This window comes from Methylobacterium sp. HJ2 (assembly GCF_056431005.1).
Genome location: NZ_JBWJYM010000006.1, coordinates 277,731 through 332,782 on the forward strand (window position 1 = coordinate 277,731; position 55,052 = coordinate 332,782).

A 55,052-nucleotide genomic window follows, 5' to 3' on the forward strand; every position below is an offset into this window, starting at 1 on the left:
TGCTCGCCGATCTGGGGCTTGCCGGCGGCTTCCTGATCTACGCGCTCGCGGGGCCCGGCGCCTGGAGCTGGCAGGGCTGGCGCGCGGGGGCGCCGGCCGCCAAAGGCGAGGGAAGGGGGACGGGCAAGGCGGCGCCGCGCAAGCCCGCCAACGCCAACGGCCCGAAGCGGGCCCGCCCCGCGCGCGCGGCAGCCTAGCCAAGCCCTGGCCAAGACCTAGTGAAAGCCTAGCAGCGGCCTGGGTGCCGCCCGGGCCGGACCGGCATCCGCGCGGGACGGGCGGCTAGTTCCGCCCCGGTGCCCCGGCGGGCGCGGCCTCGACCACCCGGCGGCCCGAGACCTCGGCGCCGGCATCCGGGCTGAGCCGGCGGAAGGCCAGCACCGAGGCGCCGGAGATCAGCGCGACCGCCAGGAAGGCCGGCCCGAAATCCTGGGCCGCGATGGCGGTCCGGCCGTGCCAGGCCGCGGCGCCTTCGAGGGCGAGGGCGCCGAGCGTCACCCCGAGGCTCAGCGAGATCTGCTGGGCGACGCTCGCGAGGCTCGTGCCCGCGCTCATCTCGCGCGCCTCGAGATCGGCATACGCGATGGCGTTGATGCAGGTGAACTGGATCGAGCGCAGGCAGCCGCCGAGGAACAGCAGGCCGATGATGAGCCAGTGCGGCGTCTGCGCGGTGTAGAGCCCGTTCACCGCGAGGAAGGCCGCGGCCAGCACGGAATTGGCCACCATCACGGGCCGGAAGCCGAAGGTGCGCAGGATGCGGGGGCCCACCGTCTTCACGAACATCGCCCCCGCCGCCGCCGCGAAGGTGATCAGCCCCGAATGCAGCGCGTCCAGGCCGAACCCGACCTGCAGCATCAGCGGCAGCAGGAACGGGATCGCTCCGGTGCCGATGCGGAACAGGCTGCCGCCCGTCACCGCGGCCCGGAAGGTCGGGTAGCGCATCAGGTCCAGGCGCAGGATCGGGTGCGCCACGCTGCGCGCGTGGCGGAAATAGAGGGCGAGCAACAGGGCGCCGCCGCCGAGACAGGCCCAGGTGATCCAGACCGGCAGGAGATGGCGCCCGGTCGAGGCGAGCCCGAGCATCAGGGCCGCGAGCCCCGGCCCGAGCAGCAGGAACCCGAACAGGTCGAGCGGCGGGCGCTCGGCCTCGCGTAGGTTCTCGAAGTAGAGGGTCGCCAGCGCGATGCCCGCGCAGCCGATCGGCAGATTGATGAAGAAGATCCAGCGCCAGTCGAGCCAGGTGGTGATGAAGCCGCCCAGCGGCGGTCCCAGGATCGGCCCGATCAGCGCGGGGATGGTCAGATAGGCGAGCGCCGTGACGAGCTCGGATTTCGGCACGCTGCGCAGGATGACGAGCCGGCCCACCGGCACCATCATGGCACCGCCGAGGCCCTGCAGGAAGCGGGCGGCGGTGAAGCTCGCGAGACCGTTCGCCGCCGCGCAGGCGAGAGAGCCCAGCATGAACACCCCGAGCGCCGCCCGGAACACGGTGCGCGCGCCGTAGCGGTCGGCCATCCAGCCGCTGACGGGGATGAAGATCGCGAGGCTGACGAGGTAGGCCGTGAGCGCGAGCTTCAGGGCGATCGGATCCTCGCCGAGGCTCGCCGCGATGGTCGGCAGGGCGGTGGCGATCACCGTCGAGTCCGTGTTCTCCATGAACAGGGCGGTGGCGACGACGAGGGGGACGATCCGGGCGGGGCGCATCGGGCTCAACGGGCGACGGGACGGGGCTCGGTCGCATCCGCACCGCCCGCGCGCAAGATGCAGTCCGGTCCGGGGCTGCGGCAGACCGACCCGTGGCGCATCGGCCACGGATTGTTTCCGATCGTGACGATCGGCGCGCGCGGACCTTCCGGGGGGCCCGCGACGGGCCTAAGCTCGGCCACAGATCCAGCGGCGTCCCGCGCTTTTCAGGAAGCGGGCGGGACCCGAGGCCGCCGCCCAGGCAAGGCCGCCCCTCAGGAAAGTGTCCGGATGATCCCGAGGCCCGAGAAGCCCCGATCGCTGCCGCGCCTCGCCGCGGCCTCCGCCCTGATGCTGTCGGTCGCCGCCTGCGGCACCGTCCTCCTCAACGACATGGGTTCGCTCACGCGCTACGACCGGCTGCGGCCCAGCACCGAGGCCTCGACCACGGCGCGGCTCTACGCCGATGAGGCGGCGCTCGCCCGCACCCGCACCGTGCGCATCATCCCGACGCGCTTCCCGGCCAACGTCGCCGGGGCGGCCCCGCTCAACGACGTCGAGCGGCGCATCATCGCCAACAACGCCGACCGGGCACTCTGCTACGAGCTGTCCCTGCGCTACGACGTGGTCTCGACCCGCGCCGCCGACCTGACGGTGCGCGCCCAGGTGACCCGCGTCGAGGCGACGAACCTCGTGGGCGCCGGCTCGACCATCGGGCTCTCGGGGGCTGTCTCCGTCGCCTCGCAGCTCGGCGTGGGCTTCGCCGAGGGGATCGGGCGCGTGCCGATCCCCCGCGTGCCGATCGGCCTCGGCAGCCTGACGGTGGAGGCCGAGGCCCTCGACAGCCGCCGCGAGCAGCGCGCCGCGATGGTGTGGGGCGGGGCGGCGAACTCCTTCACCAGCCAGCCGCGCTTCTCGCCGGCGAGCGACGCCTACGACCTCGCGGGCGATTTCGGCCAGGATTTCGGCTTCCTGCTCGCCACCGGCCAGGATCCGTTCCGGGCGCCCCTGACGCTGCCGACCTGGGACCGCGTCCGCGTGACCACGCTGGGCGAGGCGCCCCTCGATCCCGATTGCGAGGCCTTCGGCCGCCCGCCCGGCGTCGACGGCATCGTCGGCGACTATATCGGCCTGCCGCCGGACTGGACCGACAAGGGGCCGGGCGTCCCGATGCGCTGAGACGACGCGGCGCCGATGCCGGCCCAGCGCCGGCACGGCGCGTCTGGCGGATGCCCGCCGCCCCGCTCCCGCGAGGGAGCGTCGACGCTGGGCCGGGCTCGTCGGCGACGGGCGCGCGGGCCCCGCATCCGGCTGCCGGCAGGCGCCATGCGGCCGACGCAAGGCGCCCCGGCGCGCTTTCCTGTTGCGCCGCCGCGGGATCGCCCTGGCGGGGCGGCGTTCCGCGTGGTAACGGCCCGTGCCAACCCGTTCATGCTCGGGGCGCCCGTTCGGGGGCCCGGCACCCTGCAGGGAAGTTGGCACATGGCCCCCATCAGCGCCGCCTCGATCATCGAGGGCCTGACCTTCGACGACGTTCTGCTCCGTCCCGCGGCCTCCTCCGTGATGCCCGCCGAGGTCAACCTTGCCACCCGGCTGACGCGCTCGATCCACCTGCACCTGCCGATCCTGGCCTCCGCCATGGACACCGTGACCGAGGCGCCGATGGCCATCGCCATGGCCCAGAACGGCGGCATGGGCGTGATCCACCGCAACCTCGAGCCGCCGGAGCAGGCCGAGCAGGTCCGCCTCGTGAAGAAGTACGAGTCGGGCATGGTGCTCAACCCCATCACCATCCATCCCGACGAGACGCTCGCCGACGCCTTCGAGGTGATGAAGAAGAACCGCATCTCCGGCATACCGGTGGTGGAGCGCGGCCCGAACGGCTCGCGCGGCAAGCTCGTCGGCATCCTGACGAACCGCGACGTGCGCTTCGCCACCAATCCGGGCCAGCCGGTCTCCGAGCTGATGACCCGCGACCGCCTGATCACCGTGCGGGAGGGCGTGACGCAGGACGAGGCCAAGCGCCTGCTGCACCAGTTCCGGATCGAGAAGCTTCTGGTCGTGGACGACCACTACCGCTGCATCGGCCTGATCACCGTCAAGGACATCGAGAAGCAGGTCACCTACCCGAACGCCGTCAAGGACGAGCAGGGGCGCCTTCGCGTGGCGGCTGCGACGACGACCGGCGACAGCGGCTTCGAGCGGGCCGAGCGCCTGATCGACGCGGGCTGCGACGTGATCGTGGTCGACACCGCCCACGGCCACTCGATCAAGGTGCTCGATTCGGTGCGCCGGGTGAAGCAGCTCTCGAACGCCGTGCAGGTGGTGGCCGGCAACGTCGCCACCCGCGAGGGCGCCCAGGCGCTGATCGATGCGGGCGCCGACGCCATCAAGGTCGGCATCGGCCCGGGCTCGATCTGCACCACCCGCATCGTGGCGGGCGTCGGCGTGCCCCAGCTCACCGCCCTGATGGAGGCGGTGGAAGCGGCCTACGACGCCGACGTGCCGGTGATCGCCGACGGCGGCATCAAGTACTCGGGCGATCTCGCCAAGGCGATCGCGGCCGGCGCCTCGGTCGCCATGCTGGGCTCGCTCCTCGCCGGCACCGACGAGGCCCCGGGCGAGGTGTTCCTCTACCAGGGCCGCTCCTACAAGAGCTACCGCGGCATGGGCTCGGTCGGCGCGATGGCCCGGGGCTCCGCCGACCGCTACTTCCAGGCCGAGGTCAGCGACACCCACAAGCTGGTCCCCGAGGGCATCGAGGGGCAGGTGCCCTACAAGGGCCCGGTGGCGGCCGTGCTGCACCAGCTCGCGGGCGGCCTGCGCGCGGCGATGGGCTATGTCGGCGCGGCCACGATCCCGGACTTCCAGGAGCGGGCGCAGTTCATCCGCATCACCAACGCGGGCCTGCGTGAGAGCCACGTCCACGACGTCACCATCACCCGCGAGAGCCCGAACTATCCGTCGCGGACGTGAGGCCTGCCCGAACCGGGCAGATTCGCCTTGATGAAAGCATAGAGTTCCTCCCTATCTATGGGAGCGGCCGGAACTCAGGGGCCATGACGATGCCGAACTGGTTGCCGCTCGCACGGATCCGTGCCGTCCATGAGCTGCCGCGGGAGGAGGGCGGCGCCTCCTCGGTCGGGCGGCACCGCCAGGAGGACGGGATCCGGGACAGGAACGCCTTGCCGGCACGGGAGGCGATCGCTCTGTCCCGGACCATCAGGGCCAAGGCGATCTCGCGGATCGTGCCCGACAGCACGCCCCTGATCAGAGCCGATCGCGACGGTCGATGATCGTGATCGACGCCTGCGTCGCCACGAAGTGGTTTCTACCGGAACCCTTCAGCGACGCGGCTGAGGCGATTCTCGCTGATGACGATGTTCGAACCGCTCCCGAACACATCCTCGTCGAGGTCGGCAATACGCTCCTGAAGGCTTTTCGAGCGGGCGCGATCACCCTAGCACACGCACAGGAATCGCTTTCAGCCCTGCAGATCCTCGTTCAGACACGCGCCGTCCACGAGATCGCGGCAGCTGCGCTGGACATCGCAGCCCGGATCGGCTGCACCCACTACGATGCGCTCTATCTCGCGGCCGCCGAACGATGGGGCGCCACGCTCGTGACGGCCGATGCGCGTTTGGTCAGACAGCTTCAGGCGCATTCTTGGAGCGGTGCGGTTCGGCTGATCGGTCCCTCGCACTGATCGGCGATGCGCGGGGGAAGGGTCCGGGACGGGGTCCTTCCTGTTTCATTTCGCGGAGGATGGCGCATGCGCATTCTGATGGTCGGGGCCGGGGCGACCGGCGGCTATTTCGGGGCCCGGCTCGCCGAGGCCGGGCGCGAGGTCACCTTCCTGGTCCGCCCGGCCCGGGCGGAGAGGCTGGCAGCCGACGGTCTGGTGGTGCACAGCCCGCTCGGCAACCTCACCCTCGCCGCGCCGCGGACGGTGACCGCCGCTGAGCTGCGGGCCGGCGCGGACGCCTACGACCTCGTCGTCCTGTCCTGCAAGGCCTACGACCTCGAGGCGGCGGTGGCCGACGTGGCCCCGGCGGTCACCGAGGGCACGGTGGTCCTGCCGGTGCTGAACGGCATGGCCCATCTCGACCGGCTCGACGCGGCCTTCGGACCGGCCCGGGTGCTCGGCGGGTCCTGCGCCATCGTGGCGACGGTGGGGGCCCAGGGCGAGATCCGCCACATGAGCGAGCTCTGCAGCCTCACCTACGGCGAGCGCGACGGCGGCCGCTCCGACCGGATCCAGGCCATCGACGCGCTGATGCAGGGCGCCCGCTTCCAGGCCCGGCTCAGCGAGCGGATCGTGCTGGAGATGTGGGAGAAGTGGGTGTTCCTGGCGACCCTCGCGGGCGCCACCACCCTGATGCGGGCCGCGATCGGCGACATCCTGGCGGCGCCGGGCGGACAGGCGCTGATCACGGGGCTCCACGCGGAATGCCTCGCGATCGCGGCGGCGAGCGGCCACGCCCCGCGCGAGAAGGTGGCGGCCCAGGCGCGCGCGACGTTGACGGCCGAGGGCTCGCCGATGACCGCCTCGATGCTGCGCGACATCCTGGGCGACGGGCGGATCGAGGCCGACCACGTCGTCGGCGACCTGATCGCCCGCGGGCGGGCGCGGGCGCCCGGTTCCGCGCGCCCGCTCCTGGAGATCGTCTATACAGGCCTCAAGGCCTACGAGGCGCGGCGCGCCCGGGAGGCTCAGTAGCGGCCGGGCGGCGGGGGCGGCGGGCTGCCGTACTCGAGCTGCGTCTTCGCGTCGGGTCGCGGGCGCGGCGGCGGCGTCAGGTCGGGCGCGGCGGGCGCCGTCGAGCAGGCGGCCAGGGCCAGCGCGGCGAGGCCCGCGAGCACGAGACGGGGGAGGGGAAGCATGCGGATCTCCGGCCTTCGGATGTCGGGATCGTGCCGAGAGGCCCGATGACGGGCGTTCTGGGCCCCGATCGGGCCGGAAGCTCGGCCGTATCGTGGCCCCGCGGCGGGCGAAGCGTGGCCGTTTGACGGCATCGTAAACAGAGTCTTTAGGAGATCACCCTGACCCCCACCGCCCGCTGCTCCGCCGCCATCGAGGTCCTGGCCGATATCGCGGCCCGGCGCCGACCGGCCGCCGACGCCCTCAAGGATTGGGGGCTCGCCCACCGCTTCGCCGGGTCCGGCGACCGCGGCGCGATCGCGAGCCTCGTCTACGACGCCCTGCGCCGACGCGCCTCCGCCGCCTGGATCATGGCCGACGACAGCCCGCGCGCCGTGCTGATCGGCTCGCTGCGCCTGCAGCAGGGGCTCGCCGCCCCCTCGGTGGCCGCGCTGTTCTCGGGCGAGCGCTTCGGGCCGGAGCCGCTGAGCGCCGACGAGCGCACCCGGCTGGAGACGGCCAATCTCGCCGACGCGCCGCCGGCCGTCGCCGGGGACGTGCCGGACTGGGTGCTCCCCGAGCTGGGAGGCCTGCTCGGCGCGGATCTCATCCCCGAGCTGAAGGCCCTGGCCCGCCGGGCGCCCCTCGACATCCGGATCAACGCGCTGAAGCGCGGTCGCGACGAGGCGCTGGCCGGTCTCGCCCATCTCGGGGCCGAGCCGACGCCGCACGCGCCGCAGGGGCTGCGCATCCCGATCGGCGCCGACGGGCGCGGGCCGGCCCTCCATGTGGAGCCGGAATTCCTCGACGGCTGGTACGAGATCCAGGACGAGGGCTCGCAGCTCGCCGCCCTGCTGGCCGGGGCGCGGGCCGGGGAGACCGTGGTCGATCTCTGCGCGGGCGGCGGCGGCAAGACGCTGGCGCTCGCCGCGCAGACCCGCAACGGCGCCCGGCTGATCGCCACCGACGACGATCCCCGCCGCCTCGCGCCGATCCACGAGCGCCTGCGCCGCTCCGGCGCGGCGGCCGAGGTGCGCACGCCGCGCACCGGCCGCGCGCGGGCGGACGTGCTGGCCGATCTCGACGGCACGGTCGACCGCGTCCTCGTCGACGCGCCCTGCACCGGGACGGGCACGTGGCGGCGCAATCCGGACGCGAAATGGCGGCTGCGCCCCGGCAGCCTCGCCACCCGGCTGACCGAGCAGGCCGCCGTCCTCGACAGGGCCGCCCGCCTCGCGCGCCCAGGGGGCCGGATCGTCTACGTGACCTGCTCGCTGCTGCCGCAGGAGAACGACGGGGCGCTGGACGGCTTCCTCGCACGAACCGGAGGATTTGCGGTGGCGCCCGCGGAGCGGGTCATCGCCGAGGCCCTGCCGACGCTCGCCGACGCGGTCCGGCTCACCCGCCACGGCCTGCAGATGAGCCCGGCCCTGACGGGCACGGACGGGTTCTACGTGGCCGTGCTCGAACGGCGGGCGTGAGCGCGCCTCACTCCCACTCGATCGTGCCGGGGGGCTTCGAGGTGATGTCGTAGGTCACCCGGTTGATGCCCTTGACCTCGTTGATGATGCGCGTCGCCACGCGGCCCAGGAAGGCCATGTCGAACGGGTAGAAATCGGCCGTCATGCCGTCGACCGAGGTGACGGCGCGCAGGGCGCAGACATGGTCGTAGGTGCGCCCATCGCCCATCACGCCGACGGTCTTGACCGGAAGGATCACCGCGAAGGCCTGCCAGATCGTGTCGTAGAGGCCGGCCTTGCGGATCTCGTCGAGATAGATCGCGTCGGCCTTGCGGAGCGCATCGAGCTTCTCGGCCGTGATGGTGCCGGGACAGCGGATCGCGAGGCCGGGCCCGGGGAAGGGATGGCGCCCGACGAAGGCCTCGGGCAGGCCGAGCTCGCGCCCGAGCACCCGGACCTCGTCCTTGAACAGCTCGCGCAGCGGCTCGACGAGCTTCATGTTCATGCGCTCGGGCAGACCGCCGACGTTGTGGTGGCTCTTGATCGTCACCGAGGGCCCCCCGGTGAACGAGACGCTCTCGATCACGTCCGGGTAGAGAGTTCCCTGCGCGAGGAAGGCGGCACCGCCGATCTTGTTCGATTCGGCCTCGAACACCTCGATGAACAGGCGCCCGATGGTCTTGCGCTTGACCTCCGGGTCGCTCACGCCCTCCAGCGCGCCGATGAAGGTCTCCTGCGCCTCCACGTGGACGAGCGGGATGTTGTAGTGGTCGCGAAACAGCCGCACCACCTCCTCGGCCTCGCCCAGGCGCAGCAGCCCGTGATCGACGAAGACGCAGGTGAGCTGCTCGCCGATCGCCTCGTGGATCAGCACCGCCGCCACCGCCGAATCGACGCCGCCCGACAGGCCGCAGATCACCCGCTCCCGGCCGACCTGCGCGCGGATCCGCGCGATCGCCTCCTCGCGATAGGCCCCCATGGTCCAGTCGCCGGAGCAGCCCGCGATGTCGCGCACGAAGTTGCGGATCAGGAGCGCGCCGTGGGGCGTGTGCGCCACCTCCGGGTGGAACTGCACTGCGTAGTAGCCGCGCGCCTCGTCCGCCACGGCGGCGAAGGGTGCGTTCCGCGACATCGCCACGGTGGTGAACCCGTCGGGCAGCTTGGTGACCCGGTCGCCGTGGCTCATCCAGACGGGGTAGTGCTCGCCGACGTGCCAGACGCCCTTGAACAGCGGGCAATCGGACAGGATCTCGATCTCGGCCCGGCCGAACTCGGCATGGTGGCCGCCCTCGACCTCGCCGCCGAGCTGCGCCGCCATGGTCTGCTGGCCGTAGCAGATGCCGAAGACCGGCACGCCGGAGTCGAAGACCACCTGGGGAGTCCGGGGCGAGGCCTCGGTGGTCACCGATTCCGGGCCGCCCGAGAGGATCACGCCCTTGGGACGGGTTTCGGCGAAGGCCTCGGCGGCCTTGGTGAAGGGCACGATCTCGCAGTAGACGCCCTCCTCGCGCACGCGCCGCGCGATGAGCTGCGTCACCTGAGAGCCGAAATCGACGATCAGGATCTTGTCGTGGTCGGTCTTCATGCTCTGGGAGTTAGACGAGGGCAGGGCAGGGCGCAACGCGTTTGGGCGCAGGGCAAGCGCGCGCCGCGCGTGGGCGCGAGGCAGGACGCGAGACAGGGCGCGCTCAGGCCCCGCGAGCGGGCGCGCCGGGGCTTGCGTTAAGCGGACGTTCACGAAATCCGGGTCAAAGCCCCCGCCCCACCCACGAACCGGAGCTTCCACCCGTGAAAGCCACTCTCGTCGGACTGGCCGCCCTCGCGCTCGCCGGCCTCGCCGCCCCGGCATCGGCGCTCCCTCTGTCCGCAGGATTCCTCGCGGCTCCCGCCACGGGGATCGTCCAGGCGCGGGTCGTCCGCCGGACCGTGATTCGCGGACCGCGCTGCCGCACGGTCATCACCAAGCGGCGCGGACCGCTCGGCCGCGTCGTCGTCGTGCGCCGGCGCCAGTGCCTCTGAGGGATCCGGGACCACGCGGATCCCGGGGGCGGCCTTTTCGGGCCGCCCCGCCTCGCCCGAGCGGCTCCGCTTTCTCCGCCGGGCCCCCGCGGTTTGCAGCGCACAAATCGGGCCCCTGTGTTCTTGACTTCGCCGCCGCGCCTCCATAGCGATCCAGTCGAAGAATTGGAGTTCATTCATGACTGGCAAACGTGCTCTGATCACCGGCGTGACTGGGCAGGACGGCGCGTATCTCTCGCAGCTGCTCCTGGCGAAGGGCTACGAGGTGTTCGGCATCGTGCGCCGGTCGAGCCATGCGGGGGTGTTCGACCACCGCCTGAAGTGGCTTGGCATCGCCGACCAGGTGACGCTGCTGGACGGCAACCTGCTCGACCTGTCGAGCCTGGGCCGGATCGTGCAGGAGACCCAGCCCGACGAGGTCTACAACCTGGCCGCCCAGTCCTTCGTGACGGCTTCCTGGCAGCAGCCGGTGCTGACCGGTCACATCACCGGCCTGGGCGCGGTCAACCTGCTCGAGGCGGTGCGGATGCTGCGCCCGCAGGCGCGGTACTACCAGGCCTCCTCCTCGGAGATGTTCGGCCTGATCCAGCACGCGGTGCAGAGCGAGACGACGCCGTTCTATCCGCGCTCGCCCTACGGCGTGGCCAAGCTCTACGCGCACTGGATGACGATCAACTACCGCGAGAGCTTCGGCCTGCACGCCTCGAACGGGATCCTGTTCAACCACGAGAGCCCGCTGCGGGGCGTGGAGTTCGTCACCCGCAAGGTCACGGACGGCGTGGCGCGGATCAAGCTCGGCTTGGCGCGCGAGCTGCGCCTGGGCAACATCGACGCCAAGCGCGACTGGGGCCATGCGCGCGACTACGTCGAGGCGATGTGGCTGATGCTGCAGCAGGAGGCGCCGGACGACTACGTGGTGGCCACGGGCCGCACCACGACGGTGCGGGCGATGTGCGAGATCGCCTTCTCGCATGTCGGCCTGTCGATCGACGAGCATCTGGTCATCGACGAGAAGCTGTTCCGCCCGGCCGAGGTGGACGTGCTGCTGGGCAACCCGGCCAAGGCCGAGGCCGCCCTGGGCTGGAAGGCCGAGACCTCCCTCGAGGCCATGATCCAGGAAATGGTCGACGCCGATCTCGCACGACTGCGTATCAAGACCTGAATCGAGCGTAGGCATGAGCGATTCGAGGACCGGACGGCGCGTGCTGGTGACGGGCGCCGCCGGCTTCGTCGGCCGCTACGCGCTCGCCGCGATCGCGGCAACGCAGGGAGCGGACGATCAGCTTCTCGGGATCGGGCGCGGCCTGCTGCCGGATCCGCCGGCCGGCACGCGCTTCGAGGCCCTCGATCTCGACGACCGGCCGGCCCTGCGAAGCTGCCTCGCGACGTTCCGGCCGACCCACATCCTGCACCTCGCGGCGATGGCCTCGGTCGGCCAGGCGGCGACGGCGACGGCGGAGACGTGGCGCTCGAACGTCGGCAGCCTGATCAACCTCGCCGAGACCACGGGCGAGCACGCACCGGAGGCGACCTTCCTGTTCGCCAGTTCCGGCGAGGTCTACGGACGCGCCTTCCTGACCGGGCAGCCGCTGGGGGAGAGCGCCGAACCGGAGCCCGCCGGCACCTACGCCCGCACCAAATGGGTGGGCGAGATGCTGCTGCGCGACGTGCTCGCGCGCACCGGCGTGCGGCTCCTGATCCTGAGGCCGTTCAACCATACCGGGCCGGGCCAGGACGAACGCTTCGTGGTGCCCTCCTTCGCGGCCCAGATCGCCCGAATCGAGGCCGGCCTCGGGCCGCCCCGGATCGAGGTCGGCAACCTCTCGGCGGAGCGGGAATTCCTCGACGTGCGCGACGTCGCCCGCGCCTACGCGGCTGTGATCGATCGGGCCGACACGCTCGAATCCGGGACGGTGCTGAACGTGGCATCGGGCGAGCCGCGCACCATCGCCAGCATCCTGGACGACCTGCTCGCCCTGGCACGCGCCCCGTACGAGGTGGTCGTCGCGCCGGAGCGCCTGCGTCCGTCCGAAATTCCGGTCGCCACGGGCGACGGAAGCCGCCTGCGGGCCGTGACCGGCTGGGCACCGCGGATCCCCTGGCCCGAGACCGTCGCCAGCGTCCTGGACGACGCCCGCCGACGCGCCGCGCGGCCCTGACGGCAAGAGACCCGCATGATCCCGGGGCGCCTGCGCACCGTTGGCGACGACGTCCTGGTCTGCCGATTCGCGTGCGACTCGTCGTTCCCGGTACCGCTCGGGATCGCCGGCCGCGCCGGCTGGAGGCTGGCCGCCTGGACTTTCGCACGCCCGTCTGGGCCGGACGCGGCCCTGTCCTGCCTGCTCTTGATCGCCCGGGACACAGCTGGGGCAGCCGACGCCCTGACGGACAACCGGGGCGGTCCGGACCCGCGCAGCGCGGGAGGCCCTCAGGCCGGCGCAGGCGGGAGCCGGGACGACGGTCTCGTGCTCGACACCCATTTCGGGGCGCTTCCGATCGCGTTCGAGGCCGACGGTCTCGCACTCACGGGGCCGGAGCAGGCCGCCCTGGCAAGGACCGCCCTCGCGGCGCCGATTCCTGATGGCGCGGCGGATCGCGTGCTGAGCGCCGTCGCCGAGGCCCTCGACGGGCTGATCGCGGAGGCGGCCGACCAGGCTCTCGCGCTCGCGTGCGAGGGGGAGACTCTGGTGATCGACGGCACCTTCGTGCCCGAATGGATCGTCCTGCGCAGGCCCGGCGGCTATCGACGGATCGGCGTGGCGGAGGCGACCCTGCGCTTCGCCGGACGTCCGAGCGTCGCCGTCAGACCGGACCGGACCTGGCCGGCGAATCTGCTCGCGGAGCCCGTGATCCTCGTCGGCAGCGACACCCACCGGATCGGTCGGTCGCTCGGTGGACGGGCCGCGTGACCGGGACGCGCCCGGTCGTCCTGGTCATCGCGCCGATGCCGGCGCTTCCGGCCAATGCGGGCAATCGCCGCCGCCTCCTGGCGGTGTGTGCGATGCTGACGCGCGGCGGCTTCTCGATCGATCTCGCCTATTTCGGCCACGAGGATCAGGTCTACCGGCGCTTCGGCCAGCATCCGCCGAGCGACGATGCCAGTATAATCGATGCAGTCGGCCGATTTTTTCGCGTCGAACCCAGACATCCGATCCGCCTTGTGAGTCGAGGTTCGGGATTCGGGATCGACGATTGGTGCCCGGACGAGGTCGGGGATTTCGTGGCGTGGTACTTCGATCGGTACCCCGGCACCCGGACGATGGTGGTGAATTACGTCTTCCTCTCGCGCTGCCTCGAGCGGGCGCCCCCGGGCGTGACGACGCTGATCGACACGCATGACCGCTTCGCCGACCGGCAGCTGATGTACCGGCCCTTCGGGCTGGAGCCGAGCTTCTTCTACACCGATGCGGCCGGCGAGGCGGCCGGGCTCGAGCGGGCCGATCTCGTCCTGGCGATCCAGGCCAACGAGGCCGATTATTTCCGAACCGTGACGACGCGCCCCGTCCTCGAATTGCCGCCCCGCATGCCGCGGCGGCGCCCGGCCCGCGCCGTGGCCCGGATCGCGCGGATCGGCTTCGTCGGCCATGGCAACGACGCGAACCGGGTCTCGATCGCCGCCTTCGCCGAGGCCTGGACCCGCGACTGGCGGCCCGGCCTGCCCGAGCTTCTCGTCGCGGGCGAGGTCTGCGGCGCGCTCGGCCTCGGCGAGCGGCCCGGCCTCGCCCTGCTCGGGCCGGTGCCCAGCCTCGACGGGTTCTACGACGGGATCGATGCGGTGGTGGCCCCGATGCTGATGGGCACGGGCCTTAAGATGAAGGTCGCCGAAGCCCTGTCCTACGGGTTGCCGGTGATCGGTACCGCCATCGCCTTCGACGGCTTCGACCCGGTCATCCCCGAGCATCGCCTGGACGGCGTCGAGGCGGTGCGCGACCGGGTCCTCGCGCTTCACGCGGACGCGGAGGGTCTCGCCGCCCTGTGCGCGGCCTGCGCCGACCTCGCCGCGCGCTTCGAGGCCCGCTGCGCCGAGTCCGAGGCCTGCCTGCTGGAGCGGCTCGGCGCCCCGGGCCCGGACGCGACCCCGGCACCGGCGCGACCGGACCCGCCGGCCGAGACCGTGACGGCCCGGCTCGGCCCGGTCGTCGTCACCTGCGAGACCGGGCTGCGCGCCCTGCCGACGCAGGATCCCGAGCTCGGCACCCTCGTCGCGACGGAGCGCGTCACGGACGGGGGCGCGGGACGGGCCTACGCGCCGGCCCGGCGGCGCTGGTTCGCGCGGCCGGCGCGCGAGGGAGACGGCGACGCCGCCGCCGAGCGCCTGCGCGAGACCTTGCGCGGTGCGGCGCTGGCGCTCGCGCCGGAATGGCTGCGCGACCGGGCGCTCGCCCCCGCGTCGCGCGCGGCGGTCGCCGGCCTCCTTGCCGAGGCCGAGCCGGATTGGTGGAGCGCGGGCGTCCCGCTCGGCCGCACGGCGGGACGGATCGACCTCGTCGCCCATCTGCCGAGCGCGCTTCTCGGCGAACGCCGGCGCGCCGCCGCCTTCCTGTGCGGCGCGGACGGGCGAACGGTCGTGGAGGTGACCCTGACCGGGACCGCGCCGCTGCAACGCCCCCTCGACGGGCCGAGCGGAGCCGATTACGGCCTCGCCCTGGTGCCCGCCCATCTGAGCCTCGAGACCGCGGACGGGGCGGGCGCGATCGCGCCGCACCGGATCCTGATCATGACGGGCTTCCTCTTCGGCCGCCTCGACATCGCGGTCGCCGGGAGGGACCGCGCATGACCCGGGAGGCCATCCAGGCCATGGTGCCCAGCCAAGAGGGGTCCCGGGAGGCGGCGTCCGGCGACGAGCCCTGGCGCCTGCGCATCCTCTACATCGACGACCGGGTGCCGCACGTCGATCTCGGCAGCGGCCTGCCGCGCGCGAACGCCATCCTGAACGCGCTGGCCGGTCTCGGCTATCGCGTCACCTTCTACCCCGTCTATCCGACCCCGGATGCCGGCGCGCCGCATCGCGACCTCGACCCGGCCATCACGATCCTGGAGGCGGGCGAGGCGGAGGGCTTCCGCCGCCTCGCGGCGGAGTCCCGGGGCGCCTTCGACCTGCTCTGGGTCAGCCGCGCCCACAACATCGACATGGTCTGCCGCGCGCTCGCGGATCTCGGCACCACCGCGCGGGCCTTCGTGCGCGGGCGGGTGATCTTCGATTCGGAGGCCCTGTTCAGCCTGCGCGACTTCATCGCCGAGACCCTGGAGACCGGCCACGGAACCGGCACCGCCCTCATCGCGCGGATGCGTCACGAGGCCCGCCATCTCGCGCAGGCCGACGGCGTGATCACGGTCTCGGAGGCGGAGGCGCGTCTGCTCGGCGCCTGCGGCATCCGCAACGTGGCGGTGCTCGGCCACGCCCAGGCGCCGGGGAGGGCCGAGCCGCCGGGCTTTGCCGGGCGTGCGGGCTTCCTGTTCATCGGCGCCCTCACCCAGGAGGGACAGCCCAACGTCGATTCCCTCGACTGGCTGCTCGCCGCGGTCTGGCCGCGGGTGCGGGCGGCGCTGCCCGAGGCGCAGTTGACCATCGTCGGCGCGGTGCGGCCGGAGATCCGGGCGCGGCTCGAGCGGCCGGGGGTCGCGGTGCTCGGGCGCGTCGCCGATCCGGGCGAGCACTTCGCGCGGGCCCGGCTCTCCGTGGCGCCGACGCGCTTCGCGGCCGGCATTCCGATCAAGGTCTACGATTCGGTGATGCGCGGGCTGCCGGTGGTGGTGACGCCGCTGCTCGCCGCGCAGGTGGGCTGGCCCGCCGGGACGGGCTACCTCGCGGCCGACTGGACGGACCCGGCCGGCTTCGCGGCGGCCCTGTGCCGCCTGCACGAGGATGCGGCGCTGTGGGAGCGGCTGCGACGGGCCGGGTGGGCGCAGGTCGCGGCGGAATGCGAGCCGGGCCGCTACGTCGCGCGCCTGCGCGACCTCTGCGAGGCGCCCGCCCTCGCATGAGCGCGCTCCGCCCGCCCCCCGGCGCCGTCCGGGCCGTCACCGCGCTCTGCCGCCGCCTCGTGCTCGGGCGGGTGCCGAAGCTGTTCGACGCCGCCTATTACCTGCGCGAGAACCGCGACGTCGCCCGCTCCGGCGTGGACCCGTTCCTCCATTACGTGCTGCGCGGGGCCGGGCAGGGCCGCGACCCGGCGGCCGATTTCGACACCCGCTTCTACCGGGCCCAGAGCGGGGCGACCCGGCTCGACCCCGTCCGCCACTATCTGCGCCACGGCGCGCGGGCCGGGCTCGACCCGAACCCGGATTTCAACACCCTGTGGTACGCGAGCCATTACGCGGATATCGGCAGCACGGGCCCGAACCCGCTGCTGCACCACCGCACCGACGGCCGGCGCGAGGGGCGGGAGGTGCGCCCGTCGGCCTTCGGGTCGCCGGAGCCGCACATGCTGCGCGGCGTGCCGGCCCACCACATCCTCAGCCTGCCGGACGGCTCCGCCGCCTTCGCCCTCACGCTCCTGCGCGACCTGCAGCTCACGGCCTGCCCGGACCCGGCCCGGCGGATCTGCGTGTTCCTGCACCTGACCGATGCCGAGATGGCGGGGCTCGACGCGGCCTTCGTCCTGTTCGGCAACGGCGTGCTGCCGCGCCTGACCGTGGCGATCGATCCGCGGGCGGAGCCGCATCCCCAGCGCCCGACGCTGCTGGCGACCTTCGAGCATGCCTGGTGCGGGGAGGCCGGCGGCACCCTGTCCGTGCGCTACGCCGAGGCGCGGCTCTGGGACCTGCGCCCGCACGAGCCGACGATCGCCGCGATATTTCCGACGGGCGCGATCGCCCTGGCGCGCAAGGCCGGTCCGGGGTGACGGAGCCGGCCCGATCAGGTCAGCCGACGGGGCTGACCATTGGGCCGGCTCTGCGGCGGATCAGTTGAAGAGCGAGCCGACGCCGCCCTGGACGCGGCCGAGGCCCTGGCGGGCGACCGGGTTGTTCGGGTCGATGCCCGCGGCGCGCTGGTAGTTCTCAGCCGCCTCCTTGCGCCGGTTCGACTTCTCGTAGGCGAGGCCGCGATAGGCCCAGGAGGTGGCGTCCTTGTTGTTGACGTTGAGGGCCGCGTTGTAGTCCTCGATCGCCTTGTCGAACTGGTTCGTGGCGATGAGGCTCTGACCGCGGGCGGCGTAGGGCGCCGAGACGAAGGGGTTCCGGTCGATCGCCGCATCGAAATCGGCGATGGCCTGAGCGTCGTGGCCCTGCTTCTGTTTGACGAGACCGCGGGCGTGGTAGGCCTCGGCCGATTCCGGCATCAGGCGGATCGCCACGTTGAGGTCGGAGAGCGCCCGGTCGAGGTCGCCCTGCGCGCGCAGCACGTTGGCGCGGCCGATATAGGCCGGGCCGTAATTCGGGTCCGCCGCGATGGCGCGGTTGAAATCCTGCAGCGCCGCGTCGTTGCGGCCGGTCTGGCGGTAGGCCAGCGCCCGGTTGTTGTAGGCCGAGCCCGAGTTCGGATCGATCGTCACCGCCTTGGTGAAGTCGGCGATGGCCTCGCCGAACTGGCCGGCTCGGGCATAGGCCGCGCCGCGGGTGTTGTAGGCCGCCGCGTCGTTCGGGTTGCGCTGGACCACCTCGGAGAGCGAGGCGATGTTGACGGTGGTGGCGCCGGTGGTGTCCGTCTCCAGAACCGCGAATTGTCGCGGCCCGGCGGCGCTGCCCACCGTCTCGCAGCCGGCCAGCGCAACGGTCGCCAGCAGGGCCGACCCGATCAGCACCGTCCGCGGCACCCGCACGCTCATAGACCTCATCGTCCGCTCCCCTCGTGCGCCGCTCGCCGCGCCCGATCCCTCGACGTCCCCGCCGCGCCGTCCCGGCGGGCATCGCCCCGGCCGGGCGCCGTGACCCGGATCCGCGTGGCGGAGGCGGGACATTCGCGCGGCGCGGTGAACGCGCGCTTAAGGCCGGGCGACAGATCTCTCGAAACGTCAGGATGTGGCGAAGGTATGGCCCGCGCCCCGGCCCGCCGACATTCGGCCCGCCGGCACGCGCGCGGACGGTCGGGTGTGCCCCGAGGGACCCAGTTTGGGCGCCTCCGATCCCACAGGACCGGAACGCAAGGGGTCCCGTGGAATCACCGGCCCGCCCCGCAGGGCCGCTCGCACGACGCGGGGGCGACGGCGCGGCCGACCGGGGCCTCGGGCCGGCGACCCGGCGGATCGCACCGAAGCCCGCGACGGGTCCGGGCGTGACCATGTTTCCGGGCGGAACCGGTTCGAAACCGGGATCGCGACCGTCCGGCGGGGGCGAGGCCCGGCGCTACCGCGGGCTCAGGCGGGTGACGTGCCCCATCTTGCGGCCGGGCCGGGCCTCGCCCTTGCCGTAGAGATGGAGATGGGCGCCGGGCTGCCTCAGGATCGCCGCCCACTCCTCCGATTCCGCGCCGATCAGGTTGCGCATCTCCACGGCGAGGCCGCCGACGCGGGCCGGATCGCCGAGCGGCCAGCCGCAGACGGCGCGGACGTGCTGGGCGAATTGCGAGGTTGTGGCGCCCTCGATGGTCCAGTGCCCGGAATTGTGCACGCGGGGCGCGATCTCGTTGACGATCAGGTGCTCGCCGGCCTCGTCCCGCACCAGGAACATCTCGACGGCGAGCACGCCCACGTAGTCGAGCGCCTCGGCGATCCGCCGGGCCATCGCCACGGCGCGCTCCCCCGTCTCGGGTGCGAGGCCGGGCGCGGGCACCCGGGTGAGGGCGAGGATGTGGTCGCGGTGCTCGTTCTCGCAGAGGTCGAAGGCCGCGAAGCCGCCGTCGCCCGAGCGCGCGGCCACCACCGAGACCTCGCGCTCGAAGGGCACGAACCCCTCCAGGATCAGCGGCGCCCCGCCGAACTCGGCGAAGATGGCGTTGCGGTCGCCCTCGGCGGCGGTGCGGATGATGCGCTGGCCCTTGCCGTCGTAGCCGAAGCGCCGGGTCTTCAGCACGGCGGGCAGGCCGATCGCCTCCAGCGCCCGGGCGAGATCGTCGGGCGTGTCGACCTGCCGGAACGGCGCCGTCGGGATGCCGAGCCCGTTGATGAAGGTCTTCTCGGCCAGGCGGTCCTGCGTGGTCGAGAGCGCGTCGGCGCTGGGATGGAGCGGCGCGTGCCGGGCGAGGAGGTCGGCCGTCTCGCGCGGGATGTTCTCGAACTCGTAGGTGACGGCCGCGACGCTGTCGGCGAAGGCGGCCAGCGCCTCCGCGTCGTCGTAGGCCGCGCAGGTGGCGACGCTCGCCACGTCGAAGGCCGGGCTGTCGGCGTCGGGGGCGTAGACGTGGACCTTGAGGCCGTAATTCGCCGCCGCCAGGGCGATCATGCGCCCGAGCTGGCCGCCGCCGACGATGCCGAGCGTGTCGCCGGGCGCGAGACGGGTCTGTGTCACGGAACCTCGGTCTCCGGCCGCTCGGCCACGGCGGCGCTCTGGTTGGCGCGCCACGCCTCGAGGCGGGCGGCGAGGGCGGGATCGGCGAGCGCCAGCACGGCCGCGGCCAGGAGCGCGGCGTTGACCGCGCCCGCCCGGCCGATGGCGAGCGTGCCGACCGGAATGCCGGCGGGCATCTGCACGATCGAGAGCAGGCTGTCCTGGCCCGAGAGCGCCTTCGACTCCACAGGCACGCCGAAGACCGGCAGGCTCGTCATGGCGGCGGCCATGCCGGGCAGGTGGGCGGCCCCGCCCGCGCCCGCGATCACCACCTGGAAGCCCGCCGCCTTGGCGCCCTTGGCGAAGGCCACGAGCCGGTCGGGGGTGCGGTGGGCGGAGACGATGCGGTCGTCATGGGCGATGCCGAGGGCGTCGAGGGTCTCGGCGGCGTGCCGCATCGTCGCCCAGTCGGACTGGGACCCCATGATGATGGCGACCGGCGCAGCCGAGGTGCTCAAGGGCAGGTCTCGCGGGTTGCGCGCGGGCGGCGCCGCGCACGGAAGCCGGAGCCCTGGATGGCGGCCTCCGGCGAAACCCTGGCGTTACAGCCGCGCGCGGTGGCCCGCAAGGCGGCCGGCGCCCCGATCCCCATGCCGATCCCCTGCCGATCCCGATCCGGATCCTCAGGCGATGATGTCGGGGGTGATCTGGTCCTCGACGTAGGCGATGCGGTCGCGCAGCGTGAGCTTGCGCTTCTTCAGGCGCTGGATCTGGAGCTGGTCCCCGGCCACGTTGCGCTCGAGGGCGTCGATGGCGCTGTCGAGGTCGCGGTGCTCCTCCTTCAGGCGGCCGAGCTCCGCCACGAGATCCGTCTGCCCGTCCTCCGTATCGACCGTCATTGTTGCCTGCTGAACCCGCCGTAACGCCGCGCCGGAGCATGCGACAGGCATGCCGGCACGGCAACCGAGCTTGGAAACCGATCCGCCACCATCCCGGCCAAATCTCCGTAGTTTGCCTTCGACAGCCGGCTTCACATGTGGCAGGTTCGGGGCGTCAGAACGATGACAGGAGATTCGCCTCATGTCGCTGCAGACGCATCTGAGCCAACTCACCCGGAAGCACGAAGCCCTCGAGCGTGAGATTCACGAAGCGATCCACAGGCCCTCGGAAAACGATCTGCACATCGCCGAATTGAAGCGACGGAAGCTCCATCTCAAGGACGAGATCAACCGCCTGCAGGCCTCGGCCGACACGGTCCATTGAGGCGTCCGGGCCGGACCGGCCCGACCGGTTGATTCGCCCTCCTCCCCAGACCGACAGAGCCGCCGCTCCGGAACGCCCGGAGCGGCGGTTTTGCGTCCGGCACCTTGCCGTCCCGCCCTCCGCCTCTGCTAAGATCGCGCGCCGCCGAGCAAGAGCGGACCCGAGGACGCGCCGCCCATGACCTCCGCCAGCCTGCCCGGACGCTACGCGTCGGTTCACGCGGCCGCCGTCCGCGATCCCGAGGGCTTCTGGCTGGAGGCCGCCCGCGCCATCGACTGGACGCACCCGCCCGAGCGCGCCTTCGACGCGGAGTCCGGCCCCTACGGCCGCTGGTTCCCGGGCGCGACGCTCAACGCCTGCCACAACGCCGTCGACCGCCACGCGGACGGGGCGCGGCGCGACCAGGCCGCGATCCGCTACGAGTCGCCCGTCACGGGCACGAAGCGCACGATCACCTACGGCGCGTTGCGCGACCGGGTGGCCGCGCTCGCCGCCGTGCTCGCCGATCTCGGGGTGGGGAAGGGCGACCGCGTGGTGCTCTACATGCCGATGGTGCCCGAGGCGCTGTTCGGCATGCTGGCCTGCGCCCGGCTCGGCGCCGTGCACTCGGTGGTGTTCGGGGGCTTCGCGGCCAACGAGCTGGCCGTGCGCCTCGACGACGCGCGGCCCAAGGTGGTGCTCGCCGCCTCCTGCGGCATCGAGCCGAACCGGGTGGTGGCCTATAAGCCGCTCCTCGACGCGGCGATCGCCGCCGCCGCGCACAAGCCCGAGGCCTGCCTGATCCTGCAGCGCCCCCAATGCGCGGCGACGCTGGTCGCGGGCCGCGACCGCGACTGGGCCGAGGCCGTCGCGGCGGCCGAAGCCGCGGGGCGGCGCGCCGCGTGCGTGAGCGTGGCGGCGACCGACCCGCTCTACATCCTCTACACCTCGGGCACGACGGGAAAGCCCAAGGGCGTGGTGCGCGATACCGGCGGCTACCTCGTGGCGCTCGCGTGGTCGATGCCCAACCTCTACGGCGTCCAGCCGGGCGAGACCTATTTCTGCGCCTCCGACATCGGCTGGGTGGTGGGCCATTCCTACATCGTCTACGCCCCGCTGCTGCACGGCTGCACCACCGTGCTCTACGAGGGCAAGCCCGTCGGCACGCCCGATGCCGGCGCCCTCTGGCGCGTGGTGGCCGAGACCGGGGCGGTCTGCCTGTTCACGGCCCCGACCGCGCTGCGGGCGATCAAGAAGGAGGATCCGAAGGGCGCGCTCGTCGCCGGCCACGACCTCACGGGCTTCCGCAGCCTGTTCCTGGCGGGCGAGCGGGCCGACCCCGATTCGGTGGCCTGGGCCGAACGGGTGCTCGACCGGCCGGTGATCGACCATTGGTGGCAGACCGAGACCGGCTGGCCGATCGCCGGCAACCCGATCGGGCTCGGGCTGCTGCCGGTCAAGCACGGCAGCACCGGCCTGCCGATGCCGGGCTACGACGTGCAGGTCCTCGACGAAGGCGGCAAGCCGGTCGAACCCGGCACGATGGGCACCATCGCGATCCGCCTGCCGCTCCCGCCCGGTTGCCTGCCGACCCTGTGGGGCTCCGACGCGCGCATGCGCGCGAGCTACCTCGCGACGTTTCCCGGCTACTACGACACCTCGGATGCCGGCGTGATCGACGCGGACGGCTACATCACCGTGCTCGGGCGGACCGACGACATCATCAACGTCGCCGGCCACCGGCTCTCGACCGGGGGCATGGAGGCGGTGCTCGCCGGCCATCCGGACGTCGCCGAATGCGCCGTGATCGGCATCCGCGACGCGCTCAAGGGCGAGGTGCCCTGCGGCTTCGTGGTGCTGAAGGCGCAGGTTGCGCGCGACCCCGCCGAGATCGAGCGGGAGCTCGTCGCCAAGGTGCGCGACGAGATCGGCCCGGTGGCGGCCTTCAAGCTGGCGCTGACCGTGCCGCGCCTGCCCAAGACCCGGTCGGGCAAGATCCTGCGCGCCACGATGAAGCGCATCGCCGACCACGAGCCCTGGACCATGCCGGCCACGATCGACGATGCGGCCGTCCTCGACGAGATCGGCGCCAGCCTGGAGCAGCGCGGAATCGGGGGCCCATGACAGCGCAACGCCGCCATGCCGGGCCGGACTGGCATACCGGGCCGCGCCGCGACAGATAGGGGGCGACCGACCCGGGAGCCCCGCGCATGACCGTACGCCTGTTCGAACCGCTGACCCTCGACGGGCTGACGCTCGAGAATCGCATCCTGATCGCGCCGATGTGCCAGTACTCGGCGCGCGACGGGCAGGCGACCGACTGGCACATGATGCATCTGGGCCATCTCGCCATGTCGGGCGCGGGCCTGCTGACGCTGGAGGCGACCGCGATCTCGCCGGAGGCGCGCATCACCGCCTGGGACCTCGGCCTCTACGACGACGGCTGCGAGCGGGCGCTCGGCCGCGTCCTCGACGCGGTGCGGGGCTACGCGCCGATCCCCGTCTGCATCCAGATCGCGCATGCGGGCCGCAAGGCCTCGAGCGCGGCGCCCTGGTCCGGCGGCCAGCAGATCCCGCCGGAGCATCCCTATGGCTGGCGCACCGAGGCGCCCTCGGCGCTCGCGCACGGCGACGGCGAGGTGGCGCCGCACGCCCTCGACGCCGCCGACCTGAAGCGGGTGCGCGAGCAGTTCGTGGCGACCGCGAAACGCGCCGTCCGCCTCGGCATCGAGGCGGTCGAGCTGCACGGGGCGCACGGCTACCTGCTGCATCAATTCCTCTCGCCGCTCGCCAACAAGCGGACGGACGCCTACGGCGGCAGCCTCGAGAACCGCATGCGCTTCCCCCTCGAGATCTACGACGCGGTGCGCGCGGTGGTCCCGGCGGGCAGCCCGGTCTGGCTGCGCGTCTCGGCCACCGACTGGGTGGAGGACGGCTGGGACCTCGACGAGACCGTCGCCCTCGCCCAGGCCCTGAAGCGGGCGGGCTCCCCGGCGATCCACGTCTCGACCGGCGGCGTCTCGCCCAAGCAGGCGATCAAGCTCGGCCCCGGCTACCAAGTGCCCTTCGCCGAGCGGATCAAGGCGGAGACGGGGCTGACCACCATCGCGGTCGGGCTGATCACGGAAGCCGCACAGGCCGAAGCGATTCTGCAGGAGGGCCGCGCCGACGCGATCTCGCTGGCGCGGGCCATGCTGTACGACCCGCGCTGGCCCTGGCACGCCGCGGCCGAGCTCGGTGCCCAGGTGCGCGCGCCGAAGCAGTACTGGCGCTCGCAGCCGCGGGAATACAAGGACCTGTTCCGCGATACGGCCTTCGGGCAGCGCTGAGCGGCGAACGCTCCGCCGGACGCGGGGGAGGTCGATCCCTCCGGCGTCGCTCTCAAGCGCCGCCGCCCCTCTCCGGCCCGGACTACGGAGCCGACGCCTACCGCGCCACCGCCCCGATTAGCGGCCCGAGCGGGCGGCTGAGGTCGCTGCGGTTGAGGTTCGGCGCGTAGAGGCTCGAGACGCTGCCGTCGAGGAAGAGCGCGTTGCGGCAGCCGAGGTCGTCGCGGAACAGCCGGGCGAAGGCCCCGAAGGTGACGGGGCGCTCCGAGATCGCGAACACCGCCGTGTGCCCGTCGTCGCGCACGCCGACGCCGTTGCGGATCTTCTGCGACGGGCCGTCGGCGGAGATCTTCGGGTGGATCTGCCCGTCGATCACCAGCATCGGCCCCGACTGGGTGGCGTAGTCCGGCTTCAGCCGCGCGCGGAGATAGCGGGCGGTGTCGAGGACGCCAGCCCGGTCGCCCTTCACCCAGAACACGCCGTTGGGCTTGAGGTGGAAGTTGCCCGGGCCGTTGGCGGTCGAGACGCCCTTCATCTCGTGCCCGTCCTCGACGTAGAGGCCCACCGGCGCCTGCCCCTTGTCGTACATGCCGGCATTCATGGCGAAGCTGAGCTTGCCCCCCTGCTTCTCCGCGAGGGTGCCGAGCGAGGCGTAGGGCAGGCCGTCCGCGCCGAGCCAGAACACCCGCACCCGCTGCCGCCGCAGGTCGGCGGTGCAGACCGTGAAGGTCTCGCCCTGGGCCTGAACCGGGGCGCAGGGCGTGCCCGCGGGCGCCGACGGGGCGGCCCGGAGCGGGGCGACCAGGATCGCGGACAGGCAGGCCGAGGCGAGGCAGAGCGGGGCAAGGCGCACCCGGACGCGGCGTAACATCATCGTGATACCCTGAGGTTGCGCGACGGCGAGCGGGCCCGCGCAGGAGCGGTTCTCCCGCGAAAGCACGGCTTTTTTCAAGCCGCGGCCCGTCCCGGCGGGGCGAAGGGCCCGGCGGCGGCCCGATCTGTCGCAGGGCGGGGCTGAACCGCAACGGGCGGACCGGCGTTTCAGGCTCACTGGGGCATTCTGCACGATTTCGGAGATTCTGATGAAACGGATTGTTCTTGCATCCGCCCTATCGCTCGGCGCGCTGGCGATGATCCCGGCCAGCGCCGACGCGCGCGGCTTCGGCGGCGGCGGCTTCCACGGCGGCGGGTTCGGTGGCGGCGGCTTCCGCGGCGGCTTCGGCGGCGGCGGTTTCCGGGGCGGCTTCGGCGGCTACCGGGGCGTCGGCTTCGGCGGCTATCGCGGCGGTTTCGGCGGCTATCGCGGCGGCTACGGCTACCGGCGCGGCTACGGCTACGGCCTCGGCGGCCTGGGTCTCGGCGTCGGCCTCGGCCTCGCCGCGGGCGGCCTCTACGGCGGCTACGGCGGCTACGGCTATCCGGGCTATGGCTACGGCTACGCCCCGGTCGGCTACGGCGCCTACGATTACGGCTACGGCGGCGGCTGCTACACCGTTCCGCGCGTGCGCTGGACGCCCTACGGCTATCGCCGCGTGCTGGTCCAGCGCTGCTACTGAGCCGAGCGCGGATCCGATCGGATCGACGGAGGGGACGCCGCGAGGCGGCCCCTTTTTCATGTCGGGCTCAGCGCGCCCGCTGCATCTCGTCGCGCCGCATCGGCATGGCGTCGACGGTGTGAAACAGGTGCTGCGGCGGGATCGGCTCGGCCTCGCTGAGCTTGGCCCCGCCATCCTTGCCGACGAGGACCGCGCGGAAATCGCCTGCCGCCAGCCCGAGCCGCCGGCGCAGGGATGCCGCCTCTGCGCCCGGGCCCACCGCCTCCAGCACCACGAGATCGCGCTCCCGCAGACCCTGGCGGACGGCGGCCAGGGCCTCGCGCTGGGCCCGCAGGCGCGGGTCGGCCGCATCCGGGGCCGCGAGCACCAGGACGCGCGACGTCCAGCGATAGGAGGCGAGCGGATCGCCCGCCGCCGCGCCGTCCGGCCCGCCCGCCACCGCCAGGACGAATCCGAGGCCCAATCCGGCCGTGATGGTGCGCATGATCCCCTCCCGCGCGTCGATCCTCGCGGACGGGAACGCGCGAGACCGCCGCCGGATCGCCGCCCGCACGGCTTCCCCCGGCGCGCGCCTGTTCCAGATTGCTCGGACCGACCGGCCCGAGAGAGGATCCCGCCCATGGCCCCCATGAACCGCCGCATCGTGCTGGCCTCGCGCCCGCACGGGGAGCCGAGCCCGGCGCATTTCCGCCTGGAAGAGGCGCGCCCGCCGGTCCCGAAGGCGGGCGAGGTCCTGCTGCGCACCCGCTGGCTCTCCCTCGACCCCTACATGCGCGGGCGCATGAGCGCGGCCAAATCCTACGCCGCGCCGGTGGCGATCGGCGAACCGATGACCGGCGGCACGGTGAGCGAGGTGGTGCAGTCGAACAACCCGGACTTCGCCGAGGGCGAGCTGGTCTCGGCCTTCGGCGGCTGGCAGGACTACGCCGTCTCGGACGGCAAGGGCCTGCAGCGGATCCCGCCGGGCGTGCCGCCCACGGCCGCGCTCGGCATCCTCGGCATGCCGGGCATGACCGCCTATACGGGCCTGCTCAACATCGGCCGGCCGAAGGCGGGCGAGACCGTGGTGGTCGCCGCCGCCGCGGGGCCGGTGGGGTCCCTCGTCGGGCAGATCGCGCGGCTGAAGGGCGCTCGCGCCGTCGGGATCGCGGGCGGGCCGGAGAAGTGCCGCTACCTCACCGAGGAGCTCGGCTTCGACGCGGGCATCGACCATCGCGGCGACGACTTTCCGGCCGCGCTGGCCGCCGCCTGCCCGGACGGCATCGACGTGTATTTCGAGAATGTCGGCGGCGCGGTGTTCGAGGCGGTGCTGCCGCTCCTCAACGACTTCGCCCGGGTGCCGGTCTGCGGCCTCGTGGCCGGCTACAACGCCGCCGAACTGCCCCCGGGGCCCGACCGGTCGCCTATTCTGATGCGCGCGATCCTGACCAAGCGCCTGCAGCTGCAGGGCTTCATCGTCTGGGACTTCGCCGCGCAGACCGAGGCCTTCCTGCACGAGGTCGGCACCTGGCTGCAGGACGGCCAGGTCAAGCATCGCGAGGACATCGTGGAGGGCCTGGAGAACGCCCCCGAGGCCTTCATCGGCCTCCTGAAGGGGCGCAACTTCGGCAAGCTCATCGTCCACGTGGCCTGAGGGGGCGGGACCGGGGCCACGCCCCGGCCGTCCTGTCGCGACCGGCGAGCTGCCGGGATCGCGCACTTGCCGCGACAGACGAACAAAGGTAGAACACGCGCGCGAGCCCGTCCCATGTGTTTACCGGGAACAAGCGGCCTCGGCGCATTGCCGCCGACCGCCCTCCCGGCGCATGACGATCGGGCCCGGGCTCGTAGCGAACGCCCAGTGAGATCGAACGGTGAGGAGAGAGCGATGGCGGGCAGCGTGAACAAGGTGATCCTGGTGGGCAATCTCGGGCGCGATCCCGAGACGCGCCGGCTCGGATCCGGCGACCCCGTGGTCAACCTGCGGCTGGCGACGTCCGAGTCCTGGAAGGACAAGGCGTCGGGCGAGCGCAAGGAGAAGACCGAGTGGCACTCGGTCGTGATCTACAACGAGAATCTCGCCCGCGTGGCCGAGCAGTACCTGCGCAAGGGCTCGAAGGTCTACATCGAGGGACAGCTCCAGACCCGGAAGTGGACCGACAATTCCGGCGTCGAGAAGTACACCACCGAGGTGGTGCTGCAGCGCTTCCGCGGCGAGATGACGATCCTCGACGGTCGCGGCGGCGGCGGCGACTTCGCCCAGGACGACGAGGGCGGCGGCCAGAGCGGCAGTCAGAGCGGCGGTCAGGTCAGCCGCGGCGGCGATTACGGCGGCGGCCGCTCCCAGGGCGGCGAGCGCCGCCCGGCCCCGGCCGCGGGCGGCGGCGGGCGCGGCAACTTCGACCTCGACGACGACATCCCGTTCTAGCATCGGGACGCGGTCGACCGGAGCCTCGGCCCCGGTCGGCCGTATCGGGACGCCCCGCATTGACGGCGGCATCGCCCGCCGATACCCCGGCGGCTGTACCGGGCGGTACAGCCGCCGGGAGTTCCGCGCGCGATCGGGGCGCGACCCGTCATCGACAGAGCCATGCCCAGAGCCGTCACCGAGCGGTCCGACACGATCCCGCTCCTGGCGGAGATCTTCCGGGAGCACGGCTTCGCGGGCGCCAGCCTGTCCCTGATCGGCCGGAAGACCGGCCTGGGGAAGGGCAGCCTCTACCACTTCTTCCCCGGCGGGAAGGCTGAAATGGCCGAGAGCGTCCTCGACGAGATCGACGCGTGGTTCGAGACCCGGATGTTCCGGCCGCTCCGGCAGGATCCCGATCCGCGGGCGGCGATCCGCACGATGCTCCGCACGACGGACGATTATTTCCGCTCCGGGCGGCGCCTCTGCCTCGTGGGCGTGCTGGCGCTCGGCGACGCCCGGGACCGGTTCGCCGACCGGATCGACGCCTATTTCGTCGCCTGGCGCGGCGCCCTCGCCGACGCCCTGCACCGGGCGGGCCTCACGGAGGCCGAGGCCCGCGACCTCTCGGAGGAGGCCGTCACCGCGATCCAGGGCGCGCTCGTGACGGCGCGGGCGATCCGGGATCCCGGCCTGTTCACCCGGACGCTGGAGCGCCTGGAACGGCGTCTGTGCGGGGATGCCGGGGCGTGACCGGCCGCGAGAGCGAGGGAGCGAGTGAGGGTCTGCGCCTCGAGGGGCTGCGGAGCGCCCTGGCCGGGCCGTTCGATCTCGCCGTGCCGCGCGGGCGGATCGTGGCGGTGTCGGGGCCGTCGGGGTCGGGCAAGAGCCTGTTCCTGCGCATGATCGCCGATCTCGATCTCCACACCGGCGCCGTCACGCTGCACGGCCGCGCGCGCGCCGACAGCCCGGCCCCGGACTGGCGGCGGCGCGCGCCCTACGTCGCGGCCGAATCCGGCTGGTGGCACGAGGCGGTGGCCGAGCATTTCGCGCCCGCGCACCGCCCCCGGGCAGAGGCGCTGGCGGCCCGGCTCGGCCTCGGCGCCCAGCCCTTCGGGGGCCAGGTAGCGACGCTCTCGACCGGCGAGCGCCAGCGGCTCGCCCTGGTCCGGGCCCTGGTCCTCGACCCGCCCCTGCTGCTCCTCGACGAGCCGACCGGCCCCCTCGATCCGGCCTCGGCGGAGGCGGTCGAGGCCGTGCTGCGCGAGCGCGCGGCAGCGGGGACCATCGTCGTCCTGGCCACGCACGATCCGGGGCAGGGCGCGCGCCTCGGCGCCCGGGCCCTCCGCATGGCCGAGCGGCGCCTCGAGCCGGGCCGATGAGCCCCATCGCCCTGGGGCCCTCTGACCTCGCGGTCGCCGCCGCCCTCGTCGTCCTCGATGCGGGCCTGTCGCTCGCCCTCGGCCTGAAAATCCACCGCCAGATCGCGATCGCGTCCGCCCGCATGGTCGTGCAGCTCGTCGCGGTCGGCTACCTGCTGCGCTTCGTCTTCGCCCTCGCCAGCCCCGCGGCGACCCTGGCGCTCCTCCTCGTCATGGCGCTGATCGCCGCCCGCGAGGTGGCGGCGCGGCCCGAAGCGCGCTTCCGGGGCTCCGGCACCCTGACAGTCAGCCTCGTCAGCGTGCTCTTGGCGACGGCGACCACGGCGGGCCTCGCCCTCGCGACGGCGATCCGGCCGGAGCCCTGGTACGATCCCCGCTACGCCGTGCCGCTGACCGGCATCGTGCTGGGCTCCGTCCTGAACGCCGCCAGCCTGACGCTCGACGGGCTCCTCGGCAGCGTCCGACGCGAGCGCGCCGCGATCGAGGCCCAGCTCGCCCTCGGCGTGCCGTTCCGCGCGGCGACGGCGGCCCTGTTCCGCACGGCGGTGCGCCGGGGCCTCCTGCCGATCGTCAACCAGATGTCGGCGGCCGGCATCATCACGCTGCCGGGGATCATGACCGGCCAGATCCTGGCCGGCATGGATCCGGTCGCGGCCGTCAGCTACCAGATCCTGCTGATGTTCCTGCTCGCGGGCGCGAGCGGCCTCGCCGCCCTCTGCATCGCCGCCCTGACCCTGCGCCGGCTCACCGACGACCGGCAGCGCCTGCGCCTCGACCGCCTCGTCTGATCCCCGCCGGCGGTCGCCCGCCGCCGGGCCCGGAGCCGTTCCGGGTCGCGTCCGACGGGCACCGGACCTCTGCCCTGACGGGCTCCCGTCGCAGAACCGGCATCCAGACCGGAAGGCGGTCTAGAAGTCGACCGCGAGGCCCTTCACCTCCCAGTCCTCGTAGCGCACGGGCTCCAGGCCGCCGCGGCCGAGATGCTCGGGGCGGGCGGCGATCTCGGCCGCGCGGGCATCGACCGCGGCGCGGCGGGCGGCGGCCTCCGCCAGGGCGCGCTCGGCCTCCGGGGTGAGGCGGCGCGGAGGCGCCTCGGCCGCCCGCGGCGTTTCGTCCTGTCTCGCGTTGGACTGTGGCGCGACTTGCTGCGGCACGTCTTGCATCTGGCTCGCTCGGGTGGAAGGGCAGGGTGCCGGCACGGGCCGGCCCGGAGCCGGCCAGGGTGGGATCGCCGGCAGGATCATTGGAAAGTGGCATCGAGGAGCACACCGCGCAACGGACGCCCCGCACCGGCGACGAGGGGCGAAGCGGCGCAGGAGCCGGATCCGGCCCAGGACGCCGCCGGGCTGCCCGCGCGGGCAGCCGCGATGCGGGCCGTGGCCGAGCTTCTCGGCCAGAACCGGGCGCTCGCCCTCGAGGATGCGCTGGCCCAGGCGGGTCGGGGGCTCGATCCGGCCGAGGCGGCGCTCGCGCGCGCCATCGCCACCGCCACCTTCCGGCGCTTCGGCCTGATCCGGACGGCCTTGCGCGCGCGCCTCGCCCACGGTCTGCCGGAGGACCAGCCCATGCTGCTGGCGCTCCTCGCCACCGGCGCCGCGCAGATCCTCGACCTCGCGGTACCCGACCACGCCGCCGTCGATCTCGCGGTCCGGCTCGCCAAGGGCGAGCGGCGCACGCAGCATCTCGGCGGCCTCGTCAACGCGGTGCTGCGCCGGGTCGCCCGCGAGCGCGCCGAGATCCTGGGCGCGAGCGCCGCCGCGGCCGACCCTCTGGCCGACGGCACGCCCGATTGGCTGGCGGCGCGCTGGCGCGACCATTACGGCGCGGCGACCGCCCGCCAGATCGGCCGCGCCCATCTCTCCGGCGCCACCGTCGACCTCACGGTCCGGGCCGATCCGGAGATCTGGGCCGAGCGCCTGGGCGCCACCCTGCTGCCGACCGGCTCCCTGCGATTGCCCGCGGAATCCGGGCCGATCGCCGCCCTGCCGGGCTTCGCCGAGGGGGCGTGGTGGGTGCAGGACGCCGCCGCGGCGATCCCCGGCCGCCTTCTCGCCGCCCAGCCCGGCGAGCGCGTCGTCGACCTCTGCGCGGCGCCCGGCGGGAAGACCGCCCAGCTCGCCGCCGCGGGCGCCGCGGTGACGGCCCTCGACCGCTCGGCCCCGCGCCTGGAGCGGCTGCGGCGGAACCTCGACCGCCTCGGGCTCGCCGCCGAGATCGTGGTCGGCGACGCGCTCGCCCTCGACCGGCCGGGCGGCTTCGACGCGGTCCTGCTCGACGCGCCCTGCTCGGCCACGGGCACGATCCGGCGCCATCCCGACGTCGCCTGGACCAAGACCGAGGCCGACGTCGCGCGGCTCTCCGGCCTGCAGGCCCGCCTGCTCGACCACGCCGCCGGCCTCGTCGCGCCGGGCGGGCGCCTCGTCTACTGCACCTGCTCGCTGGAGCCCGAGGAGGGCGAGGCCCGCATCGCGGATTTCCTGAGCCGGACCCGTGCCTTCGAACGGGATCCCGTCAGGCCGGACGAGGTCGGGGCCTTGAGCGCCCTGATCGATCGGAACGGGGACCTGCGCACGCTGCCCTGCCATCTCGGCGGCGGCGCGGACGACCGCGGCGGCCTCGACGGCTTCTTCGCGAGCCGGCTGCGCCGCGTGGGCTGAGGCTGCCGTTCCATCGCGACGAAAACCGGTCTAAACGGCCGCTCCCGCGCCGCGCGCGGCGCGCCCCCGACCACCGCTTACCTGCCGCGTACGCAGGAGTGAGCCCGGAGACCTGGCCATGCCCATCCTGACATTCCCCGACGGCAACACCCGCGCCTTCGACAGCCCGGTGACCGGCCGCGCCGTGGTGGAGGGCATCGCCAAGTCGCTGGCCAAGCGCACCGTGGCGATGGCGCTCGACGGCACCGTCACGGATCTGGACGATCCGATCGCGCACGACGTGCGCATCGAGTTCCTGGACCGCACCGATCCCCGCGCCCTGGAGCTGATCCGGCACGATTGCGCCCACGTGCTCGCCGAGGCGGTGCAGGAGCTCTGGCCGGACACCCAGGTGACGATCGGCCCGGTGATCGAGAACGGCTTCTACTACGACTTCGCCCGGTCCGAGCCCTTCACCCCGGAGGACTTCCCGACGATCGAGGCGAAGATGCGCGAGATCATCGCGCGCGACGCCCCCTTCACCAAGGAGGTCTGGAAGCGCGAGGACGTGCGCACGCTCTTCGCCGAGAAGGGCGAGGGCTACAAGGTCGAGCTGGTCGACGCGATCCCGCCGGGCGAGGACCTGAAGATCTACCGCCAGGGCACGTGGTTCGACCTCTGCCGCGGGCCGCACATGACCTCGACGGGCAAGGTCGGCACCGCCTTCAAGCTGATGAAGGTCGCGGGCGCCTATTGGCGCGGCGATTCGAACAACCCGATGCTGACCCGCATCTACGGCACCGCCTGGGCCTCGAAGGAGGATCTCGACGCCTACCTGCACCGGCTGGAGGAGGCCGAGCGCCGCGACCACCGCAGGCTCGGCCGCGAGATGGACCTGTTCCACTTCCAGGAGGAGGGGCCCGGCGTGGTGTTCTGGCACGCCAAGGGCTGGACGATCTTCCAGGAACTCATCGCCTACATGCGCCGCCGCCTGAAGGGCGACTACGCCGAGGTGAACGCGCCGCAGATCCTCGACAAGGCCCTGTGGGAGACCTCCGGGCACTGGGGCTGGTATCGCGAGAACATGTTCGCGGCCCAGAGCGCGGGCGAGGAGGCAGAGGACAAGCGCTGGTTCGCCCTCAAGCCGATGAACTGCCCGGGGCACGTGCAGATCTTCAAGCACGGCCTGAAGTCGTACCGCGATCTGCCTCTGCGCATGGCGGAATTCGGGGTGGTGCACCGCTACGAGCCGTCCGGCGCCATGCACGGGCTGATGCGGGTGCGCGGCTTCACCCAGGACGACGCGCACATCTTCTGCACCGAGGACCAGCTCGCCGACGAGTGCCTGACGATCAACGACCTGATCCTCTCGACCTACGCGGATTTCGGCTTCGACCAGATCGTGGTGAAGCTCTCGACCCGGCCCGAGAAGCGGGTCGGCTCGGACGCCCTGTGGGACCACGCGGAAGAGGTGATGACCCGCGTGCTGGCGCAGATCGAGGCGCAGTCGGGCGGGCGCATCCGCACCGAGGTGAACCCGGGCGAGGGCGCCTTCTACGGACCCAAATTCGAGTACGTGCTGCGCGACGCCATCGGCCGCGACTGGCAATGCGGCACCACGCAGGTCGACTTCAACCTGCCCGAGCGGTTCGGCGCCTTCTACGTCGATGCCGACAGCCAGAAGAAGCCGCCCGTGATGGTCCACCGCGCCATCTGCGGCTCGATGGAGCGCTTCACCGGCATCCTGATCGAACATTTCGCCGGGCATTTCCCGCTCTGGCTCGCGCCGGTCCAGGTGGTGGTGGCCACGATCACCGGGGATGCCGACGCCTATGCCCGCACGGTGGTGCGGATGCTGGAGCGGGCGGGGCTGCGGGTCGAGGCGGACCTACGCAACGAGAAGATCAACTACAAGGTCCGCGAGCACTCGCTCGCCAAGGTCCCGGTGCTGCTGGCGCTCGGGCGGCGCGAGGCGGAGGAGGGCACCGTCTCGATCCGCCGCCTCGGCAGCCAGAAGACCACCACCCTGCCGCTCGCCGAGGCGGTGGCGGCCTTCGTCGCGGAGGCGACCTCCCCGGACCTGCGCCGCGCCGAGGCGGTGGCCGAGACGCGCCCGACCGAGGACGCGACGCTGGACGGGCAGCACGTGGTCGAGCCGGCGCCCTGACGGCCCGGGGGCGGGGCGCCGACGGCCTCGTACCGGATCCGGCCGATCCCTTCGGGAAGGCGGATCCGGGCTTCGCTCGAGCGCCGCGCGGGCTGCGTGACACGGCCGCCGCTATTATCAAGCGGAGGCCGCGTCACCCCGCCATCGCCCGCCCCAGCGCTGCGAAGACCCGCGGGTCGGCGCATTGGGCCACGTTGAAGCGGAGGTAGCCCGCCGCCCCCTGCCCGACGCTGAAGACGTTGCCGGGAGCGAGCACCACGCGCTCGGCAAGCGCCCGGCGCGAGATCTCGCCCGCGTCGAGGCCGTCCGGCAGGCAGGCCCACAGGAACATGCCGGCGGGCGGCACGAACGGCACCGCCAGCCCCGCCGCGCGCAGACGCCGGAGCACCCGCCCGCGGGCCTCGGCGAGGCGCAGGCGCAGCGCGTCGAGATGGTGGCGGTAGCTGCCGTCGGTGAGGACGCGCTGCACCACGCCGGCCGCGAGGTGCGAGTCGCCGAGGCTCACCGCGACCTTCAGGTCGACGAAGCGCTCGACCCAGGCGCCCCGCAACGCCACGTAGCCGACGCGGCAGGCCGAGGAGAGCGTCTTCGAGAAGCCCCCGATCTGGATCACCCGCTCCAGCCCGTCGAAGCCGGCGAGCCGGGGACCGGGCTCCCCCTCGAAATCGGCGTAGATGTCGTCCTCCACGATCAGGGTGTCGTGTGCCTCGGCGAGCCGCAGCACCCGGTGCGCCACCGCCGGGGGCAGCGACCCGCCGGTCGGGTTATGGAGGCAGGCGTTGGTCAGGTAGAAGCGTGGCCGGTGGCTGCGGAAGGCCGTCTCCAGCGCGGCGAGATCCGGTCCCTGCGGCCCGAAGGGTACGCCCTCGACCCGGACCCGGTGCGCCCGCAGCAGGGCGCGGAAGTTGAAGTAGCAGGGATCGTCCACCAACACCGTGTCGCCCGGCTCGATCAGGAAGCGGCAGACGAGGTCGAGGGCCTGCGTCGCCGATTCCGTCAGCACGATCTGGTCGGGATGGGCCGGCACCCCGCGCTCGACGAGGCGCCGCGCGAGGTTCTCGCGCAACGGGGTCAGCCCCTGGGGGCTGTCGTAGGCGGTGAGGCCCGGACCGGCCGCGCGGGCGAGGTGGCGCAGCGCGCGGGCGAGCGCCGCCTCGGGCATCCAGTCCGGCGGCAGCCAGCCGCAGCCGGGCTTGAGCACGTCCGGGTAGGTCTCGAGCGCCTGCCGGCTGATCCAGAGCGGATCGACGGCCCGGTCGAGGCGGGGACCCGCGGAGGCGAGGCAGAACGGCTCCGGCCGGCCCGCCACGTAGAAGCCCGAGCCCGGCCGCGAGACGATTGCCCCCTCCGCGGCCAGCCGGTCGTAGGCCTCGACCACGGTGGATTTCGACACGCCCATGCTGGCCGCGAAGGCGCGCACCGAGGGCAGCCGCGCACCGGGCGCGAGCAGCCGCCCGCCGATCCGCCCCTCGATTGCCGCCATCACCGACCCGACCCGGGTGAGGCCGGGCTCCGCCGCGCCGTCCGCCATGATTCCTCCAACCGTACTGCCGATCGTCCCGGACAGTTCGGGCGAATTGTACCGGCTCCGTCCCTGGCCCGAAAGCCCCGGCCCGCCCATCAAGCCGGCCGTGACGGAATCGATGGAGAGACGCGATGGGTGGATCGACGGAGGGGCTTCGGCCGCGCGGAGGGCGGGCGGCGCGGGTCGGGCGGCAGATCGCCGACGCGCTGATCCTGGCGGCGGGCGGGATCGGGCTCGCGCTGCCGCTGATCCTGCCGTTCGGCTGATGCCGGACCGGACGAGGAGGGACCGTCCATGAGCGGAGTTCTTGCCCTCACGGCCCCGGGGCGGCCGGCCCCCGCGGGGGCGGTGCGCGACGGGCTGATCGGCGTGACGATCTTCAGCGGCTCGCTCGCGGCGACCCGCCTCGCGCTGACGGGGTTCGACCCCGTCTTCCTGACGCTGGCCCGGGCCGCGCTGGCGGGGCTTGCGGCGATGCTCGCGCTCCTCGTGCTGCGCCAGCGGCTGCCGCGGGTCGCCGACCTGATCCCGCTCGCCGTGGTGGCGGCGGGCGTGGTGATCGGCTTCCCGCTCCTCACGGCCCTGGCGCTGCGCCATGTGGGGGCCGGGCATGCCAGCGTGTTCGTCGGGCTGCTGCCGCTGTCGACCGCCCTGTTCGGGGCGCTGCGGGCGGGCGAGCGGCCGTCCCGGCCGTTCTGGGTCCTGTCGGGGCTCGGCGCCGCGGTCACGGTCGCCTTCGCCGCGCGCGGCGGCGGTCCGGTCTCGCTCCTCGGCGACGGTCTGATGCTCGCCGCGATGCTGGTCTGCGGCCTCGGCTACGCGGAGGGCGGGCGCTTGGCGCGCCGTCTCGGCGGCTGGCAGGTGATCGCCTGGGCGACGCTGCTGAGCCTGCCCCTGACCCTGCCGCTGGCGCTCCTGCTGCGGCCGGCCGATCCCGGCGGAGCGCCGCTGCCGGCGCTGGCGGGCCTCGCCTACGTGTCGCTCTTCAGCATGCTGATCGGGTTCGTGTTCTGGTACCGGGCGCTGGCCCGCGGCGGTATCGCGGCGATCGGGCAGTTGCAGCTGCTCCAGCCCTTCCTCGGGCTGGCCATCGCGGCGCTGCTGCTCGGCGAGACCATCGACCCGACGATGCCGGTGGCCGCGGGCGCCGTCGCGGCCTGCGTGGCGGGGGCGCGCCGGTTCGCCTGAGCGGGGCGCGGTCCCGCCGGGCTCTCGGGCGCCGGTCGTCAGGCGCCTTTGGCCACCACCTCGATGTCGCGGTCCATCCCGCTCTCCACCTTGAACTCCCGGGTGTAGACCTGCCCGTCGTGGCGGGCGATCAGCACGTAGTCGCCCTCGGCGAGCGTCACCTGCGGGAAGGCGCCGATCGCTTCCCGGATGGTGTCGCCGCCCGGCGTCAGCACGCTGAAGGCGGTGCCCGCGAACGCCTCGGCGCCGGGGGCGGCCACGAGCTTGAGGGTGACGGTGGCGGCGCGGTGGTTGAGCGTCGCGTCGGTGATCTTGCCGTTCTCGACCTTGAGATCGGCGCGCTGGATCGCGTTCGATTCCCCGTAGGTCGAGACCACGTGGTAGGTGCCCTCGGGCAGGCGCAGCAGCTCGCCCGCCTTCACGCCGCTGCGCACCAGCCGTCCCTCCGAGTTGGTGCCGACCGGCACGAAGACCGAGAAGGCGAGCTGCGCGGGCGGAATCCGGGTGTCGCCCACCGCGCCCGAGAGCCGCAAGGCCCCGGCGCTGACCCGCAGGGTGTCGGCAAGCGGCTGGCCCGCGAGGGTGACGCGCTTCGTCGCGCTGGCGAAGCCGTAGGTGACGGTGGCGACATAGGCGCCCGGCGGCAGACGGAAGCTCGGCTCGGCCTCGCCCGAGCGGGCGACGATGTTCGGGCGGCTGCCGTCGCCGCGATCGTCGTAGATGCGCCAGGCGAGGCCCGCGCGGAGCGGCTCGCCGATGCCGGCGAGCACGGCGCTGAGGGAGAGCGTGGTCTCGGCCTCCGCGGGGCTCGGCGGAAAGGCGGGCGCGGTGATCGACGGGGAGGGGACGCCGCCGCCGAGGCGGTTCGGGAAGGTGTCGGCCGGCTGCGCGAGCGCGACGGCGGGCACGAGGGCCGGACAGAGCGCCGCCAGCAGCATCGCCGACAGACCTGGCCCGAACCGACCGCGCATCCCTACCTCCCGAGACCGTCCCGCGTCACCCGGGCCCTCCTGTGACCCCGGACCGTGGCGCCCGCAAGGCGGATGCCCGGCCCACCCTTTTCAGGGAGCCTGCCGCGTGCCAAGTCCGGGCCCTGTTCCGACGTGCCCGGTGCCCCGTGATGAACGCCACCCTCGACCTGCTCAGCCGCCGCCGCTCCGTCCCGCCCGCGCAGCTCGCCGAGCCCGGGCCGACGACCGCCGAGCTCGACACCATCCTGACGCTCGCCGCCCGGGTGCCCGACCACGGCAAGCTCGCGCCCTGGCGCTTCATCGTGATCGCGGGCGCGGCGCGCGCGCGGGTCGGCGAGACCATCGCGGCGGCCTACGCGGCCGACAACCCGGAGGCGGACGCCAAGCGCCTCGACCTCGAGCGCAACCGCCTCGCCCACGCGCCCGTGGTGGTGGCGGTGGTCTCCAGCGCCGGCCCGCACGTCAAGATCCCCGAATGGGAGCAGGTGCTCTCCGCGGGCGCGGCCACGATGAACCTCGTGGTGGCGGCGAACGCGGCGGGCTTCGCGACGTCATGGCTCACCGAATGGTTCGGCTACGACCGCCGGGTGCTCGACGCGCTGGGGCTCGCCCCGAGCGAGCGCCTCGCCGGCTTCGTCCATATCGGGCAGCCGCGGGACATCCCGGGCGACCGGCCGCGCCCGGCGCTCGCCGAGATCGTCACGCGGCTCTGAGGGGAACAGGCGATGGATTACGACACCGAGACCCGGACGCTGCCGCACAACCCGCTGAAGGCGATCGTCGCGCCCCGGCCGATCGGCTGGATCAGCACGATGAGCCGGGACGGGGGCCTCAACCTCGCGCCCTACTCGTTCTTCAACGCGGTGGCCGACGACATGGTGGCCTTCTCCTCCACGGGGCGGAAGGACGCCATGACCTTCGCGGAGGAGGGCGGCGACTTCGTCTGCAACCTCGCGAGCTGGGACCTGCGCGAGGCGATGAACGCCTCCTCGGCGCCGCTCCCGCGCGGGGAGAGCGAGTTCGCCTTCGCGGGCCTCGCCACGGCGCCCTCCCGCAAGGTGCGCCCCCCTCGCGTCGCCGACGCGGCCGCGGCGATCGAGTGCCGCTGGCTGCAGACCGTGCCGCTGGTGCCGCTCGCCGGCGGAGAGGCGCAGAACTTCCTGGTGATCGGGCAGGTGGTCTCGATCTACATCGACGAGCGCTACGTGAAGGACGGGCTCGTCGACACCGCGGCGATGCGGCCGATCCAGCGCGGCGGCTATTTCGACTACTTCGCGGTCGCGGCCGAGAACCGCTTCACCATGCAGCGGCCGAAGGGCGCCGGCGACTACACGTCTCGCTGAGAGGCCCGTCGGAACATCGCGGCGAACCCGTCGCGGTGCGCCCGCGCGGGATCGGCCCCGGCGCTCTCGATCGCCGGCACGCCGGCCGCGGCGGCGGCGAGCCGGATCAGGGCCCGCGCCTGCGCGAGCGGCGCCGCCCAGGGCTCCTGCGCCGGCACGCCGAGGTCGCGGGCGAGATCCTCCGCGTCCCAGCCGAGGCCCTCGAGCCGCGGGCTCGCCCCCGCCAGCTCCTGCGCCCGCAGGATCCCGCGCGCGGTGCCGGCCACCGCGAGGATGCGCAGGGCGCCGTCGGCGAGCCCCGTCTCGGCCTCGTGCACCGCGAGCCGATTGCCGAGCCGCGCGACCGCGGCACCGCCCTCGGCGCGCGCGAGCACGACCCCAGCGGGCCGGAGGGCGAGGAGCGCCGGAAGATCGGACAGGCCCGGCTCCGGCCGGACGTAGAGGCGGGGCACGCGGGCGCGCAGGGCCGCGAGCCGGTCCGCCGCCGGCGCGCGCCCCCCGACGATCAGCGCGTCGGGCCGGACGCCGCGGAGCGCGTTCTCCGCGCGCGTGTCGTCGGGGGCGAGGATCAGAAGGCTGCGCATCGGCTCCGCGGCTCGGGGGCGCGGCGTGACCGAGACCCCGGGAACTTCAAGCTTTCTTTACCATAACGGGACCAGATTCGCGGACGGGGAACGCGGCGTCCGCGCTCCCCGGCGCCGGCGGGATCGCCCCGAGCCGGCGCGACCCACGCGGCCTCCCCGGATGTTCCTGTTCACCACGCCCTCCAGCCCCCGCGAGACCGGCGCGCAACCCGGCGCGAGCGCCAGGACGGCCGGGCCGGGCGTCGTGGAGGCGATCCGCGACGGGGCGCAGGCGAGCGGCGTCGGCTTCGACTACCTGCTCGCCACGGCCCAGCGGGAATCCGCCCTCGACCCCTCGGCCAAGGCCGGCACGTCGAGCGCCACCGGCCTGTTCCAGTTCATCGAGCAGACCTGGCTCGGCGTGATGAAGAATGCCGGGCCGAAGCTCGGCCTCGCCCCCTACGCCGACGCCATCACGGCGCGGCCGGACGGCACGTACGCGGTGGACGACCCGGCGGCCCGCCAGACTATCCTCGACCTGCGCCGCGATCCCCGCATCTCGGCGACGCTCGCGGGCGCGCTCACCCAGAAGAACGGCGAGGCCCTGGCCGGCGTCCTCGGGCGCGAGCCGGGCGCCGGCGACCTCTACGCCGCCCATGTCCTCGGGGCGCGGGGCGCGGCGAGCCTGATCGCCTCCGTGCGCGCCAATCCCGACCGGGCGGCGGCTCTCGACCTGCCGGAGGCGGCCGCCGCCAACCGCGCCCTGTTCTACGACCGGAGCGGGCGCCCGCGCACGGTGGCCGAGCTCTATGCCGGCCTGTCGGCGGCGGCGCAGGGCAACGCTCAGGGAAGCACCCAGGGGAATGCCCCCGGAGCCGGCCTGCGCGGCACCACCTCCGTGCTCAACCCCGAGGGCGACCTGCCCCAGGCCACCACCGCCTACGCCGCCTCGGCCTACGCGGCGGGGGCCGACCTGCGCAGCCTGTTCCAGACCGACCGGCGGCCCGGCCCGGTGGCGCAGGGGCTGCCGAAGCTGTGGCAGGGGCGCCCCGACGCCGCCACGGCGAGCGCCACCGCACCCGTGCGGACGGCGCAGAGCTGGTTCCCGCGCTCCGAGGCCGGCGCCGATGCCGAGCCGACGCCCCAGGCCGCGGCGGAGCCGGAGCCCGCTGCGGCGCGGACCACCGGCGCCCTCGCGGCCGATCCGGTGCCCTCCGGCAGCGTCATCCTGAACCCGCCCCTGCCGCCGCGGCGCCCGGCCGCGCTCGCGGCGCGGGCCACGCAGCCCCACGCGAACGCCTTCTTCGCCACCCGGAGCGGTCCATGATCATCCGCCAGTTCCTGGCCTCGACCCAGCACGCCTCGGCCGGGCAGCGGGCCGAATCCGCCTCGGCGCTGGCGCGGGCCTACCTCTACGGCAACCTCGCGCCCGAGGCCGCCTGGGAGGCCAAGACCGCCCTGCTCGCCCTCCTGGACGATCCGGCGCCGATCGTGCGCCGGGCCCTGGCCGAGGCCTGCGCCGCCTCGGCCCGGGCGCCGCGCCCCCTCGTGGTGGCGCTCGCCTGCGACCAGACCGAGATCGCCTGCGTGGTGCTCGCCCGCTCGCCCGTGTTCAGCGACGCCGACCTCGTGGACGCCGCCGCCGTCGGCTGCGAGGCGGTGCGCGCCACGATCGCCGGGCGCCACCACCTCTCCCACCCGGTCGCGGGCGCACTGGCCGAGATCGGCACCGCGGAGACCCTGACGGTGCTCGCGCGCAACCCCACCGCCCGGATCACCACGGGCCGGATGCTGCGGATGGTGGAGCGCCACGGCTCGGACGCGTCGCTGCGCGAGGCCCTGCTGGAGCGGGCGGAGCTGCCGATCGAGGTGCGCCACGCGGTGGGCGCGCGCCTCGCGCAGGACCTCTCGCGCTACGTCACCCAGGCCGGCTGGCTCAGCCCGGAGCGCAGCGCCCGGATGAGCCGGGAGGCGGGCGAGCGCGCCGTGCTCGAACTCTGCGCCGGGGCCGGCGCCGCGGCCCATGCCCGCGTGGTCCGCCACCTGCGCCAGACCGGTCAGCTCAATGCCGGGCTGATCCTGCGGGCGATCCTGTCCGGGCAGATGACCTTCGCGGAGACCGCCTTCGCCGACCTCTCGGGCCTCGACCACGCCCGGGTGACGCACCTGATGCGCGAGCCCCGCGGCATCGCCGAGCTGCACCGGCGGGCCGGGCTCGCGGAGGCGCTCCTGCCCGCGATCACCGCCGCGCTCGGCGCGTGGCGCGAGGCGCAGAGCGGGACGAGCACGCTCCGGGGCGCCGGCCTGTCGCGCCGGATGATCGAGCGCGCGCTCACCGCCTGCGAGGACATGCCGTTTTCCGAGATGCAGGCCGTGACGGCGCTGCTCGTGCGCTACGAGGCCGAGGCCGCCCGCGACGAGGCCCGCGAGGTCTCCCGCGCCATCGCCGAGGAGGCGCTCGCGCGCGAGGCGGCGCGGCGCGCCAGCCGCGACGAGCACGCGGCGTGGCGCCAGGCCGAGGCCGAGGCGCGCGGCGAGATCCGCAGCGGAATGGTGACCCGTCTGGGCGCGCCGCTCGCGGAGCCCGAATTCCTGGACGCGGCGCCGGAGGCGGAGATCCGGCCCGGCCTCCGCGGCGACCGGCCTGCCGACCGTCCTGTTGACCGGTTCGACGCCGTGCTCGACGCCCTGCCCGACGCGATCCTGGCGAGCTTTCGCGAGGAGCAGGAGCGGCTGCGACAAGAAGCGCAGCACGCGCACCGGGATGAGGTGCGGCGCGCGGCCGAGGACCAGGGGGGCGATCCGGCCGCGATCGCGGCGGAGCGCCCCGACGCAGTCCCCGAGCCCGCGATGGAATCGGCCGCCGCCCGGGCCGGCGCCGCGGCGCTGGCGGCCTTCGCCGAGCTGGAGGTGGCCCGGCTCGCCGCCTGAGCCGGCCGACGATGATCACACATCCCGGATGAAGCCCGCGCCTGTCCCTCCTCCCTCTGCGGGGGAGGGTGCCGAGCGCGGCGAGGCGGGAGAGGGGAGCGACGGTGCAGGACGGCGCTCCGCATCGACGCTGCGTCCTTGCCGGAAGCCGGGCTCCCCTCTCCCCCCTGCTGCGCAGGGTACCCCCCCCCCGCAGAGGGGGGGAGGGAAGAGCCCGTGCCTTGGCAGGGCAGACTTGGCAGGGCAGCCTTGGCAGGGCACGCCTGGGCGGAATCGCACGACGTGCGAATCCGCTTTGAGGGCCGCGCCCCGGGGGCCGAACCTTGTCGGGGCGGGCCCGATGCTGCAAAGCGGGCGCGCGAAACCCGAGCCAGCCCATGCACGACATCCGCGCGATCCGCGAGACCCCGGACGCCTTCGACCGCGACCTCCAACGGCGCGGCCTGTCGCCGCTCGCCGCCGAGCTGATCGCCCTCGACGATTCCCGCAAGGCCGCGGTCTCGGCCGCCCAGGCCAACCAGGAGCGGCGCAACGCGCTCGCGCGGGAGATCGGCGGCGCCAAGAAGGCGCGGGACGAGGCTCGCGCCGCCGCGCTGATGGCTGAGGTCGCCCGCCTGAAGGACGAGGCGCCGGGCCTCGAGGCCGCCGTGACGGAGGCGGCCCGTGTGCTCGACGAGCGCCTCGCGGCGATCCCGAATCAACCGAAGGCCGACGTGCCGGAGGGCGCCGACGAGCACGGCAACGTCGAGTACCGCCGCTTCGACGCGGCGCGCCCGCGGCTCGCGGAGGGGCGCCAGCATTTCGAGATCGGCGAGGCCACGGGCCTGATGGATTTCGAGGCGGCGGCCAAGCTCTCCGGCTCGCGCTTCGTGGTGCTGAAGGGCCAGCTCGCGCGCCTCGAGCGGGCGCTCGGCCAGTTCATGCTCGACCTGCACACGACCGAGCACGGCTACACCGAGGTGGCGCCGCCGATCCTGGTGCGGGATCACGCCATGTTCGGCACGGCGCAGCTGCCGAAGTTCATGGACGACCAGTTCCTGTCCACGAACGTCCAGACCCGTCACGAGATGTTGCACGCGGCTCTCGACCACGTGACGGACCGCGACCAGGCGCTGCTCAAGGACGGCAGCCTGAGCCTCCGATCCGTGGTCGATCATGCGATCGACGCCGCCCCGACCCAGGAGGATTTCTGGCTCATCCCGACGGCCGAGGTCCCCCTCACCAACCTCGTGCGCGAGAGCATCCTGCGCGAGGAGGAGCTGCCCCTGCGCTTCACCGCCCTCACGCCCTGCTTCCGGGCCGAGGCCGGGGCGGCGGGGCGCGACACCCGCGGCATGCTGCGCCAGCACCAGTTCAACAAGGTCGAACTCGTCTCGATCACCGCCCCCGAGCAATCCGAGGCGGAGCACGAGCGCATGCTGGCCTGCGCCGAGGCGGTGCTGAAGAAGCTCGACCTCGGCTACCGGGTGATGACGCTCTGCACCGGCGACATGGGCTTCGCGAGCCAGAAGACCTACGACATCGAGGTCTGGGTGCCGGGCCAGCAGACCTATCGGGAGATCTCCTCCTGCTCGGTCTGCGGCCCGTTCCAGGCGCGGCGGATGAACGCGCGCTACCGCCCGAAGGAGGGCAAGGGCGTGTCCCACGTCCACACCCTCAACGGCTCGGGCGTCGCCGTCGGCCGCGCGCTGATCGCCGTGATGGAGAACTACCAGAACCCGGACGGCAGCGTGACGATCCCGTCCGTCCTCCAGCCCTACATGGGCGGCCTCACCCGGATCGAGGGACCAGCCAGCTGATGCGCATTCTCGTCACCAACGACGACGGCATCCATGCGCCGGGCCTCGCCACCCTGGAGGAGATCGCGGGCGCGCTCTCGGACGACGTCTGGGTGGTGGCACCCGAGACCGACCAGTCGGGGGTGTCGCACTCGCTCTCCCTGAACGACCCGCTGCGGCTGCGGCAGATCTCGGAGAAGCGCTTCGCCATCAAGGGCACGCCCTCGGACTGCGTGATCATGGGGGTGCGCCACATCCTGGCGGAAGGGAAGCCCGACCTCGTCCTGTCGGGGGTGAACCGCGGCCAGAACGTCGCCGAGGACGTGACCTACTCGGGCACGATCGCCGCCGCGATGGAGGGCACGATCCTGGGGATCCGCTCCATCGCCATGAGCCAGGCCTACGGGGCGGGCGGGCGCGGCGCGCTGAAATGGGACTGCGCGCGCACCCACGGGCCGCGGGTGATCGCCAAGATCCTGGAGACGGGGATCGAGCCCGGCATCCTCGTCAACGTCAATTTCCCCGATTGCGATCCCGAGGCCGTGCAGGGCGTGGCGGTGGCCGCGCAGGGGCAGCGCAACCAGGCGCTCCTCGCCATCGACGCGCGGACCGACGGGCGCGGCAACCCGTATTTCTGGCTGGCCTTCGCCAAGGCGCGGTTCGAGCCCGGCAACGGCTCCGACCTCAAGGCCATCGCCGAGGGGCGGATCTCGGTGACGCCCCTGCGCCTCGACCTCACCGACGAGCCGACGCTGACCCGCTTCGCGCAAGCCTTCCAAGAGTAGCCGGTGCCGGACCCCGACCTCGCCGGGCATGAGGGGCTGCGGGGCGCGGTCGAGAACGCGGCCTTCGTGCTGGCCCTGCGCGGCCGGGGGCTGCGCGACACCCGGGTGCTGCGGGCGATGGAGCGGGTGCCGCGCGCCCGGTTCGCACCGACCGAGCACCGTGCGCAGGCCCGGCGCGACATCGCCCTGCCGCTGCCCTGCGGCGCCACCATGACGGCGCCGACCACGGTCGCGGCGATGCTGGCGCTGCTGCGGCTGGAGCCGGGGCAGCGGGTGCTGGAGATCGGCACCGGCTCGGGCTACGTCAGCGCGCTGCTGGCCGAGCTCGGCGGCATCGTGACGAGCCTGGAGCGCTACGCGGGCCTCGCCGCGGACGCGCGGGCGCGGCTCGGGGCCGACCTGCCGGTGCGGGTGGAGCAGGCGGACGGATTGGCCGAGGCGGGGGCGGGGCCCTTCGCGCGCATCCTCGTCAACGGCGCGGTGGCGGTGCTGGAGCCCGGCTGGATCGCGGCCCTCGCGCCCGGCGGACGCCTGGTGGCGGGCCTCGGCGCGGCGGGCGCCTGCCGGCTGGTGGCCGCGACGCGAAATGATTCGGGGGACGCCGCGTGCGGCACCGAGGCGGGGCCGCCGGCCAGGCTGGCGCCGCTGGTGCCGGGCCGGGCGCTCGCCCTGTAAGTCTCCCGATTACCCTGCCGCTTTGGGGCCGAACGTGGTTTACGGGAACGGTTGCTTAACCTGAATCCGGTTTGAATGACGGCATCAAGTTGCGTCAAGCAAACGGGTGCGTCGATGCGGGTTCGCGGAACTGGACGGGGGATGCGCACGCTGTCGCGCGTGGCCCTGATCGGGATCATCGGTGGCGGCGCGGCCGCCTGCTCATCGGACGCCTCGCGGCTGGGCGATCCCTTCTCCAACCCCTTCGCCTCGAACCTCTCGAGCGAACCGTCGGCGACGGGCAGCCTGCCGGACGGCGACCTCGCCCCGGCGCCGACGGTCCGTACCGGCCGCATCCAGTCGGAGACGCTCGCCGCGCCCGGCGCGCCGCTGACGCCGCGCCCCGGCCCGGTGGCGGCCCGCCTGCCCGCCCCTCCCGCCACCCGCGTCGCCTCGACGGGCGCGGCCGGCTGGAGCGCCACCGGCGGCACGCCGATCACCGTCTCGCAGAGCGACAGCCTCAACCAGATGTCGACCCGCTTCGGCGTGCCGGCCTCGGCGATCCTGGCCGCCAACGGCCTGACCAGCGCGAGCCAGATCACCCCCGGCCGCCAGATCGTCATCCCGGTCTACAACGCCTCCGGCATGAACCCCTCGTCGAGCCCGGCGCCGATGTCGGCCCGCGCCGTCCCGGCCGCGCCCGCCGAGCGGATCAAGGCCGCCGAGAGCCATCGCGACGCGCTGAAGCGCGAGGCCGAGGCCAAGCGCGAAGCCGCCCGCGAGGAGGCCGAGGCGCGCAGCCGCCAGGCCGAGGACAAGGCCCGCAAGGAGGCCGCCGCCAAGGAAGCCGCGAGGGAAGCTGCCAAGGAGGCCAAGGAGGCCAAGGAGGCCGCCCTGCGCGACGCGGAGAAGAAGCGCCACGTCCGTCCGGGGCAGACCGCCAAGGCCGAGACCAAGCCCGAGAAGGCCGAGGTGAAGCCGGTCAGGACCGCCAAGGCGGACGTCCGGGAGACCAAGCCGGAAGCCAAGCCGGAGACCAAGCCCGACGCGAAGGCCCAGGCCAAGGCGGAGGCGAAGGCCGATGCGGCCCGCAAGGCCGAGGCCGAGGCCAAGCTCGCCAAGGCCGAGGCCGCCAAGGAGGCCGCGCGCAAGCTCGCCGAGGCCAAGGCTGCCAAGGCCGGCGCCGAGAAGGTCGCCAGCGCCGAGAAGGCTTCCGAGAAGGCCAAGGCCGCCGACAAGGTCGAGAAGGTCGCCGCCGCCAAGCCGGCGGCCCCGGAGAAGTCGGAGCCCGCGAGCACCGGCTCGGTCGCTCAGGCCCCGGCCGCCCCGCCGGCGGCTCCGGCCGCGCCCGACCAGACCTTCCGCTGGCCCGCCAAGGGCCGGGTGATCGCGGGCTACGGCTCCTCGGGCAACGAGGGCATCAACATCGCGGTGCCCGAGGGCACGGCGGTCAAGGCCGCCGAGGACGGCACGGTCGCCTACGCGGGCTCCGACGTGAAGGGCTACGGCAAGCTCGTCTTGGTGCGGCATTCCAACGGCTACGTCTCGGCCTACGCCCATAATGGCGAGCTCGACGTGAAGCCCGGCGAGAAGGTGAAGCGCGGCCAGACGATCGCCAAGTCCGGCGCCTCGGGCAACGTCACCTCGCCCCAGCTCCACTTCGAGATCCGCAAGGGCGGCGCGCCGATCGACCCGATGTCCCAGCTCGCCAGCAACTGACGCGCGCGGGCGGACACGGAGCGGCGGCCCCTCGGGGCCGCCGTTTCGCGTTCAGGGCACCGCGTCGGCCGGCGCCTGGGTGCTGAAGTTCGGCTGCGGGCCGAGGCGTCCGTCGGGGCTGAGACCGACGACCGCGGCGGGCAGGAAGGCCGCGAGCACCTCCGGCACCCGCCCGTCCGGCACGCCGAGATCGACGGCGAAGCGCTTGGCGACCACGGGGCCGAGCAGGTCCGCATAGGCCCCGACCGGCAGGATCCGGTTCTCGCCGGCGCCGAGCCAGGATTCGACGGCCTCGGCATGGCCGGCGCGGCGCAGGCGGTCGAGGAAGGCCGGGAGCCCGCCCGGATAGAACTTGGCGAAGGCCATCGGCAGAGGCGCAGCACCGAGCCGGTCGACCTCCGCGTCCATCCCCTTGGCGACATCCCGGGCCGCGTTCCCGAACGCGCCCCGCAAACCCGTCAGCAGACCCATCGTGCCCCCCGATCCAACGCTGCGGGGGAAGTCGGGCGCGCCACGGTCGCGGCAAGGCGCCGGCCGTGATTTCGCGCCTTCGCCGTTCAGCCGAGCGTCTGGCCGAGGCGTCCGGCGAGGTCCTGGATGAACTGGAAGGCGGTGCGGCCCGAGCGCGAGCCCCGGGTCGTCGCCCATTCGAGCGCCTCGGCGCGCAGGCGCACCGGATCCACCGCGAGACGGTGATGGGCCACGTAGGCGTCGATCATCGCGAGATACTCGTCCTGGCTGCACTTGTGGAAGCCGAGCCAGAGCCCGAACCGGTCCGAGAGCGAGACCTTCTCCTCGACGGCCTCGCCGGGATTGATCGCGGTGGAGCGCTCGTTCTCCACCATCTCGCGGGCAAGGAGGTGGCGCCGGTTCGAGGTGGCGTAGAACAGCACGTTCCCGGGCCGGCCCTCGATGCCGCCGTCGAGGGCGGTCTTGAGCGACTTGTACGAGGTGTCGTCTGCGTCGAACGAGAGGTCGTCGCAGAACACGATCCAGCGATGCGCGTCGGGGCGCAGCGTCGCCATCAGGTCGGGCAGGGCCTCGATGTCCTCGCGATGGATCTCGACGAGCTTCATCGGCAGGCTGCCCGCGGGGCGGGCGGCGTTGACCTCGGCATGCACCGCCTTGACGAGGGACGACTTGCCCATGCCGCGCGCGCCCCAGAGCAGGGCGTTGTTGGCGGGCAGGCCCCGGGCGAAGCGGGCGGTGTTCTCGGCCAGCGTGTCGCGGGCCCGGTCGATCCCGGTGAGGAGCCCCATCTCGACGCGGTTCACCTGCGGCACCGGGATCAGCCGCCGCTCCGGGCCCCACAGGAAGGCGTCGGCCGCCCCGAGATCGGCCGGGGGCCGGGCAGGGGGCGCGGCGCGCTCCAGCGCCGTGGCGATGCGCTCCAGGAGCGGCAGGAGCGTGTCGAGGGTCGTGGTCATGGCAGGGCCGTTTCGCCGGACGGGTTGCGGGGGGCCGCGCGCGGCGACCGCAGAGGATCCCGGCAAGGGGATCCCGCGAGGCGCTTACACCCGGTCGCGGGGGCGGATCCATCCTGCGCGCCGGCCGTGCGCGCCGCCATCCGTCCGGGTCCGCGGCGAACCGCCCGGAACGCGCCGTTGCTTTCGGGTGGTCGCTGGCTATAGTCCGCGCGCTTTTCGAAGGGGGTTCGGCGACGCCGCGTGGCGCGCCGGCCCCCGCTTTTTCAGGAGACGCGCTTGATCACCCCCGCCTTCGCGCAAGGGGCCGGAACGGCCGCTGGCGGTGCCGAGATCGCCTTGCAGGTGGTCCCGTTCGTCCTCATCTTCGTGATCATGTACTTCCTGATCCTGCGGCCCCAGCAGAAGCGGGTCAAGGATCACCAGGCGCTGGTGAAGAACGTGCGCCGGGACGACACGATCGTGACGAATGGCGGCCTGGTCGGCCGCGTCGTCAAGGTTCAGGACGACGCCTCGGAGATCGAGGTCGAGATCGCACCGAACGTCCGGGTCAAGGTCGTCCGGTCGATGATCTCCGAGGTCCGGGTCAAGGGCGGTCCGGTCAAGGCCGCCTGACGGCCGCGCCCGCTCTCGGGCCTGCCGGAACCCCGGCGCGACGCCCCGGACACCGGATCCGGGGACGACGCGCCGGATCCCTGTTTTCGCCTCGTCCCGGAAGCCGGCGATCACCGTTCGGGACGTTGCTCTAGAGACCACGGCGGATGTTGCGCTTTTCCCGTACGAAGATCATCGCGACGCTCGCCGTCATCCTCGTGGGCCTCAGCCTCGCGATCCCGAGCTTCTTCTCGGCCGAGAGCCGCAAGAGCTTCATGGCCGGGCTTCCCGGCTGGTTCCCGGCCTGGATCGTGCCCACCCGGGCGATCGTGCTCGGCCTCGACCTGCAGGGCGGCTCGCAGCTCCTGCTCGAGGTCGACCAGAACGAGCTGGTCGCCTCCCAGGCCAAGGGCCTGCGCGACGACGTCCGGCGCATCCTGCAACAGGAGAACGTCCGCGCCGAGGGCGGCATCGGCCTCGCGCCGCGCGGCGTCCAGGTCCGCATCGCGGACGCCGCCGCCCGCGCCAAGGTGATGCCGAAGCTGCGCGAGCTCGCCCAGCCGATCTCCAGCGCCCTGGTCGGCCAGACCGGCGCCCGCACCGTCGAGGTGACCGAACAGCCCGACGGGCTGATCCGCCTGACGCTCACCGACGCGGGCATCACGGACCGGACGCGCCGCGCCGTCAGCCAGGGCATCGAGGTGATCCGCCGCCGCCTCGACTCGACGGGCACCACCGAGCCCTCGATCCAGCAGCAGGGCGCCGACCGCATCCTGATCCAGGTCCCGGGCGAGCAGAATCCCGAGCGGCTGGAGAAGCTCCTGGGCTCCACCGCCAAGCTCGAATTCCGCATGCTCTCGGACACGCCCACCGGCGATGTCGACCTGCTGCCCTCCAAGGACGAGCGCGGCGCCAAGGTGCCGGTCGAGCGCCGCATCATGGCCGACGGCGGCGACCTCACCGACGCGCAGCCTGCCTTCGACCAGCAGAGCCACGAACCGATGGTGAGCTTCAAGTTCAACCTGAAGGGCGCCCAGCGCTTCGGTCAGGCCACCGCCGAGAACGTCGGCCGGCGCATGGCCATCGTGCTGGACAACGAGGTGGTCTCGGCGCCCGTGATCCGCACGGCGATCACCGGCGGCTCCGGCCAGATCACCGGCAATTTCACGGTGCAGCAGGCCAACGATCTCGCGGTTCTGCTGCGCGCGGGTGCGCTGCCGGCGAAGTTCACGGTGGTCGAGCGCCGCGTGGTCGGGCCCGGCCTCGGCCGCGACTCGATCCAGGCCGGCAAGCTCGCGACGCTGGTGGCCGCGGGCCTCGTCGTCGCCTTCATGTTCGCGACCTACGGCACCTTCGGCTTCATCGCCAACATCGCCCTGATGGTGCATGTGGGCCTCATCCTCGGCCTGATGTCGGTGCTGGAGGCCACGATGACGCTGCCGGGCATCGCCGGCATCGTGCTCACCATCGGCACGGCGGTCGATTCGAATGTGCTGATCTACGAGCGCATGCGCGAGGAGCAGCGGGCGGGCCGCTCCCTGGTCTCGGCGCTGCAGGCGGGTTTCGACAAGGCCTTCGCGACGATCATCGACTCGAACTCGACCATGGCGATCGCCGCCCTGATCCTGTTCTTCCTCGGGTCCGGCCCGGTGAAGGGCTTCGCGGTGGTGTTCATCCTGGGCATCCTCACGACCGTGATCACGGCCGTGACCCTGACCCGGATGATGATCGCCGTGTGGTACAAGACCTTCCGGCCCAAGACCCTTCCGTTCTGATTCCTGACCGACCTGGGGAGCGCACCCTTCCCGAGCACGAGACCCACCATGCGCCTGCTTCGCCTCTGGCCCGACGAGTCGCACTTCGACTTCATGCGCTACCGGCGCTTCAGCTTCCCGCTCTCGGCGCTGATGTCGCTCGCCACCGTCGTGCTGTTCCTGACGATCGGCCTGAATTTCGGCATCGACTTCAAGGGCGGCACCCTGGTCGAGCTGCAGGCGAAGTCGGGCACGGCCGACGTCGCCGCGATCCGCCACACCGCGGCCGGGTTCGGCTTCGGGGAGCCCGAAGTGCAGGAGCTCGGGAACCAGGGCACGGTGCTGGTGCGCCTGCCGCTCCAGGCGGGCGAGCAGGGCCAGACGGCGGTGATGAACAAGGCGCATGCCGCCTTCGACGCCGATTACGACTTCCGCCGCACCGAGACCGTGGGCCCGCGCGTCTCGGGCGAGCTCGTCCAGTCCGGCACCCTCGGCGTGGTGCTCTCGGTCGTGGCGGTGCTGCTCTACCTCTGGTTCCGCTTCGAGCGGGAACTCGCGCTCGGGGCCATTGTGGGCACGCTGCACGACATCGTGCTCACCGTGGGCATCTTCATCCTCACCCGCATCGAGTTCAACATGACCTCGATCGCCGCGATCCTGACCATCGTCGGCTACTCGCTGAACGAGACCGTGGTGGTGTTCGACCGGACCCGCGAGCTGATGCGGCGCTACAAGACCATCCCGACGGTGGAGCTGCTCAACCTGTCGATCAACTCCACCATGTCCCGCACGGTGATGACGTCGATCTCCTCGGGCCTGTCGCTGCTCGCGCTGGTGCTGTTCGGCGGCGAGGCGATCAAGGGCTTCGCCGTGGTGATGCTCTGCGGCGTCGTGATCTGCACCTATTCGGCGATCTTCGTCTCGACGCCGGTGCTGATCTATCTGGGGCTGATGCTCTCGGGCGTGAAGCGCACCACCGAGCGGGCCGGCGGCCTGCCCCAGGCGGCGGAGTAGCCGTGGCCGGCGCCAGCTTCGAGGCGGGCTTCCTTCCGGGCCGGTACCCGATCGACGCCTACGGCAACGGCGGCTTCCGCTTCGCCGACATGTCGCATCGCGGCTCGATCCTGGTCCTGCCCTCCGGCATCCGGGCCTGGGACCCCGATGATCCGCGGGCGATCGACCGGACGGCCCTGCGCCCGGTCCAGGCGGAGGCGGGCACGATCGACCTCCTCCTCGTCGGCACCGGCCTCGACATCGTGCCGCTGCCACCCGATCTGAGGGCATGGCTGAAGGACATGGGCGTCGGCCTCGACGTCATGCAGACCGGGGCGGCGGCCCGGACCTACAACATCCTGGTGGCGGAGAACCGCAAGGTCGGCGCCGCCCTGATCGCGGTCGCATGAGCGAGGGGATCCGCGACGGCGCGGCCGGGACCGGCGCGGCGGGCGGGCTCGATTTCGCCTTCCGGCACTGCGAAGCGCTGGTGCGCGAAGGCGATCCGGACCGCTACTTCGCCACCCTGTTCGCGCCCGCCGCCTTCCGGCCGCATCTCTTCGCCCTCTACGCCTTCAGCCTCACCGTCGCCCGGGTGCGCGGGGCCGCGACCAACCCGATGGCCGGAGAGATCCGCCTGCAATGGTGGCGCGACGCGCTGCAGGGCGAGGCGCGCGGCGACGTGCGGGCCAACCCGGTGGCGGCAGCCCTGGAGGACGCGATCGTCCGCCGCCGCCTCGGGCGCCAGCCCTTCGTCGACCTGATCGACGCCCGGGTCTTCGACCTCTACGACGACCCGATGCCGCGCCTGAACGATCTCGAGGGCTATTGCGGCGAGACCGCCTCCAGCCTGTTCCGGCTCGGCAGCTTCGTGCTGGCCGACGGGGCCGAGCCGGGGGGAGCAGCCGCGGCCGGGCATGCGGGCGTCGCCTACGGCATCACCGGGCTGCTGCGGGCGCTGCCGTGGCACGCGCGCTCGGGCCAGGTCTACCTGCCGGCGGAGATCCTGCGGGGTCACGGCGTCACCCGCGAGGACATCGTCACCGGACGCGGCGGGCCGGGCCTGCGCGGCGCCTGCGCCGATCTCCGGGGCATCGCGCGGCGCCATCTCGCGGCCTACCGGGAGGCCCGCGCCAGCGTCGCGCCCGCCGGCCGCCTCGCCTTCCTGCCGGTCGCCCTGGTGGAGGGCTACCTCGCGCAGATGGAGCGCGCCGCCTACGACCCGCTCAACAGCCCGATCGAGATCCCGCGCTGGCGCCGCCTCTGGCGCCTGTGGCGCGCCGCCCGGTCGGGTTAGCGATCCGCGCCGGGCCGGACCGCCCGAAGCGGCCTCAGGCGACCTGCCGCTCGCGGGGCCGCTCCAGTTGCAGCTGCGGCGGGGCGATCTGCAGCGCCGCGGCCGCCGCGGCGATCTCGGCCAGATCTTCCAGGCTCGTATCCTCCGAGGCCGCCAGCAGCGCGCTCATCGCCGCCTTCGGCATCGGGGCGCCGAAGAAGTAGCCCTGTCCGAAATCGCAGCCCTGGCCCGAGAGCCAGTCCACGCTGGCGTCGTTCTCGATGCCCTCGGCGGTGGTGACGAGGCCGAGGCTCGCCGAGAGCTTGATGATCGCGTCGACGAGCTTGGCGCGCTCGTCGCTCATGGTGATGGTGTCGACGTAGGAGCGGTCGATCTTCAGCTTGTCGAACTTCAGCTCGCGCAGGTGGTAGAGGCTCGAGTAGCCGGTGCCGAAATCGTCGAGCGCGATGCGCACGCCGAGGTTCTGCAGGGAGGTCAGCACCGTGCGGGCCGCCTCCAGATCCTGAACCAGGGCGGTCTCGGTGATCTCGACCTCGAGGCGCGACGGGGCGAAGCCGGTCTCGGTCAGGATCCCCAGGATGCGCTCGCAGAGCCAGCGGTCCTGGAACTGCTGGGGCGAGATGTTCACCGCCACCTGGAGATGGGCCGGCCAGTCGCGGGCGTCGATGCAGGCTTGGCGCAGCAGATGGTAGCTGAGATCGGCGATCATGCCGGTCTCCTCGGCCACCGAGATGAAGTGGGCGGGCGCCAGCAGGCCGCGGGTCGGATGGCGCCAGCGCGCCAGCACCTCGACGCCGATCAGCCGCTTCTCCGGCAGCGACACCACCGGCTGGTAGAACGGCTCGATCTCGCCGCGCGCGATCGCCTCGCGCAGCTCGATCTCCAGCTGGGCGCGGGCCTTGAGCTCCAGGTCCATGGCGCTCTTGAAGACCCGGAAGGTGCCGCGGCCGTCCTTCTTGCCCTGGTACATCGCGAGGTCCGCGGCGTGCAGCACGGCATCGGCGTCGGCGGCGTCGGGCGAGACCAGGGCGATGCCGATGGTGGCGCCGACCTTGAGCTCGTTGCCGTTCCACAGCACCGGCGCCCCGATCGCGGCGATCGCCGCCTGGGCGAGGCGCACGAGGCCGTCGCTGCCGCCGTCGAGGGGCACCAGCAAGGAGAACTCGTCGCCGCCGAGGCGGGCGGCGAGGCCCGAGACCGGGATCAGGCCGCGCAGCCGCTCGGCCACGGCGCAGAGCACGGCGTTGCCGGCGGCGTGGCCGTAGATGTCGTTGACCGGCTTGAACCGGTCGAGATCGACGAGCAGCACCGCATGGGTCGGGACGGAGCCGGCTCCGCGCCGGAAGCGTTCGACGGTCTCGAGGAACAGGCGCCGGTTGGCGAGGCCGGTCAGGACGTCGTGGCGGGCGATCGCCTCGGCCTGCCTGGCGGCGGCGTCCCGCTCCT

Annotated in this window: 56 protein-coding genes (2 of these 56 cut by a window edge); 40 read left to right on the forward strand and 16 right to left on the reverse strand. The window is 73.2% G+C overall.

All coding sequences use genetic code 11. The features are described 5' to 3' along the window. On the forward strand, positions 1-197 hold the end of the coding sequence (locus tag ACS5RC_RS16740; protein WP_478345015.1) for a DoxX family protein. It extends 319 nt beyond the left edge of the window; only the last 197 of its 516 coding nucleotides appear in the window; its start codon lies off the left edge, out of view; the stop codon is at positions 195-197. 85 nt (positions 198-282) lie between these two features. On the opposite strand, the gene ACS5RC_RS16745 is transcribed toward ACS5RC_RS16740, so the two are convergent. Beyond that, positions 283-1,704: an MFS transporter gene (locus ACS5RC_RS16745; RefSeq protein WP_478345016.1), complete on the reverse strand. Its 1,422-nt coding sequence runs from the start codon at positions 1,702-1,704 to the stop codon at positions 283-285. Positions 1,705-1,974: 270 nt separating this feature from the next. Between ACS5RC_RS16745 and ACS5RC_RS16750 the strand changes: the two genes are divergently transcribed. The 5 genes from ACS5RC_RS16750 (at position 1,975) to panE (ending at position 6,403) form a co-directional block, all read left to right on the forward strand. Continuing rightward, entirely contained in the window at positions 1,975-2,862 is an 888-nt protein-coding gene (locus ACS5RC_RS16750) for a DUF3313 domain-containing protein (RefSeq protein ID WP_478345017.1), read from the forward strand. Positions 2,863-3,165: 303 nt separating this feature from the next. After that, positions 3,166-4,659: an IMP dehydrogenase gene (guaB, locus tag ACS5RC_RS16755; protein WP_478345018.1), complete on the forward strand. Its 1,494-nt coding sequence runs from the start codon at positions 3,166-3,168 to the stop codon at positions 4,657-4,659. An 83-nt stretch (positions 4,660-4,742) separates the two neighbouring features. Next, a complete protein-coding gene (locus ACS5RC_RS16760; RefSeq protein WP_478345019.1) occupies positions 4,743-4,979 on the forward strand; it encodes a hypothetical protein in 237 nt (78 codons plus the stop codon). Continuing rightward, positions 4,976-5,389 (forward strand): type II toxin-antitoxin system VapC family toxin, encoded by a 414-nt coding sequence (locus ACS5RC_RS16765; protein WP_478345020.1) that lies wholly within the window; start codon positions 4,976-4,978, stop codon positions 5,387-5,389. Before ACS5RC_RS16760 ends, ACS5RC_RS16765 begins: the two co-directional genes overlap by 4 nt. Before the next feature lie 66 nt (positions 5,390-5,455). Further along, a complete protein-coding gene (panE, locus tag ACS5RC_RS16770; RefSeq protein WP_478345021.1) occupies positions 5,456-6,403 on the forward strand; it encodes a 2-dehydropantoate 2-reductase in 948 nt (315 codons plus the stop codon). Here the strand turns inward: panE and ACS5RC_RS16775 are convergent. Next, complete coding sequence (locus tag ACS5RC_RS16775) at positions 6,397-6,567, reverse strand: hypothetical protein (protein WP_478345022.1); 171 nt, start codon at positions 6,565-6,567, stop codon at positions 6,397-6,399. The two genes, panE and ACS5RC_RS16775, sit on opposite strands and share 7 nt — an antisense overlap. A 159-nt stretch (positions 6,568-6,726) precedes the next feature. Between ACS5RC_RS16775 and ACS5RC_RS16780 the strand changes: the two genes are divergently transcribed. Further along, positions 6,727-8,025, forward strand: a complete 1,299-nt coding sequence (locus ACS5RC_RS16780; RefSeq protein WP_478345110.1) for an RsmB/NOP family class I SAM-dependent RNA methyltransferase — start codon at positions 6,727-6,729, stop codon at positions 8,023-8,025. 7 nt (positions 8,026-8,032) lie between these two features. Here the strand turns inward: ACS5RC_RS16780 and guaA are convergent, their stop codons facing one another. After that, positions 8,033-9,589 (reverse strand): glutamine-hydrolyzing GMP synthase, encoded by a 1,557-nt coding sequence (gene guaA, locus ACS5RC_RS16785; RefSeq protein ID WP_478345023.1) that lies wholly within the window; start codon positions 9,587-9,589, stop codon positions 8,033-8,035. Positions 9,590-9,792: 203 nt separating this feature from the next. Between guaA and ACS5RC_RS16790 the strand changes: the two genes are divergently transcribed. The 7 genes from ACS5RC_RS16790 (at position 9,793) to ACS5RC_RS16820 (ending at position 16,868) form a co-directional block, all read left to right on the forward strand. Then, positions 9,793-10,023 (forward strand): hypothetical protein, encoded by a 231-nt coding sequence (locus tag ACS5RC_RS16790; RefSeq protein ID WP_478345024.1) that lies wholly within the window; start codon positions 9,793-9,795, stop codon positions 10,021-10,023. Between the two features lie 178 nt (positions 10,024-10,201). Further along, complete coding sequence (gmd, locus tag ACS5RC_RS16795; protein ID WP_478345025.1) at positions 10,202-11,185, forward strand: GDP-mannose 4,6-dehydratase; 984 nt, start codon at positions 10,202-10,204, stop codon at positions 11,183-11,185. Between the two features lie 13 nt (positions 11,186-11,198). Then, positions 11,199-12,182, forward strand: a complete 984-nt coding sequence (locus ACS5RC_RS16800) for an NAD-dependent epimerase/dehydratase family protein (RefSeq protein ID WP_478345026.1) — start codon at positions 11,199-11,201, stop codon at positions 12,180-12,182. Between the two features lie 306 nt (positions 12,183-12,488). Beyond that, positions 12,489-12,932, forward strand: a complete 444-nt coding sequence (locus ACS5RC_RS16805; protein WP_478345027.1) for a hypothetical protein — start codon at positions 12,489-12,491, stop codon at positions 12,930-12,932. Continuing rightward, on the forward strand, positions 12,929-14,800 hold the full coding sequence (locus ACS5RC_RS16810) for a glycosyltransferase (RefSeq protein WP_478345028.1): 1,872 nt from the start codon (positions 12,929-12,931) through the stop codon (positions 14,798-14,800). Before ACS5RC_RS16805 ends, ACS5RC_RS16810 begins: the two co-directional genes overlap by 4 nt. Beyond that, positions 14,797-16,008, forward strand: coding sequence for a glycosyltransferase family 4 protein (locus ACS5RC_RS16815; protein WP_478345029.1), 1,212 nt, complete (start codon positions 14,797-14,799; stop codon positions 16,006-16,008). The genes ACS5RC_RS16810 and ACS5RC_RS16815 overlap by 4 nt, the downstream gene beginning before the upstream one ends. Beyond that, positions 16,005-16,868 (forward strand): hypothetical protein, encoded by an 864-nt coding sequence (locus ACS5RC_RS16820; RefSeq protein ID WP_478345030.1) that lies wholly within the window; start codon positions 16,005-16,007, stop codon positions 16,866-16,868. Before ACS5RC_RS16815 ends, ACS5RC_RS16820 begins: the two co-directional genes overlap by 4 nt. A 60-nt stretch (positions 16,869-16,928) precedes the next feature. Here the strand turns inward: ACS5RC_RS16820 and ACS5RC_RS16825 are convergent, their stop codons facing one another. The 4 genes from ACS5RC_RS16825 to ACS5RC_RS16840 all read right to left on the reverse strand — a co-directional run bounded on the left by ACS5RC_RS16825 (position 16,929) and on the right by ACS5RC_RS16840 (position 20,288). After that, complete coding sequence (locus ACS5RC_RS16825; protein ID WP_478345111.1) at positions 16,929-17,792, reverse strand: tetratricopeptide repeat protein; 864 nt, start codon at positions 17,790-17,792, stop codon at positions 16,929-16,931. A 517-nt stretch (positions 17,793-18,309) separates the two neighbouring features. Continuing rightward, entirely contained in the window at positions 18,310-19,410 is a 1,101-nt protein-coding gene (locus ACS5RC_RS16830) for a 5-(carboxyamino)imidazole ribonucleotide synthase (protein ID WP_478345031.1), read from the reverse strand. Next, positions 19,407-19,874, reverse strand: a complete 468-nt coding sequence (gene purE / locus ACS5RC_RS16835; protein ID WP_478345112.1) for a 5-(carboxyamino)imidazole ribonucleotide mutase — start codon at positions 19,872-19,874, stop codon at positions 19,407-19,409. The genes ACS5RC_RS16830 and purE overlap by 4 nt, the downstream gene beginning before the upstream one ends. A 198-nt stretch (positions 19,875-20,072) precedes the next feature. Beyond that, the gene (locus ACS5RC_RS16840; RefSeq protein ID WP_478345032.1) at positions 20,073-20,288 is read right to left on the reverse strand and encodes a YdcH family protein; all 216 of its coding nucleotides are present in this window, start codon (positions 20,286-20,288) and stop codon (positions 20,073-20,075) included. 181 nt (positions 20,289-20,469) lie between these two features. Between ACS5RC_RS16840 and ACS5RC_RS16845 the strand changes: the two genes are divergently transcribed. From ACS5RC_RS16845 to ACS5RC_RS16855, 3 genes are all read left to right on the forward strand, one after another. Continuing rightward, on the forward strand, positions 20,470-20,652 hold the full coding sequence (locus ACS5RC_RS16845) for a YdcH family protein (RefSeq protein ID WP_478345033.1): 183 nt from the start codon (positions 20,470-20,472) through the stop codon (positions 20,650-20,652). A 177-nt stretch (positions 20,653-20,829) separates the two neighbouring features. Then, on the forward strand, positions 20,830-22,755 hold the full coding sequence (locus tag ACS5RC_RS16850; RefSeq protein WP_478345034.1) for an AMP-binding protein: 1,926 nt from the start codon (positions 20,830-20,832) through the stop codon (positions 22,753-22,755). Positions 22,756-22,841: 86 nt separating this feature from the next. Next, positions 22,842-23,960, forward strand: coding sequence for an NADH:flavin oxidoreductase/NADH oxidase (locus tag ACS5RC_RS16855; protein ID WP_478345035.1), 1,119 nt, complete (start codon positions 22,842-22,844; stop codon positions 23,958-23,960). 97 nt (positions 23,961-24,057) lie between these two features. On the opposite strand, the gene ACS5RC_RS16860 is transcribed toward ACS5RC_RS16855, so the two are convergent. Further along, positions 24,058-24,831 carry a phosphodiester glycosidase family protein gene (locus tag ACS5RC_RS16860; protein WP_478345113.1) on the reverse strand — a complete coding sequence of 258 codons (774 nt, stop codon included), beginning with the start codon at positions 24,829-24,831 and terminating at the stop codon, positions 24,058-24,060. Positions 24,832-25,042: 211 nt separating this feature from the next. On the opposite strand from ACS5RC_RS16860, the gene ACS5RC_RS16865 reads away from it, so the two are divergent. Beyond that, a complete protein-coding gene (locus tag ACS5RC_RS16865) occupies positions 25,043-25,516 on the forward strand; it encodes a hypothetical protein (RefSeq protein WP_478345036.1) in 474 nt (157 codons plus the stop codon). Positions 25,517-25,583: 67 nt separating this feature from the next. Here ACS5RC_RS16865 and ACS5RC_RS16870 read toward each other — a convergent pair whose 3' ends face one another. Further along, a complete protein-coding gene (locus tag ACS5RC_RS16870) occupies positions 25,584-26,000 on the reverse strand; it encodes a DUF4174 domain-containing protein (protein WP_478345037.1) in 417 nt (138 codons plus the stop codon). A 135-nt stretch (positions 26,001-26,135) separates the two neighbouring features. On the opposite strand from ACS5RC_RS16870, the gene ACS5RC_RS16875 reads away from it, so the two are divergent. From ACS5RC_RS16875 to ACS5RC_RS16895, 5 genes are all read left to right on the forward strand, one after another. Beyond that, positions 26,136-27,149: an NADP-dependent oxidoreductase gene (locus tag ACS5RC_RS16875; RefSeq protein WP_478345038.1), complete on the forward strand. Its 1,014-nt coding sequence runs from the start codon at positions 26,136-26,138 to the stop codon at positions 27,147-27,149. 234 nt (positions 27,150-27,383) lie between these two features. Next, the gene (gene ssb, locus ACS5RC_RS16880; protein ID WP_478345039.1) at positions 27,384-27,923 is read left to right on the forward strand and encodes a single-stranded DNA-binding protein; all 540 of its coding nucleotides are present in this window, start codon (positions 27,384-27,386) and stop codon (positions 27,921-27,923) included. A 162-nt stretch (positions 27,924-28,085) separates the two neighbouring features. After that, the gene (locus tag ACS5RC_RS16885; RefSeq protein ID WP_478345040.1) at positions 28,086-28,655 is read left to right on the forward strand and encodes a TetR/AcrR family transcriptional regulator; all 570 of its coding nucleotides are present in this window, start codon (positions 28,086-28,088) and stop codon (positions 28,653-28,655) included. After that, positions 28,652-29,284: an ABC transporter ATP-binding protein gene (locus ACS5RC_RS16890; RefSeq protein WP_478345041.1), complete on the forward strand. Its 633-nt coding sequence runs from the start codon at positions 28,652-28,654 to the stop codon at positions 29,282-29,284. The genes ACS5RC_RS16885 and ACS5RC_RS16890 overlap by 4 nt, the downstream gene beginning before the upstream one ends. Beyond that, positions 29,281-30,072: an ABC transporter permease gene (locus ACS5RC_RS16895; protein ID WP_478345042.1), complete on the forward strand. Its 792-nt coding sequence runs from the start codon at positions 29,281-29,283 to the stop codon at positions 30,070-30,072. Before ACS5RC_RS16890 ends, ACS5RC_RS16895 begins: the two co-directional genes overlap by 4 nt. A gap of 120 nt (positions 30,073-30,192) precedes the next feature. Here the strand turns inward: ACS5RC_RS16895 and ACS5RC_RS16900 are convergent, their stop codons facing one another. Beyond that, complete coding sequence (locus tag ACS5RC_RS16900) at positions 30,193-30,438, reverse strand: DUF1674 domain-containing protein (RefSeq protein ID WP_478345043.1); 246 nt, start codon at positions 30,436-30,438, stop codon at positions 30,193-30,195. 96 nt (positions 30,439-30,534) lie between these two features. Here ACS5RC_RS16900 and ACS5RC_RS16905 point away from each other — a divergent pair, with 96 nt between their 5' ends. Beyond that, complete coding sequence (locus ACS5RC_RS16905) at positions 30,535-31,941, forward strand: RsmB/NOP family class I SAM-dependent RNA methyltransferase (protein WP_478345044.1); 1,407 nt, start codon at positions 30,535-30,537, stop codon at positions 31,939-31,941. Positions 31,942-32,059: 118 nt separating this feature from the next. Continuing rightward, positions 32,060-34,087, forward strand: a complete 2,028-nt coding sequence (gene thrS, locus ACS5RC_RS16910; protein WP_478345045.1) for a threonine--tRNA ligase — start codon at positions 32,060-32,062, stop codon at positions 34,085-34,087. Positions 34,088-34,220: 133 nt separating this feature from the next. On the opposite strand, the gene ACS5RC_RS16915 is transcribed toward thrS, so the two are convergent. Continuing rightward, positions 34,221-35,618: an aminotransferase-like domain-containing protein gene (locus ACS5RC_RS16915; RefSeq protein WP_478345046.1), complete on the reverse strand. Its 1,398-nt coding sequence runs from the start codon at positions 35,616-35,618 to the stop codon at positions 34,221-34,223. Positions 35,619-35,743: 125 nt separating this feature from the next. On the opposite strand from ACS5RC_RS16915, the gene ACS5RC_RS16920 reads away from it, so the two are divergent. Both ACS5RC_RS16920 and ACS5RC_RS16925 read left to right on the forward strand, forming a co-directional pair. Next, the gene (locus tag ACS5RC_RS16920) at positions 35,744-35,878 is read left to right on the forward strand and encodes a hypothetical protein (RefSeq protein ID WP_478345047.1); all 135 of its coding nucleotides are present in this window, start codon (positions 35,744-35,746) and stop codon (positions 35,876-35,878) included. A gap of 28 nt (positions 35,879-35,906) precedes the next feature. Beyond that, complete coding sequence (locus ACS5RC_RS16925; RefSeq protein ID WP_478345048.1) at positions 35,907-36,800, forward strand: DMT family transporter; 894 nt, start codon at positions 35,907-35,909, stop codon at positions 36,798-36,800. Between the two features lie 38 nt (positions 36,801-36,838). On the opposite strand, the gene ACS5RC_RS16930 is transcribed toward ACS5RC_RS16925, so the two are convergent. After that, positions 36,839-37,738, reverse strand: coding sequence for a hypothetical protein (locus tag ACS5RC_RS16930; protein WP_478345114.1), 900 nt, complete (start codon positions 37,736-37,738; stop codon positions 36,839-36,841). A 182-nt stretch (positions 37,739-37,920) separates the two neighbouring features. Here ACS5RC_RS16930 and ACS5RC_RS16935 point away from each other — a divergent pair, with 182 nt between their 5' ends. Continuing rightward, positions 37,921-38,484 carry a nitroreductase family protein gene (locus tag ACS5RC_RS16935; RefSeq protein WP_478345049.1) on the forward strand — a complete coding sequence of 188 codons (564 nt, stop codon included), beginning with the start codon at positions 37,921-37,923 and terminating at the stop codon, positions 38,482-38,484. 12 nt (positions 38,485-38,496) lie between these two features. Next, positions 38,497-39,114, forward strand: a complete 618-nt coding sequence (locus ACS5RC_RS16940) for a flavin reductase family protein (protein WP_478345050.1) — start codon at positions 38,497-38,499, stop codon at positions 39,112-39,114. Here ACS5RC_RS16940 and ACS5RC_RS16945 read toward each other — a convergent pair. Continuing rightward, positions 39,099-39,698 (reverse strand): aldolase/citrate lyase family protein, encoded by a 600-nt coding sequence (locus ACS5RC_RS16945; protein WP_478345051.1) that lies wholly within the window; start codon positions 39,696-39,698, stop codon positions 39,099-39,101. The genes ACS5RC_RS16940 and ACS5RC_RS16945 overlap by 16 nt on opposite strands. A gap of 160 nt (positions 39,699-39,858) precedes the next feature. Between ACS5RC_RS16945 and ACS5RC_RS16950 the strand changes: the two genes are divergently transcribed. From ACS5RC_RS16950 to ACS5RC_RS16975, 6 genes are all read left to right on the forward strand, one after another. Next, positions 39,859-41,004 carry a transglycosylase SLT domain-containing protein gene (locus tag ACS5RC_RS16950; RefSeq protein ID WP_478345052.1) on the forward strand — a complete coding sequence of 382 codons (1,146 nt, stop codon included), beginning with the start codon at positions 39,859-39,861 and terminating at the stop codon, positions 41,002-41,004. After that, complete coding sequence (locus ACS5RC_RS16955; protein WP_478345053.1) at positions 41,001-42,608, forward strand: DUF2336 domain-containing protein; 1,608 nt, start codon at positions 41,001-41,003, stop codon at positions 42,606-42,608. Before ACS5RC_RS16950 ends, ACS5RC_RS16955 begins: the two co-directional genes overlap by 4 nt. A gap of 377 nt (positions 42,609-42,985) precedes the next feature. Further along, complete coding sequence (serS, locus tag ACS5RC_RS16960) at positions 42,986-44,407, forward strand: serine--tRNA ligase (RefSeq protein WP_478345054.1); 1,422 nt, start codon at positions 42,986-42,988, stop codon at positions 44,405-44,407. After that, positions 44,407-45,171 (forward strand): 5'/3'-nucleotidase SurE, encoded by a 765-nt coding sequence (gene surE, locus ACS5RC_RS16965; RefSeq protein WP_478345055.1) that lies wholly within the window; start codon positions 44,407-44,409, stop codon positions 45,169-45,171. Before serS ends, surE begins: the two co-directional genes overlap by 1 nt. A gap of 3 nt (positions 45,172-45,174) precedes the next feature. Further along, positions 45,175-45,846, forward strand: coding sequence for a protein-L-isoaspartate O-methyltransferase family protein (locus ACS5RC_RS16970; protein WP_478345056.1), 672 nt, complete (start codon positions 45,175-45,177; stop codon positions 45,844-45,846). Between the two features lie 141 nt (positions 45,847-45,987). Beyond that, positions 45,988-47,544, forward strand: coding sequence for a peptidoglycan DD-metalloendopeptidase family protein (locus ACS5RC_RS16975; RefSeq protein WP_478345057.1), 1,557 nt, complete (start codon positions 45,988-45,990; stop codon positions 47,542-47,544). A 51-nt stretch (positions 47,545-47,595) separates the two neighbouring features. Here the strand turns inward: ACS5RC_RS16975 and ACS5RC_RS16980 are convergent, their stop codons facing one another. Together ACS5RC_RS16980 and ACS5RC_RS16985 are read right to left on the reverse strand one after the other, a co-directional pair. Then, on the reverse strand, positions 47,596-48,192 hold the full coding sequence (locus ACS5RC_RS16980) for a YidB family protein (RefSeq protein ID WP_478345058.1): 597 nt from the start codon (positions 48,190-48,192) through the stop codon (positions 47,596-47,598). After that, a complete protein-coding gene (locus tag ACS5RC_RS16985) occupies positions 48,102-48,971 on the reverse strand; it encodes an ATP-binding protein (protein WP_478345059.1) in 870 nt (289 codons plus the stop codon). Before ACS5RC_RS16985 ends, ACS5RC_RS16980 begins: the two co-directional genes overlap by 91 nt. A 276-nt stretch (positions 48,972-49,247) precedes the next feature. Between ACS5RC_RS16985 and yajC the strand changes: the two genes are divergently transcribed. The 5 genes from yajC (at position 49,248) to ACS5RC_RS17010 (ending at position 53,606) form a co-directional block, all read left to right on the forward strand. Further along, on the forward strand, positions 49,248-49,583 hold the full coding sequence (gene yajC / locus ACS5RC_RS16990) for a preprotein translocase subunit YajC (protein WP_478345060.1): 336 nt from the start codon (positions 49,248-49,250) through the stop codon (positions 49,581-49,583). 146 nt (positions 49,584-49,729) lie between these two features. Beyond that, a complete protein-coding gene (gene secD, locus ACS5RC_RS16995) occupies positions 49,730-51,337 on the forward strand; it encodes a protein translocase subunit SecD (protein ID WP_478345061.1) in 1,608 nt (535 codons plus the stop codon). A gap of 48 nt (positions 51,338-51,385) precedes the next feature. Beyond that, positions 51,386-52,330 carry a protein translocase subunit SecF gene (gene secF / locus ACS5RC_RS17000; protein WP_478345062.1) on the forward strand — a complete coding sequence of 315 codons (945 nt, stop codon included), beginning with the start codon at positions 51,386-51,388 and terminating at the stop codon, positions 52,328-52,330. A 2-nt stretch (positions 52,331-52,332) separates the two neighbouring features. Continuing rightward, positions 52,333-52,719 carry an Mth938-like domain-containing protein gene (locus tag ACS5RC_RS17005; protein ID WP_478345063.1) on the forward strand — a complete coding sequence of 129 codons (387 nt, stop codon included), beginning with the start codon at positions 52,333-52,335 and terminating at the stop codon, positions 52,717-52,719. After that, complete coding sequence (locus tag ACS5RC_RS17010; RefSeq protein ID WP_478345064.1) at positions 52,716-53,606, forward strand: phytoene/squalene synthase family protein; 891 nt, start codon at positions 52,716-52,718, stop codon at positions 53,604-53,606. The genes ACS5RC_RS17005 and ACS5RC_RS17010 overlap by 4 nt, the downstream gene beginning before the upstream one ends. Before the next feature lie 34 nt (positions 53,607-53,640). Here the strand turns inward: ACS5RC_RS17010 and ACS5RC_RS17015 are convergent, their stop codons facing one another. Then, on the reverse strand, positions 53,641-55,052 hold the 3' portion of the coding sequence (locus ACS5RC_RS17015; protein WP_478345115.1) for a putative bifunctional diguanylate cyclase/phosphodiesterase. Its footprint extends 229 nt past the window's final position; the window shows 1,412 of its 1,641 coding nt (coding positions 230-1,641); its start codon lies off the right edge, out of view; the stop codon is at positions 53,641-53,643.

Coding starts and splice junctions, on each gene's coding strand:
- ACS5RC_RS16815 (WP_478345029.1), top strand. CDS start 14,797: ATGACCCGGGAGGCCATCCAGGCCATGGTGCCCAGCCAAGAGGGGTCC.
- ACS5RC_RS16950 (WP_478345052.1), top strand. CDS start 39,859: ATGTTCCTGTTCACCACGCCCTCCAGCCCCCGCGAGACCGGCGCGCAA.
- surE (WP_478345055.1), top strand. CDS start 44,407: ATGCGCATTCTCGTCACCAACGACGACGGCATCCATGCGCCGGGCCTC.
- ACS5RC_RS16850 (WP_478345034.1), top strand. CDS start 20,830: ATGACCTCCGCCAGCCTGCCCGGACGCTACGCGTCGGTTCACGCGGCC.
- ACS5RC_RS16845 (WP_478345033.1), top strand. CDS start 20,470: ATGTCGCTGCAGACGCATCTGAGCCAACTCACCCGGAAGCACGAAGCC.
- ACS5RC_RS16750 (WP_478345017.1), top strand. CDS start 1,975: ATGATCCCGAGGCCCGAGAAGCCCCGATCGCTGCCGCGCCTCGCCGCG.
- ACS5RC_RS16925 (WP_478345048.1), top strand. CDS start 35,907: ATGAGCGGAGTTCTTGCCCTCACGGCCCCGGGGCGGCCGGCCCCCGCG.
- purE (WP_478345112.1), bottom strand. CDS start 19,874: ATGGGGTCCCAGTCCGACTGGGCGACGATGCGGCACGCCGCCGAGACC.
- ACS5RC_RS16920 (WP_478345047.1), top strand. CDS start 35,744: ATGGGTGGATCGACGGAGGGGCTTCGGCCGCGCGGAGGGCGGGCGGCG.
- ACS5RC_RS16985 (WP_478345059.1), bottom strand. CDS start 48,971: ATGACCACGACCCTCGACACGCTCCTGCCGCTCCTGGAGCGCATCGCC.
- ACS5RC_RS16840 (WP_478345032.1), bottom strand. CDS start 20,288: ATGACGGTCGATACGGAGGACGGGCAGACGGATCTCGTGGCGGAGCTC.
- ACS5RC_RS16955 (WP_478345053.1), top strand. CDS start 41,001: ATGATCATCCGCCAGTTCCTGGCCTCGACCCAGCACGCCTCGGCCGGG.
- ACS5RC_RS16875 (WP_478345038.1), top strand. CDS start 26,136: ATGGCCCCCATGAACCGCCGCATCGTGCTGGCCTCGCGCCCGCACGGG.
- serS (WP_478345054.1), top strand. CDS start 42,986: ATGCACGACATCCGCGCGATCCGCGAGACCCCGGACGCCTTCGACCGC.
- ACS5RC_RS16870 (WP_478345037.1), bottom strand. CDS start 26,000: ATGCGCACCATCACGGCCGGATTGGGCCTCGGATTCGTCCTGGCGGTG.
- panE (WP_478345021.1), top strand. CDS start 5,456: ATGCGCATTCTGATGGTCGGGGCCGGGGCGACCGGCGGCTATTTCGGG.
- secD (WP_478345061.1), top strand. CDS start 49,730: ATGTTGCGCTTTTCCCGTACGAAGATCATCGCGACGCTCGCCGTCATC.
- ACS5RC_RS16975 (WP_478345057.1), top strand. CDS start 45,988: ATGCGCACGCTGTCGCGCGTGGCCCTGATCGGGATCATCGGTGGCGGC.
- ACS5RC_RS16825 (WP_478345111.1), bottom strand. CDS start 17,792: ATGAGCGTGCGGGTGCCGCGGACGGTGCTGATCGGGTCGGCCCTGCTG.
- ACS5RC_RS16820 (WP_478345030.1), top strand. CDS start 16,005: ATGAGCGCGCTCCGCCCGCCCCCCGGCGCCGTCCGGGCCGTCACCGCG.
- ACS5RC_RS16930 (WP_478345114.1), bottom strand. CDS start 37,738: ATGCTGCTGGCGGCGCTCTGTCCGGCCCTCGTGCCCGCCGTCGCGCTC.
- ACS5RC_RS16915 (WP_478345046.1), bottom strand. CDS start 35,618: ATGGCGGACGGCGCGGCGGAGCCCGGCCTCACCCGGGTCGGGTCGGTG.
- ACS5RC_RS16860 (WP_478345113.1), bottom strand. CDS start 24,831: ATGTTACGCCGCGTCCGGGTGCGCCTTGCCCCGCTCTGCCTCGCCTCG.
- ACS5RC_RS16895 (WP_478345042.1), top strand. CDS start 29,281: ATGAGCCCCATCGCCCTGGGGCCCTCTGACCTCGCGGTCGCCGCCGCC.
- ACS5RC_RS17010 (WP_478345064.1), top strand. CDS start 52,716: ATGAGCGAGGGGATCCGCGACGGCGCGGCCGGGACCGGCGCGGCGGGC.
- guaB (WP_478345018.1), top strand. CDS start 3,166: ATGGCCCCCATCAGCGCCGCCTCGATCATCGAGGGCCTGACCTTCGAC.
- secF (WP_478345062.1), top strand. CDS start 51,386: ATGCGCCTGCTTCGCCTCTGGCCCGACGAGTCGCACTTCGACTTCATG.
- ACS5RC_RS16945 (WP_478345051.1), bottom strand. CDS start 39,698: ATGCGCAGCCTTCTGATCCTCGCCCCCGACGACACGCGCGCGGAGAAC.
- ACS5RC_RS16855 (WP_478345035.1), top strand. CDS start 22,842: ATGACCGTACGCCTGTTCGAACCGCTGACCCTCGACGGGCTGACGCTC.
- ACS5RC_RS16800 (WP_478345026.1), top strand. CDS start 11,199: ATGAGCGATTCGAGGACCGGACGGCGCGTGCTGGTGACGGGCGCCGCC.
- ACS5RC_RS16765 (WP_478345020.1), top strand. CDS start 4,976: ATGATCGTGATCGACGCCTGCGTCGCCACGAAGTGGTTTCTACCGGAA.
- gmd (WP_478345025.1), top strand. CDS start 10,202: ATGACTGGCAAACGTGCTCTGATCACCGGCGTGACTGGGCAGGACGGC.
- ACS5RC_RS16865 (WP_478345036.1), top strand. CDS start 25,043: ATGAAACGGATTGTTCTTGCATCCGCCCTATCGCTCGGCGCGCTGGCG.
- thrS (WP_478345045.1), top strand. CDS start 32,060: ATGCCCATCCTGACATTCCCCGACGGCAACACCCGCGCCTTCGACAGC.
- ACS5RC_RS16935 (WP_478345049.1), top strand. CDS start 37,921: ATGAACGCCACCCTCGACCTGCTCAGCCGCCGCCGCTCCGTCCCGCCC.
- ssb (WP_478345039.1), top strand. CDS start 27,384: ATGGCGGGCAGCGTGAACAAGGTGATCCTGGTGGGCAATCTCGGGCGC.
- ACS5RC_RS16775 (WP_478345022.1), bottom strand. CDS start 6,567: ATGCTTCCCCTCCCCCGTCTCGTGCTCGCGGGCCTCGCCGCGCTGGCC.
- ACS5RC_RS16885 (WP_478345040.1), top strand. CDS start 28,086: ATGCCCAGAGCCGTCACCGAGCGGTCCGACACGATCCCGCTCCTGGCG.
- guaA (WP_478345023.1), bottom strand. CDS start 9,589: ATGAAGACCGACCACGACAAGATCCTGATCGTCGATTTCGGCTCTCAG.
- ACS5RC_RS16980 (WP_478345058.1), bottom strand. CDS start 48,192: ATGGGCGACGACCCGGGGCTCGCGCTCGGGCCGCACCGCCTTCCAGTT.
- ACS5RC_RS16745 (WP_478345016.1), bottom strand. CDS start 1,704: ATGCGCCCCGCCCGGATCGTCCCCCTCGTCGTCGCCACCGCCCTGTTC.
- ACS5RC_RS16760 (WP_478345019.1), top strand. CDS start 4,743: ATGACGATGCCGAACTGGTTGCCGCTCGCACGGATCCGTGCCGTCCAT.
- ACS5RC_RS16940 (WP_478345050.1), top strand. CDS start 38,497: ATGGATTACGACACCGAGACCCGGACGCTGCCGCACAACCCGCTGAAG.